We start from the raw sequence: 57,671 nt of genomic DNA on the forward strand, positions 1-57,671 counted from the left end.
CCAAATCTGACAATAGTTTCAGACGCTTTTACCAGGCTATGCTGTTTGCATGGGTGGCGTTTATGCCTACGTTCGGGTACGGATTTCTGGAGACTGCATTAAACGGCAGCTTTCCTGTGTATGCGCTGCGTCTGGGTTTATCTGTGGACGCCGTCGCTTTGATTCTTCCTGCATTTGCGATCGGTAGCATTATTTTTCAATTCCCGCTCGGCATTCTCAGCGATAAATACGGAAGACGGAATGTGCTGCTTGTGATTTTGCTGACGGGAGCCTTTTGCTTTCTCATCGCTGGCGTGTTCCCTTTTCCTTACGTGATCGGCTGCTGCTTCTTTATTGCGGGCATGGCAGTCGGGTCAACCTTTACACTCGGCATCAGCTTTATGACAGACCTTCTTCCGTCCCACCTGCTTCCGGCGGGGAATTTGCTGTGCGGCATTTCATTCAGTCTCGGCAGCATTTTCGGGCCGATTGCAGGCGGCTGGTATATGCAGACCTTCGAAAGCGCTAACTTGTTTTATTTGATTACCCTCATTCTGGCCGCTGTCTGGCTCGCTATCGCTTTAGGCAAACCGAAAATCTGGCCAGCTGCTGAGACCTATTCTTCCTCTTCATAAGAAAAAGCCTCCTGACACAAAGTCAGGAGGCTTTTCTTCTAATGATAGCCGTTTTGTCCGTTGGCACTTCCGCTTGTTTTATGACTCGATTTGCTCTTTGAGTTCTGTTTGTTATGGCTTCCGCCTTTTTTCGTATGCTTTGTCATCACGTTTTGCCCCCCCGGATCATTTTTGAACTGAAGTTCCTTTATAGGGTGCGCTAATTGTAGGGATTTTCATCAGGAAGCTTTTTACGTTTATGTAAAAGCGCGTTGATTTCTCCCCCTAAAATAATTAAAATCCCGCTTAAGTAAAACCAGATCATCAGGACGATGATCCCCCCAATGCTTCCGTATGTGGCGCTATAGTTCGCAAATGTACTGACGTAAAACGAAAACAGGGTGCTGACGACAATCCAGCCGATGGCCGCAAACAGCGCACCCGGCATTACAAAGCGAAGCGACAGCTTTTTGTTAGGCGCGATAACGTACAAAGCGGAAAAAACAATCAGCAGCACAAGCGGGCTGACTCCCCAGCGGATCGCAGTCCAGATGGATAAAAACAGGTCCGAAGCGCCGACAAAGTCCGCAGCAAGCATTCCGATCTGCCGGCCGAATACCGGCAGAAGCAAGGCAACTAAAATGGTAAACACCATGGCGATCGTCAGAAAAATTGAGGTTAGACGTACAATGATAAAAGAGCGGTTTTCCTCCACTTCATACGCGTGGTTTAACGATCTGACGATGGCATTCATTCCATTAGACGCAGACCATAACGCCGCGATGATCCCGAATGACAGCAATCCGCCGTTTCGGTCATTTAATGTTTGGTGGGTAATGGATTCAACGAGGGACATCGCACTTCCGGGAGCGTATTGTTTTACAACCCCCAGCACGTCATCTGTAGAAATCGGAAGATACGCGGTGAGCGTCAGCATAAAAATCAAAAACGGAAACAGCGATAACAGAAAAAAATACGCCAGCTCCGCAGATTTGCTTTGCCCCTCATGAAGGGTGTATCTGCCGAACAGCTCTTTCAGAAAGTTCATGTCGTCTCACCTCGAATGTTTGATCATTTATCTTTTGTAAAATGTTCCTTTGTTTCCTGTACCAGCTCCATCACTTTCGGCGTTGTTTTCTTCAGCTCTTTGACTTGCTGATTAACGAAGCCGACTTCATCTGACAGCGTCTGGGCCAGCTGTTTTGCTTCATCAATTTTTGTCATGACATTGTTTTTCAATAGTTCAGGATTGTTTTTGTACAGAGACATTTTATGCTTGCACGTCATCCATCTCATGCCGCAGGCCTGTCTCGTCGGCTTATGGAGCAAGGATAGCGCCGCACCTGCCGCAGCTCCGAGAATGACACCTTTCAGCAACCAGCGTTCATTGTTCATGATGAACTCTCCTTTCCCTCACAATTGTTTTTCTTCTTGAATGGATGCAAGCAGATGCTCACAGCCTGATCTGATCAATTGATAGACCTCGTCAAAGTTCCCAGTGTAGTAAGGATCGGGAACGTCCGCAAGATCTGAATCATCAACGTAGTCAAGCAGCCTCTTGATCTGTGCGGCTTTTTTAAAACCCGCCATGCTTCTCAGGCTTCCGATATTTTCTGCATCCATCGCAATGATGTAATCAAAATCGGTTAAATCCTGTTCGCGCACCTGGCGCGCCAGCATGCCTTCAAAGCTGATTCCTTCCCTGCGCAATATCTCCTGCGTTCCTTCATGCGGAGGATTGCCGATGTGCCAGCCGCCGATGCCGGCTGAGTCTGTTCTGATTTTCCCCTCTAATCCTTTTGTTGCTGCCAAGTCCCGAAATATCGCTTCCGCCATTGGAGACCGGCAAATGTTCCCCAAGCAAACAAATAATACGCTGATCATGTTGTGCAACCTCCCTATTCTTTGCCCATATTTCTCTAAAAAGAAACCTTTACCGCTATCTTAGTAGGATGTTCAATCACTTTTCAACTGATGTCACCACTTTTTTGAAATAAATGGACGAAATGAGAATAGGGTTTTTTTCTGATGGAATTCTGTTAGAATAAAACATACCAAATGACGCGAAAGAAAGGATGTAATCATTTGTCCAGCCAAAATACAGAAACATTAACTCAAATGATTGAAGAGATTTCACAAAAACTGAACATGCTGAATGTCGGGGTTATCAAAGCAGAAGACTTCAGCGACGAAAAAATAGAGGACCTCACCTACCTGCATAAAATGGTGATGAAAAAAGAAGCATTCAGCCCGAGCGAAATGCAGGCGATCGCTCAAGAACTTGCATCACTTCGAAAATAATGGGGCTTGCCGGCATCCGGCAAGTCTTTTTTCTTATTGATGAAGATGATTCTTTTTGCTTTCGTTTATTAGGGAGCCGGAAAGACGCGGCAGCAAGGCGCCGCGCTTCCTGAGACCGGCGAATACAGCAAATGGCCGAATAAGATTTTGAAGGAGTACTAGAATGAAAACGAAATACGTCAAAACAGCAACCGGAATGTACATCAACTACTTCTTGCTCGGAATGGTCAATATCATTCTCGCATCCAACATGTCCTCCTTAACGAAACAGTGGAATACCGACCCGACAGGCATCAGTTATGTGATTGCGGCTATCGGATTCGGCAAGCTGCTGACATACGGAATATCTGGCGTTTTATCAGATAAAATAGGCAGAAAACCGCTCATTGTGGCTTCCGCCGGAATGATGGCTGTCTTTTTAATCGGTATTCCATTATCACCGAGTTATGAACTTGCGTTTGTGTTTGCTTTATTAGCCGGAGTCGCAAATTCGGCCATGGACGCAGGAACATATCCGGCTTTAACGGAGCTCTTCCCAACTGCTCCCAGCTCGGCGAATGTCTTGGTAAAAGCTTTTATGTCTCTCGGGGCCGCTCTTTTGCCGCTCCTGATTACAGTTTTGGCAGACCATAGCCTATTCTACGGATATGCATTTTATTTGCCGGCAGCTGTCTATGTGCTGAACATCCTTTGCTTATCAGCGGTTTCGCTGCCAAAAAAACAGAAACAACCCATCAGCACCGGGCAACAGGGATCTCCTGCTTTCTTATCTGAACCCGACATGAAGAAAGAAGGCGCCGCGCTGATTATCATTGGTTTTACATCAACGGCTTTATTTACAGTCTCTCAAATCTGGCTTCCAAGCTTCGCCCAAAAGGCTGTAGGGTTAGCTGAATCAGCTTCCGTACAATTGCTGAGCTACTATAGTATAGGCGCTTTGGTATCTGTTTTATTATTAGCCCTTCTGCTGAACAGATGGGTAAAACCGGTGATGATTACACTGCTGTACCCGGTTATTACATTATGTACGCTTGCCGTTATGCTGACAGTTCACGTCCCAGCTGTACTGGACATCACAGCCTTTTTCTTAGGATTTTCAACCGCGGGTGTGTTTCAAATTACCGTTACATTAATGACAGAGCTTTTCTGGAACCGCAAAGGCACTGTCACCGGAATTGTTGCGACAGCTTCAAGTATTGCGTCGATTCTGCTGCCGATTGCCACCGGGCTCATCGCAAAAGCGGGAGGCATAGCCCATATCTTTATGTTCGACTTCGGCATTGCCGTCATCGGAACAGCAGCTGCTGCCTTTTTGTATTACAGATACAATAAACTGACCGCAGGTTCCAAGCTATCATGAAAAAACGGACGTCCCCGCAGGGCGTCCGTTTTTGTTATTTTTCAAGCAGTGCCAAAGATTCGCGGTTAAATGCAGGAATGTCATCCGGCGTGCGGCTGGTGACCAATTGATTTTGGCAAACCACGACTTCCTGGTCAACGACATCGGCCCCAGCGTATTCCATATCTACACGAATGGACGTATAGCCTGTCGCTTTTCTGCCTTCCAGCGCTTTAGCAGTAATCAGCAGCTGCGGGCCGTGACAAATCGCAAATACCGGCTTTTTGTCCGTCATAAACGCTTTTGTAAACTGGACGAAACGCTCATCGGCACGAAGCTGGTCAGGTGAAAAACCTCCCGGAATTAAAAGCGCGTCAAAGTCGGAAGGGTTTACGTCATCAATGGACGCATCGACTGTGACTTGCGCATTTCCCTGCTTGCCTTTTACGGTTTTCCCTTTTTCATTTTCAATAACGGTCAGCTCATGCCCCGCTTCTTTAAATGCTTTTGCTGGTTCAGCATACTCGCTGTCTTCGAAATAATCTGTCAGCACAACTGCGATTTTTTTACCCATGATTGATAACCTCCCCCTTAATATGTCTACATAAAACACTCTACCCCAGCCACAATATAATAAACATTTTGCAGAGCTGACAAACGATAAGCATAATGACCCAATTCACATCACCCAAAGATGATACATAATACTTATTTTTCTCCCTTTTACAATAATCATAAAGAAACATCTACAAATGCTTACAAAATATTCTTACAATAGAACCAGTAACACAAATTTCGTTGAAAGGTGGAGAACTGGTGAGAATACAGAAAAGACGAAAAGACGTCAGTAACATTCTCCGTATTCTGCTGCCCCCAATTATGATACTTAGCCTAATCCTCCCAACACCGCCCGTTCATGCAGAAGAAAACATGGCTCCTCAAGTGAATCTCAGTATTTTGGCTACAACTGATATTCATGCCAACATGATGGATTACGATTACTATAGCGACAAAGAAACGACAGAATTCGGGCTTGCCAGAACGGCACAGCTGATCCAAAAGCACCGCCAGGAGAACCCAAACACCCTGCTCGTGGATAACGGTGACTTGATTCAGGGAAATCCGCTGGGCGAATACGCAGTGAAATACGAAAAAGACAACATTATCTCCGGTGCAAAAACCCACCCGATTATCAGCGTCATGAACGCGCTGAAGTATGACGCAGGAACACTTGGCAATCATGAATTCAATTACGGGCTCGACTTTCTTGACGGTACGATAAAAGGAGCCGATTTCCCGATTGTAAACGCCAATGTTAAAACAACTGGCGGTGAACACCGTTATACGCCGTATGCAATTAACGAGAAAACAGTCACAGATGAAAACGGAAACGAACAGAAGATCAAAGTAGGCTACATAGGTTTTGTTCCGCCGCAAATCATGACCTGGGACAAAAAGAATCTCGAAGGACAGGTTCAGGTGCAGGATATCGTCGAATCTGCCAATGAAACGATTCCGAAAATGAAGGCAGAAGGCGCGGATGTCATTATTGCCCTTGCCCACACTGGTATTGAAAAGCAGGCGCAATCGTCAGGTGCAGAAAACGCCGTTTTTGACCTTGCCACGAAAACAAAGGGCATTGATGCGATTGTCTCGGGCCATCAGCACGGACTCTTCCCTTCCGCAGAATATGCGGGTGCCGCTCAGTTCGATGTTGAAAAAGGAACCATTAACGGCATTCCGGTCGTCATGCCAAGCAGCTGGGGCAAATACTTAGGCGTCATTGACCTCAAGCTTGAAAAAACAGACGGCTCGTGGAAGGTCGCAGATTCCAAGGGCAGCATCGAATCAATTTCCGGCAGCGTCACATCCAGAAACGAAGCCGTCACAAAAGCCATTCAGCAAACACATCAAAACACGCTGGAATATGTCAGAAAGCCTGTCGGAAAAACAGAAGCCGACATTAACAGCTTCTTTGCACAAGTCAAGGACGACCCTTCTATTCAAATTGTGACAGATGCGCAAAAATGGTACGCGGAAAATGAAATGAAGGATACCGAGTATAAAGATCTTCCGATTTTGTCAGCAGGCGCGCCGTTTAAAGCCGGCGGCAGAAACGGAGCCAATTACTATACAAACATTCCGGCCGGGGATCTTGCGATTAAAAACGTCGGTGACTTGTATCTGTACGATAATACCCTCCAGATCGTGAAGCTGACCGGCAGCGAAGTGAAGGACTGGCTCGACATGTCAGCGGGCCAATTTAATCAAATCGATCCGTCAAAAGGCGGCGATCAAGCCTTGCTGAATGAGAATTTCCGCTCCTACAACTTTGACGTGATTGACGGCGTTACCTATCAGGTCGATGTCACAAAACCGGCTAAATACAACGAAAACGGAAAAGTGATTAACGCGGATTCAAGCCGGATCATCAACCTTTCCTATGAAGGCAAACCGATCAGCCCGAGCCAGGAATTTCTCGTAGTCACGAATAATTACCGGGCCTCCGGCGGCGGCGGTTTCCCTCATCTGACGAGTGATAAGATTGTCCACGGCTCCGCAGTTGAAAACAGACAGGTACTGATGGATTACATTATTGAACAGAAAACATTAAATCCAAAAGCCGATAACAACTGGTCGATTGCACCGGTTTCCGGCACGAATTTGACGTTTGAATCTTCGCTTTTAGCCAAGCCTTTTGCGGACAAAGCCGATGATGTCGCTTATGTGAGACATTCTTCAAATGAAGGCTATGGCGTGTACAAGCTTCAATTTGACGACGATTCAGATACCGATCCTCCTGAAGGCGGATTATGGGATCTTACCGTCATGCATACAAATGATACGCACGCGCACCTTGATGACGCAGCCAGACGAATGACGAAAATCAGCGAAGTAAGAAACGAAACAGACCACAACATCCTGCTTGACGCGGGAGATGTGTTTTCCGGCGACCTGTATTTCACGAAATGGAACGGTTTAGCCGACCTGAAACTGATGAACATGATGGGTTATGACGCCATGACCTTCGGAAACCACGAATTTGATAAAGGTCCGTCCGTTCTTTCTGATTTTCTCAGCGGGCACAGCACAACTGTCGATCCGGCGAATCGCTATCACTTTGAAGCGCCTGATTTCCCAATCGTCAGCGCGAATGTGGATGTATCCAATGAACCTAAGCTGAAATCATATGTCAAAAAGCCGCAGACCTTTACTGCGGGAGAAAAGAAAGAGCCGGGCATCCATCCGTACATTCTGTTAGACGTTGACGGTGAAAAAGTCGCCGTGTTCGGACTGACAACAGAAGACACAGCCACAACATCAAGCCCGGGCAAAAGCATTGTATTTAACGACGCATTTAAAACTGCGCAGAACACCGTGAAAACGATTCAGGAAGAAGAAAAAGTAAACAAAATTATCGCGCTTACTCACATTGGGCATAACCGCGATCTTGAGCTAGCCAAAAAAGTGAAGGGCATTGACTTGATCATCGGCGGACACACCCACACTCTCGTGGACAAAATGGAGGTCGTGGAAAACGACGAACCGACAATCGTGGCGCAGGCAAAAGAATACGGCCAATTCTTAGGGCGTGTCGATGTCGCATTTGATGATGACGGCGTCGTTCAAACAGACAAATCAAATCTAAGCGCACTGCCGATTGATGAGAATACTGAAGAAAACGCGGAAGTAAAAGAAGAGCTCGATCAGTTCAAAAAAGAATTAGAGGACGTCAAAAATGAAAAAGTCGGCTACACGGATGTAGCCCTTGACGGCCAGCGTGAGCATGTGCGCACGAAGGAAACCAATCTCGGAAACTTCATCGCGGACGGCATGCTTGCAAAAGCGAAAGAAGCATCCGGCGCCAACATTGCGATTACAAATGGCGGCGGCATCAGAGCCGGCATTGACAAAGGCAAGATCACACTTGGCGAAGTACTGAACGTAATGCCGTTCGGCAACACGCTTTACGTGGCTGATTTGACCGGAAAACAAATCAAAGAAGCTCTTGAACAAGGCTTAAGCAATGTGGAGAACGGAGGCGGGGCCTTCCCTCAGGTGGCTGGAATCGAATATACCTTTACATTAAACAACGAACCTGGACACCGTGTTTTAGACGTGAAATTCGAATCGCCTAACGGAGACAAAGTTGATCTGAATACAGATGATACCTACCGCGTCGCAACAAATCATTTTGTCGGCGGCGGTGGAGACGGATACTCTGTCTTTACGGAAGCTTCTCATGGTGAAGACCTCGGCTACGTAGATTATGAGATTTTCACCGAGCAGCTGAAAAAGCTTGGTGACAAGGTCTCTCCTAAAATGGAAGGACGGATCAAAGAAGTATTCCTGCCGACAAAGCAGAAGGATGGCAGCTGGACACTCGATGAAGACAAATTTGCGATTTATGCCAAAAACGCCAACAAGCCGTTTGTCTATTATGAAACGTCTGAAGGATCACAAGAGAAACCAATCAATCTAAAAATGAAAAAAGACCAGGTCAAGCTATTGAAGGATAGAGAATTAGATCCTTCCCTGACGGTGTTCAACTACTGGTACAGCATGAAGCTTCCAATGGCGAACATCAAAACCGCGAACACTGAAATCGGAATCAAATCTAAGGGAGAATTAAACGTCTCCCTATCAAATGTATATGACTTTACAGTGAAGCAAATAGGAAAAGAAGTGAAATCATTCAAGGAACCGGTTGAGCTATCGCTTCGGATGTTTGATATTGAAGAAGCTCACAACCCTGCCATTTACCATGTCGACCGGAAAAAGAAAACTTTTACAAAGACAGAAAAGGGATCAATTGACGATGATATTGTAACAGGATACACAAACCACTTCAGCGAATACACGATCTTAAATTCCGGTGCTCACGATAAACCGCCGGCGTTCCCGTCCGATCAGCCGACAGGCGGCGATGACGACGGCAAGAATGGCGGAGGGTCCGACAATCCAGGCGGAAAGCAGCCGAATGATGGCAAAGGCGGCGATCAAACACCTCCCGGCACTGAACCAACAAATGGATCGGGCGGATCGGGAACCGATGGACCGGCTGGCGGCTTGCTTCCTGACACAGCCACCTCCATGTATTCCATCCTGCTGGCCGGATTTCTGATCAGCGCACTCGGAACAGCATTATATTTGCATCAGCGAAGAAAACAGAACAGAGCGAATGAAGCATAAAAAAAGCTGCTCGTTATGGGACTGACCCCCGTTTTTGAGACAGGGATCAAAACACCTTTTATACAGCCAATTGCCGATAGCTTATCGGTGATTGGCTGTTTAGTTTCGTTTGAATACGAATGTTGTTATAATAATAAATGTATTCTTTGACAGTGCGTTCTACGATGGCGGTCGTGGTTCGATTAATGCTGTTAAGATAGAACGTTTCAGACTTTAGTGAGGAATGAAACGATTCGATGGAGGCATTATCAGCGGGCGTCCCTTTGCGGGACATGCTCATGGTAATGCCTTTTGTTTTAACAGCTTTCTGATACTCATAAGATGTATACACAGATCCTTGGTCACTATGTAACACGCAGTTCTGAGGCAGTGTTGGCAGCTGATCAAGTGTGTTTAAGACAAAGTCTGTGTCCTGCTTATCTCCAATCGTGAAAGCAATTACTTCTCCATTGTATACATCCAATATACTGGAAAGGTACAATTGTTTCTGTCCATAAGGCAAATACTTGATATCCGTTACTAGTTTTTCAAGAGGATGATCGGACTGAAAGTTCCGATCTAATATATTATCAACCACGGCATATGGCTGCCCATTCTTCTTGCGCTTTTTCACCTTAACCCGGCACTGCCACTGATTTTTCTGTATGATACGCTGAACCGTTTTATGGTTAATACGCATTTCCTTTTTTAATATAGCTGTAATTTTTCGATATCCATATCGATACTTGTGCTCTCGGCACAACGTGCCGATTTGTTTTTCCAAATGGCACTTGGGATGATCTTTCATCAGGTTCTTCTTCCAACGATAATAAGACGCTCGTGAGATACCTAAATGAACACAGATATTCTGTACGGTCATTGTGCCGTGCAATCCTTCTACAAGTTCGACTGACGTTTGGCTATCAACTTCCTTTCCAATTCGTTGTACTTTTTTAAAACTTCATTTTGTTGTCTCAGATAACGGTTCTCTGCCTGCAGTTTCTCTAATTCGGAAGAATACTCCGGACCTTTTCCGTAAGTGTATTGCTTACCAACAGGCTGTTCAAATCGATGTGTATCCCCAGCCTTATGCCATCTAGCCCATGTCTGAACCTGCGTCTTATTCTTGATATTCAATTCCTGCATGATCTCTTTCATAGGCACGCCTGCCAATCTCATTTCTACAGCCTTCTGTTTGACTTCAATTGGATAACTCACTCTTGTTCCCATACAAAAAACACCTCCAAGTCTTATTTCGGATAACAACGATCCGTTTTCAAACTTGAAGGTGTTTTTTATTTGTCTCATCTTATGGGGTCAGTCCCTTATCGAGCAGCTTTCTTTTTTATACCCACTTCACAACATCTTCAACTGCAGATCTTGTTTTCGGACGAGGGTCTCGCACACGGTAGCCGAACGCCACCATAACAGAAATATCAAAGCTTCCGTTTTCCAGAAGGCCTTCCTCTTCAAGGATGCGATGAATTTCATCATATCGGAAGCCTTCCACAGGGCAGGAATCAACGCCGATTTGCGCAGCGGCTGTCATCATGTTGCCAAGCGCAATATAGGTTTGTTTGGATGCCCAGTCAAACAGGGTTCTGTCGCTTTCAAGCAAATGCAAATCGTGCTTCTGGAACTCCTCTGTTTTGCTGAGATAGCCTTCATACACGTCTTGCGGCATTTGTTTTACTTCTTTTAAATGACGTTTGATGTAGTCCGCATTATATTTCATATCCTTCGCTGTACGCGCCAGAATCAGGACGAAATGGCTTGCTGTCGGAAGCTGCTTTTGCGCGCCCCATGTGTATTCGCGAAGCTTTTCGCGGAATTCGGGATTTTGGACAACAACGAATTTCCAAGGCTCAAGGCCGAGTGAACTTGGAGACAGTCTTCCTGTTTCTAAAATAAATTCAAAATCGCTGTCTGATACTTTTTTATTCGGGTCAAATTCCTTTGTCGCATGTCTGAAATTGTATGCGTCCAGAATTTGTTTCTTTACATCTGCCATGTTAAGCACCTCTCCTTTTGGTTACTCTCACTTCTATTGTAGCCATTCTCATAAAAAGTAAAAGTACGCACATTTTTGTATGATAGTATCAATTTTGATACCAAGAGAAAAAAGCGCTCTGCCGCAGGCAGGCGCTCTTTATTTTCCCCGTCGCGCAAAATCGACAAACCTGAATTTGTCCAGACGGTGTCTGCTTTCCGTATATTGAAAGAGACTTGTATCCTCTAAAAAGACATAGTTTCTCACAACCACCATATGGTCATAGCCGCGTAAATCAAGCAATTCCCTGTCCTCATCCGTACACGGCTCGGCCACAATTTCTTTCTGCGCGTAACTGATCGAAAGACCAAGCTCTCCTTCAATATATTCATAAATGGAGTTTTCGCAAATTTCTTTCGTCAGGTGAGGCACATGCTTTCTGAAAAAGTAGTCCTTGTCCAAAATGACATGCTCCCCGTCAATCTTTCTTGACCTGATCACTTCCCATATGTCATCATCCGGCTGTGCCCGAATTTGTTTTTGGATCAGATCTGACGGGGGCACCAGCCCGAATTTGTGAACGGCTGTTTTCGTTTCTTTCCCCAAAGTTTGCGCCAGTTCCTTGAAGCTGACAAGCCCAGAGACCGGAAACTGCATTTTTTCACGGTTGAGAATCACGGAGCCTTTCCCCCTGATTTTCTGGATATATCCATTTTGAGCCAGCATGTGAAGCGCCTTTCGAACCGTTTCTCTTGATGTGCCGTACTGTGCGGTCAATTCATGTTCAGACGGAAGAATCTCCTCCGCCTTCCATCGGCCGTCTTCAATTTGCTGTGCGATGTCTTTATAGATTGTGATAAATTTATTCACCTTCATTTATGACCACCCAGCTTAGTTTAGCACGGTTTTGTTAAATGATAAACAATGGACTCGTACGGTCGGAGCGTCATATTCTTCAGTTCTTCTCTCTCTTCATCGTTTGTCAGAAGCACCTCTGCCTTCCACTCGCCGGGCTTCAGCGTGTCCGGCAGTGTAAAGGCTGCCTCCGTCCCGTAAAAATTATTGATGATGAGCAGCTTCTCATTTTCGCCATGTCTCATATACGCAAAAACGTTCGGATCATCCTTTGCGATCAGTTCATACGTTCCCTCCGTGACAATGTCATAGGTTTTTCGGATCTGGATCAGCTTCTGGTAGTGATAAAAGACCGAGTGTTTGTCCTTCAGCGCCGCCTCGGCATTGATCTCCCGGTAATTGCCGGCGGCCGGTATCCATGGCGTGCCTGTTGTAAATCCGGCATTCGGCGTATCATCCCACTGGACGGGTGTTCTGGAATTGTCACGGGATTTTTCCTGTAAAATGGCTAAAATCTCTTTCTCCGCCATGCCTTTTTTCTTGAAGGCGTGATACATGTTCAGCGACTCGACATCCCGATAGGAGCTGATGCCGGTAAACTTCGGATTGGTCATGCCGAGCTCTTCACCCTGATAAATATAAGGCGTGCCCTGCATCATATGAATGGCCGTCGCAAGCATTTTTGCTGATTTCACCCGATATGGACCGTCATTTCCATATCTCGATACAATGCGCGGCTGATCGTGATTGCACCAGAACAAAGCGTTCCAGCCCCCTCCCGCCTGCATCTCCGTCTGCCACACGGATAAGATCTCCTTCAGCTTCAGAAAATCGAACGGAGCCAAGGCCCATTTTTCTCCGTTTGGATAATCGACCTTGAGATGATGGAAGTTAAACGTCATATCAAGCTCTTCGTTGCCCGGATTTGTATAACGGATGCAATGGTCAATCGATGTAGAAGACATCTCACCGACCGTCATGCTGTCATAATGTGAAAACACCTTTTCGTTCATTTCATGCAGAAATTCATGCACCCGCGGCCCGTCAGTGTAAAAGGTACGGCCATCATCGCCGTCTTCCGCATTCGGAAAGCGCTGGTCTTTTGAAATCAGATTAATGACATCAAGCCTGAAGCCATCAATTCCTTTTTCAAACCAAAAATGCATCATCTCATAGACATGCTTTCTGACCTCTTCATTTTCCCAATTCAAATCAGCCTGTGTGACATCAAACAGGTGCAGATAATATTGGCCTGAAGCTTCGTCAAGCTTCCATGCCGAGCCGCCGAATTTCGATTCCCAGTTTGTCGGGGCTGTGCCGTCTTCGTTCGGGTTTTTCCATATATAAAAATCACGGTATGGGCTGTCTTTTGAAGAAATCGCCTCTCTAAACCATTTGTGCTCAGTTGACGTATGATTGACCACAAGATCCATGACGACTTTTAAGCCTCTTTTGTGCGCTTCAGCTAATAAGCGTTCAAAATCTTCCATTGTGCCGTACTCTTGATAAATCGTGTAGTAATCCCGAATATCATACCCATTATCATGCTGCGGCGAGTCGTAAATCGGCGTTAGCCAAAGAACATCAACCTGAAGCGTTTGTAAGTAATCAAGCTTTTCAATAATTCCATTCAAATCGCCAATGCCGTTTCCCGTCGTATCTTTAAAGCTTTTCGGATAAATTTGATAAACCACGGCTTTTTTCCACCATGGTGTTTGTTCTGTTTTCATCTGTCTCCACCACCGTCTTTTTTAATGAAAATGGGAAAAAGGGACCGTCAAAAACACGTCCCGCTCCCCTTTGTTATTTACGTTTCAGTCGCGCATAAGCGTATGTTCCGGCAAACGGAACAATCAAGACAATCACCATTCCGATTGCGAATGCACCCCAGTACTGGCTCATAATCGAGAAAATGCCGGGCACGCCGCCAACACCGACGGAGCTTGCCAAAACGCCTTGAGATGAGATATACATCCCGGCCAGCCCTGAGCTGATCATCGCAATGATAAAAGGAAATCTGTAGCGAAGGTTCACCCCGAATATGGCAGGCTCTGTAATGCCCAGATAAGCGGAAATGCCTGATGTTAAGGAAAGACCTTTTTGTTTCTCATCCTTTACGATAAACATCATCGCCAGCGCCGCTGATCCTTGGGCGATATTTGAAAGCGCCAGCATCGGCCATAAAAATGTGCCTCCGAGCTTAGAGCCGATCAGCTGCAGATCAACTGCCAAAAACGTATGATGCATTCCGGTAATCACCAGCGCTGAGTATAAGCCGCCGTACAGCAGCCCGCCCAGCGCGGCAAATGAGCCGAACACCGAGATAAGCCCCGAAGTTAACACATTCCCGATCGCAAATGTGACCGGACCGATAATGATAAAGGACGCAAAACCCGTCACGAGCAGGGTAATCGGCGCGACGACTAAAAGCTGTATTCCCTCGGGCGTCCGTTTCGTCAAAAACAATTCAATCTTGGCAAGCAAATACGAAGCGAGTAAAATCGGGAGCACCTGCCCTTGGTAGCCGACCTTCTGCACTTCAAGGCCGAAAAGATTCCATACGGGGATCTCTCCGCTTTGTTCCGCGGCGCCATACCCCCACGCATTCAGTAAATCAGGATGCACGAGCATAACGCCGAGCACAATGCCGAGGAGCGGATTGCCGCCAAACCGCTTCACCGCCGACCAGCCGATCAGCGCTGGCAGGAACGTAAAGGCCGTGCCTGCGATTAAATTGATCATATTGGCAAGATCCGCCCACTGCGGGTACACCTGCACAATCGATTTTGTACTGAAGAAAATCCCCTGCGCCGTTAAGATATTGTTGATCCCCATTAAGAGACCCGCCGTGACAATCGCCGGCAAAATCGGAATAAAGATATCTGCAAGCGTTTTCACAGCACGCTGCAAAGGATTCATATTTTTTTCTGAGGCCTTCTTCACGTCATCCTTTGTTGACTCGCCAATCCCCGTTTCCTTGACCAGTTCCGCATATACTTTGTTGACTGTTCCCTGGCCGATCACAACCTGAAACTGCCCGTTTGTCGAAAACGATCCCTTTACAACATCGATTTGATCCAGCACCTCTTGGTCAACCTTGCTTTCATCTATTAACGCAAAGCGTAAACGTGTTACACAATGAGTTGCCGCTGCAATATTTTCAGCACCGCCGACTGCTTCAACAATTTGCCGTGCTGATCTGTTCAGTTCCCCCATGCCAACCCCTCCGTTTGATAACTTGTATATACAACTTATGTTTATATTGTATTCCTGTATATACATGTAGTCAACAACTTTTTATAGCGCTTTCATACTATTCGTAAAGTCATAGAATGGCTTAACAGAAAGGTTACTCTAAAAAGCTAGCAAATGTTTTGAGAGGTGAACCCTATGAATAAACACGAGAATGCCCTGCAAGTTCCTCCGTGAGCTCGAGGCCAACAAGGAAGGGCCGATTTTTCCTATCTCAAGGAAAACACTATTAACAGAAAGCTGCTCAGGGATAGCGTGTTTAGAGGGTTTGACTTCGGAAATGGACTGTGCGGATTTGTTGTATATATCGAAGGAATCGTAAAATCTGAATCTATTCAGGATCACGCCCTCCTTCCTTTTTGCGGCATCTGAAGGATGAAATAGAGAAAGACGAAGAATCTCTGCCAATACGCTGTCTATTTCCAGTGTATTGGCAGAGACGAGTTTGAAACTATTATTTTGTCGACGTCAAAATGCCTGATTGTAAAAATGAAAGGCGGCTAAAGGAGAAGCATTGAAGAACCGATCGCCGAGTCCGCCATCAGAGGTTCAAGAGAGGCTTTACAGAAAGCCTCAGAGTCAATAACGCTCATTAATGTGGTGATGCGATCTTGCTGCCTTTGTTCATCTAATTGATCATCAAGAGTAAGACGATGTTGAGTTCCAAAAACCCTAAGAGTTTTCAGCTTCTTTTGTCTGGTAAACAGCACTCTGTTTCGTTTTTCTTCTATCTTTCAGGTAATACTGTTCAGATGTGAAAAATTCGGTATACAGCGCTTTTACCTTCTTGCTCAATAATAACAGCGCAATCACATTCGGAACGAGAATAAAAACTAACGCTAAGTCCAGAAAGCCCCAGATGGCTTTTGCTCCGCCGGCGGCACCTATGATAATAGCCGCTAAATAAACGAATTTAATGACATGTCCCGACAGCCGTCCGAATAGAAATTCAGCTTGTTTTACGCCGTAAAATATGACAACCATAATGGTCGAGACAACAAAAAAGACGAGAGAAATCGAAACGAAGTACCCTCCGCCAGATCCGAAATAATGATGAAATGCAGCCGTAGTCAATGCTGCTGGGTCACTTGAGGCGTTCTTCCCTGTCCAGACACCCGATGCAAGGACGACAAACGCCGTGGTGGTGCAGATAATCAAGGTGTCAATGACAATTCCGATCACAGACCAGAAGCCTTGTCTTACGGGGTGGTCAGTCATTGCCGCTGCATGTGCAATCGGGGCTGTTCCCATCCCGGCTTCATTAGAATACAGGCCGCGGGCAAACCCCCAGCGGATGGTTTCAGCCAAAGCAGCGCCTGCGAATCCTCCTGCTGCCGAAGAAGAAGTAAACGCATTCGAAAAAATAAGAGAGAAAAACACCGGCACAGATGAAAGATTCATAAGAACAATCAGGAGACCGGCTCCCGCGTATGCACCTGCCATGAGAGGCACAACAAACTCAGTTACTTTTCCGATCCGCTTCACCCCGCCAATTACAACTAAACCAATGAAAACGCGATGCCGATTCCGGCGTATATTTTATTGAAAGAAAACGTTTCGGCAAGAGAGACTGAAACTGAATTCCCCTGAACCATTATGCTTGGAATCAGCTCTACGATCAGTGCAACAGAAAAAAACACGCCGAGCCATTTCATGCGCAGCCCTTTTGTTATGTAATACATCGGTCCCCCGACAAATTCACCCTGCTCATTTTTTTCTCTGTAATGAACCGCAAGCACACTTTCTGAAAACTTAATTGCCATAGCAAATAAGGCAACCAGCCACATCCAAAAAACAGCCCCGGGACCGCCAAACATGGTAGCCGCAGGCACTCCGACAATGTTCGCCGCCCCAATCGTCGAACTGAGGGCTGATGTCAATGCCTGAAGCGGCGTAACTGTCCCCTCTCCCTTCGGCTTTTTTCCTACGCTGCCGATCGTCTGCTTCAAAATATATAAAGGATAGCGAAATTGAAAAAACTTCAGCAAAATGGTGAAGTACAATCCCGTCCCCGTCAGTAAGATAATTAGCGGCGGCCCCCACAGCCAATCAGATATACGCTCTACCCATTCTAATAGTTGTTGCATCCCATCACCCTTTCCCTTTTATGGGTCAATTCCCCACAGATGGAAAAACATAAACCTTTTAGGGCAGACAGAACTAAGTCAAATTGAGGAAGAAAGGACGCTGGACGGCTAAAAAACATCGCCTGACAAGGAAAACTAAGTGGAAGAAGGTCTGTTTCGCCCCAGCCGCTCATATACTTGATTCTTATAAAACGATGACGCTGGTTTGGAAAACATGCCTTTTTTGTCGGCAAGCTTATCGAGCATCAGCTGCTTTTCTGATTTTTTTCTTACTAATTGCTCACGTTCCTTTTCGTCATAGCACTTGGAGATTAAATGGTTGAGAGTCATAAGCTCTTTTTTAAGTGCACCCTCATCCTCAGCCATCCCTGCATTTTTTAACATTCGGTAGCCCATCCGCAGGGATTCCGGCAAGTGGGCCGCATCATCCTTTGGCAGCGGTTTTCCCATTCCCGGCAGGTTGTCAAATTCTCCGTCTTTGATGGCGCGTTTAATCTTATCTTCAGACACAATATGAGAATAATCCATCGTCCCACCTCTTTTCATTAATGAACATATTTTATCATACAGCTGTCACAAACCATATTATTCCTTTATTTACAGTAATAAACCTGCTTTTACATCTGGCAAATTCCTAAGAAAACGTTGATTCGACGGCGTTTTTCGCCACTTTTTCCATCGGACGATTTTCACTTTTCTAATCCGCTGATTCGTGTTATATTGGATACGTTCGTTTTTTCTATCGTTTCGCTCGAACTGTGATCGGAAAAAAGGAGTGTAACAATGAAAACATTTATAAAAGAAAGAGGACTGGCCTTCTTCTTAATTGCGGTCGTCCTGTTATGGGTAAAGACGTATGTCGGTTATGTCCTGAACTTCAATTTAGGAATAGACAACACGATCCAGAAAATATTGCTTTTTGTGAATCCGCTCAGCTCAAGCTTATTCTTTCTTGGATTTGGACTTTTGTTCAAGAAAAAATTACAGCAGACAGCCATCATAGTGATTCATTTTTTAATGTCTTTTTTACTGTACGCAAACATTGTGTATTACCGATTCTTCAATGATTTTATTACGATTCCGGTCATTATGCAGGCTAAAACAAACGGCGGCCAACTCGGTGACAGCGCATTTTCGCTGATGAGACCGACTGACGCCTTTTACTTTATCGATACGATCATTCTGATTATCTTAGCGATTAAAGTGAACAAGCCTGCCGATACGTCTAACAAAAAATCATTCCGAATCGTTCTTGCGTCTTCGATTCTCGTTTTCTTAATCAACCTGGCAGTTGCGGAGTCAGACCGTCCTGAATTGCTGACAAGATCATTTGACCGAAACTATCTTGTCAAATATTTAGGAACATACAATTTCACGATTTATGACGCTGTGCAGAATGTCAAATCCAACAGCCAGCGCGCACTTGCCGATTCAAGCGATGTAACGGAAGTTGAGAACTACATGAAAGCCAATTACGATGTGCCGAACAATGTGTATTTCGGCAAAGCGGAAGGAAAAAACGTCATTTACGTTTCACTTGAATCTTTACAGTCCTTTATCATCGACTATAAAATTGATGGCAAAGAAGTGACACCGTTCTTAAATAAACTGGCGCACGATAACGAAACGTTCTACTTTGATAACTTTTTCCACCAAACAGGACAAGGTAAAACATCGGATGCAGAATTTATGATGGAAAACTCTCTGTACCCGCTGGCCCAGGGTTCCGTTTTCGTTAATAAAGCGCAAAACACGCTTCAATCCGTTCCGGCGATTTTGAAGTCTAAAGATTACACATCTGCTACGTTCCACGGGAATACGCAGACGTTCTGGAACCGAAACGAAATGTACAAAGCGGAAGGCATTGATAAGTTCTTCGATTCTGCTTACTATGACATGAACGAAGAAAACACGAAAAACTACGGCATGAAAGATAAACCGTTCTTTAAAGAATCAATGCCGCTGTTAGAAAGCCTGCCGCAGCCGTTCTATACGAAGTTCATTACCCTGTCTAACCACTTCCCATTCGGAATGGATGAGGGGGATACTGACTTCCCGGCTGGAGACTTTGGCGACTCTGTCGTCAACAACTACTTCCAGTCAGCCCATTACCTTGATCAGTCCATTGAACAATTTTTCAATGACCTGAAAAAAGACGGGTTATATGATAAATCGGTTATCGTGATGTACGGAGACCACTACGGCATCTCTGAAAACCACAATAACGCGATGGCGAAAGTGCTTGGCAAAGATGAAATTACCGATTATGACAACGCCCAGCTTCAGCGGGTGCCGCTCTTTATTCACGCTGCCGGCGTGAAGGGCGAAAAAGTTCATAAATATGCCGGAGACGTCGATGTGGCTCCAACCCTTCTGCATTTGCTCGGAGTGGATACGAAAGACTACTTGATGTCCGGTTCTGATATTTTATCTAAAGAACACCGTGAAGTAATTCCGTTCCGCAACGGAGACTTTATATCACCGAAGTACACGAAAATATCCGGCAAGTACTATGACACAAAAACCGGGAAACAGCTTGATGAATCTGAGATCGACAAGTCAGAAGACTCACTCGTCAAGAAGGAACTCGAAATGTCCGATAAAATCATAAACGGAGACCTGCTGCGTTTCTACAACCCGAAAGGTTTTACAAAGGTGAACCCTTCCGATTATGATTACACAAAACACGGCGAGGATTCAGAGACGTCAACAGAAGACGAAGATAAATAAGAAAAAAGCAGAGAGGCTGGCCTCTCTGCTTTTTTTATTTCACTGCAGCACGTAATTCCTCTGCCGCAAACTCTACATTCGGGCCAATAATGACTTGTACTGATTGCCCGCCCGATTTGACGACTCCTTTTGCGCCTGCTTTCTTTAATAACGCTTCATTTACTAAAGACGTATCTTTCACTGTCAGTCTCAGCCTTGTCGCACAGTGATCAATCGTCTGCAGGTTTTCTTTTCCGCCAAGCCCCTTCAGCATGATGTTTTCATTGACAGACTGTGCTGTGTTCTCGTCCAGCACTTCATCCAAGTCATCATCCTCACGTCCCGGCGTTTTCAAATTCAACGTCTTAATTAAGACGTAAAACACGACAAAGTATACAGCCGCATAGCATATACCTACCAGAAGCAGCAGCAGCGGCTTTTCTGCAATACCGTAGCTCAAAAGATAATCGATCGCACCGGCTGAAAAAGAAAATCCAGAGCGTATGCCGAGCAAATTAACGATGAATAACGACAGTCCGGTTAAGACTGCATGCACAGCGTATAACAGCGGAGATAAAAACATAAACGCAAACTCAATTGGCTCCGTAATCCCTGTGATAAACGCAGTCAACGCAAAACCGATCATCATTCCGGCCGTTGCTTTTCGTTTTGACGGCTTGGCAGTCACAATCATTGCCAGACATGCCGCCGGAAGGCCGAACATCATAATCGGGAAGAATCCCGTCATGTATGTGCCCGCTGTCGGGTCTTTAGCGAAAAAGCGCGCCAAATCACCTGTCACTCCGTTATATTCGCCGAATTGGAACCAGAAAATATTATTGAGCACGTGGTGAAGACCGAGCGGAATTAACAGCCTGTTGAATAAGCCGAATATGCCCGCGCCGATTCCGCCAAGCCCAAGCATCCACTCCCCAAACGCGTTAATTCCCGATTGAATCGGCGGCCATATCGAACCGAATATTCCTGCTAAAATGATTGTAAAAATAGCGGTGACAATCGGCACAAGCCGTCTGCCGCTGAAGAATCCGAGATATTCCGGCAGTTTTGTATCCTTAAAGCGGTTATAGGTGTAACCCGCAATTAAACCGGCAATAATTCCCCCAAATACCGCCATGTTGTTTGCTTCATTAATCGATTTTGTTGCCGCGTCGAGCATCAGATACGAAATCGCCCCAGATAAACCCGCGGCCCCATTGCTGTCCTTTGAAATGCCGATGGCAATCCCAATCGCAAATATAAGCGGCAGGTGATCAAAAACAGCAGTTCCCGCTTGATAAACAAACGGGATATCGAATAAATCCTCCCTGCCAAGTGCAAGGATAATCCCGACTGCAGGCAAAACCGCAATCGGGAGCATAAATGACTTTCCAAGCTTTTGTAAAAATGAAAGCATACCCATCCCCCTCTTACCCTTTTTTAAAAATATACCATACAAGATATCTAGTGATCTATACCAATTTTCCCGGCATATTTCTTTTTTCCCAGGTTCGCGTGTTTCCTATTCTAGAGCCAATTGTGGTAAGCTTAAACTAGATTATTTAAAAAGAAAGCGGGAATGACAGATGATTGTAACAAACGATCAAGAATTAGAAGGCCTGAAAAAAATCGGCCGAATCGTAGCGCTGGCGCGTGAAGAAATGAAACGGAAAGCAGAGCCCGGCATGAGTACAAAAGACCTTGACCTTATCGGAAAAGCGGTGCTTGACGAGCATGGCGCTGTTTCGGCTCCGCAAAAAGAATACGACTTTCCTGGTGTTACATGCATCAGCGTAAATGATGAAGTGGCGCATGGTATTCCAAGCACATCCACTATTTTAAAAGCCGGAGATCTTGTGAACATTGATATCTCTGCTGAATTCGGCGGTTTCTACTCCGATACAGGCATCTCGTTTGTCCTCGGTGAAGGAGAAGAACGTCTTCACAAGCTATGCCAATGCGCAGAGGATGCCTTCCAAAAAGGGCTGCAGCAGGCAAAAGCCGGCAAGCGCCAAAATCAGATCGGGAGAGCCGTTTATCATGAAGCACGTTCTAAAGGATTTACCGTCATTAAAACCCTGACCGGCCACGGAATCGGCAGAAGCCTTCACGAAGCGCCGAACCACATCATGAACTATTATGATCCATTTGATAACGCGCTTTTCAAAAACGGCACAGTGATCGCACTTGAACCATTCATTTCAACAAAAGCGGAAACCATCGTCGAAGCTGGAGACGGCTGGACCTTTAAGACGCCGGATAAAAGCATGGTCGCCCAAGTTGAGCACACCATCGTCATCACCAAAGACGAGCCGATTATCCTGACAAAGCTGTAAAAACACATTTCGTATGTTTAACCTCCTCCTTTTACAGGTAAATCATCACTATTCTGCAGGAGGAGGCACTGTAATGAACAGAGATCAAGAAAAAATCCAAATTGAAAACGAAATGAATGCAATGCACGGAACAATAAAAGAAGAAATGTTAAAAGACTTTGAAGAATTTAAAGACTACCTGAAAAAACAAGTTAACCGGGGCAAGAAATTAGGATTAGATGACGGCAAGCTTGTCAAAAGCGCTGCGATCCTGGGAGACTACCTCGCAAAGCATGAAGAGCCGCAAAACGGCGAAGAAATGCTGCTTCAGGAACTTTGGAGCGTTGCGGATGATGATGAGAAAAAACATTTGGCACAGCTATTAGTCAAATTGGTTGAGAAACAATAAAACACCTAAGCCGGGCGTATGCCCGGCTTCTTTATATTGTCACAGCCCGGCCCATCCAGATATGCTACACTAGGATTAATGTCTTGAAAGGAGCCTTTGTCCGCATGTGGTTTATTATTTTTGGAATCGTCTTTTTTATTGAAGGCATCATCATGACCGTTTTCGGCATGAAGAAAAAAAACGGGATGCTTACATATATCGGTATTGTGTTCAGCATCATGACACTTGGCATTGTCGTGCTGAAACTCACCGGGCATTAAAATCATATTCAGCGTTTACTCCGCATATACATACAGGAAGAACGTTCGCATCACTAGTTCGAAAGACTCAGTTTTTCCCGCATCTCTTTTCAGCATCTTTTGATAGATGTTACAATGCCAATCGTTTGGTCAATCAGATAGGGAAAGGAGTTTTCTGACATGCATTACGGCAGTAAAGGCTGGTATGTGGCAGAATTAAAAAAGCAGGGTATCACGAAATATGAAGGAAGAAAGCTTCAAAGCTATAAAACCTATTTTCTTGCCAACCTGCTTGAAACAAAGACAAAACAATCCTGACATGGTAAAGCCGCGCACGTTTAGATGCGCGGCTTTTTTATTGAATCGGAAGCATCCTGTCCCGTTTTTTGATAAAGGAAGATCTCCAGCTTTCCGACAATGCTTCTTCACTTAAAATCCGTTCAATGGCGGCGAGATTTTTTGTGTCATGGTATTTGATATGGTTTGCGAATTGGACGGATATGTCTTTTTCGCCTCTGGACAGCAGTTCGAGCTTTGCATCCGGAGCGACCCTGCCCTCTTCCAGCACGCGAAAATAAAATCCTGTATATCCGGTTTGCTGAACTTTCAGCACCATATCCTTCACACCAAACTTTTTGGCAAGTTTTATACACGGCTGACGCGGCTGGCTGACCTGAACAACAGCATCATCAAGCTGAAAGACATCCCCTATGCAAACGTCCTCCTCAGTCAGGCCTTGCACCGTAAGATTTTCACCAAACGCGGCGGCCGGGAGCGATCTTGAGAGAAACTCCGTCCAAAACGGATAGTGCTCCGCGGAATAGACACAGACAGCCTTATCAGGGCCGCCATGATTGACGAGGTCCGCCTGTCCGTCTCCCTCAAAATTCTCCCGATACAGCATCACTGCGGAATCTGCCGGCCGCTTCATAATGCCGGTCTCTATTTTCTTTCCGTCATATTCAAGCGTCTGCGGCTTTCCCAGATTAAGAGAAAGAATGGAATAATGAGCTGATGTCATACAAACACAACTCCTTTACAGGATATAAAATGATTGATTATCATAAAAAGAAAAGGTGGTTTTTTACATGCTTCAATATCGAATCGTTGCTGACGGCCGGGTTCAAGGTGTCGGTTTCCGCTACTTTGTTCAAGCGGAAGCCGATAAGCATAAACTCACCGGCTGGGTCAAAAACCGTGATGACGGGCGTGTCGAGATTTTGGCCGAAGGGCCGGAAAACGCCTTGCAATCATTTCTTGAGGCCGTGAAGAAAGGCAGCCCCTTTTCAAAGGTTACCGGCATCTCTGTCACTGAATCCAGCAGCCTTGAAGGCCATCACCGGTTTTCAATTGTCTATTCGTAAGGCTTATCCTGATAAAAGTAATTCGGCTTGACGATTGAATTGTCATAAGATCGGTGAAAAATATGTGTGGAGGCGGGTGAAATCGGCGGTATCAGCCACGTCCAGTCACCCGTCAGCTTTCTGCCCGCTTCTTCCTCCTGTTCTTCAAACCGTTTAAACTGGCTTGCAGCCGTGTGATGATCGACGATGCTGACGCCGTGCTTTTTATACGAGTGCAAGACAGCTTTATTCAATTCAACAAGCGCCTGATCCTTCCATAAATCCGCATTGTAATCAGTGGCAATACCGATAACGGATGCCACTTTTTTGAGCTTATCATACCGCTTTTCATCAGCCAGATTTCTCGCACCGATCTCCGTTCCCATATACCAGCCGTTAAACGGTGCGGCATTATAATGAACGCCCCCGATCTCAAGCCTCATATCCGCAATAATCGGCACGCCGTACCATTGCAGCTTCAGGTCAGAAAACGCTTCGAATTCCGGGTGGGTCAGCGGAACTTCTATCACCAGTGACCGGGGCAGCTCATACCAGACCGGCTGTTGGTCACCCTTCATGCGGAAAATAAGCGGCAGCAAATCAAAATCAGTTCGCTCTCCGCGCCAGCCGAGCTGCTCACAGGCTGCGGTGAGAGAACGGGAAGCAGGATCGCCGATTCTTTCTCCGTCGGATTCATATCCCGCATACCGGATCAGCTGATGATTCCAGATCTCAACTTGCTTTTCGCCCTTCTCTTCCGGAGGGAAAATCGTAATGGTCGGCCTGATTTTCCCGTTATTTGTGGCGGTTTCAATGTGATGAAACAGAGCGTCCCGTACTTCTTCTTTAGTCCGGACGTCACGTCTGTCAATGACATTCAGCGAGTTCCAGAACAGTCTGCCGATGCAGCGGTTGCTGTTTCTCCAAGCCATTTTCGCCCCGTGCGCTAGCTCTTCCTTTGTATGTACATAGCTTCCAGTCCGGTCAATCTCACTTTTAATGTCATCGAGACGGTCTTGCGCTTCATCCTCCTTTCCGAGTTCCTGATAGCAATTGGCAATAAACGCTTTCGCTTCGTTCCAGAGTATTTCTTTATCTTCCAACAAACTCTCTCCTCCAAATCGCATTCATGCTTCTCATTGTATCGTTTTTGAGCGGGAAGACAAATGATTTTTCTGCATCTTCTTGGAAAAACAAATAAAAAAACACCCGCGTTTGCGAGTGTCAAAGGGATGATAAATGATGGGCCAATTCCATTAAATCACTGCGAAAGTTTCTGCCTGTCATTGGGATGCCGTGCCCGGTCAGCAGCGCTTCCGGTTCTCGTTCGGCAAGTCTTTGAATCGACTCGGCGGCCATCTCAGTGTCAGGTGTGAAATAAGCCGGCGGGCCGTGAAGCTCCTGTTTTTGAATGAAGACGTCAGCCATTTTTTCCTGTTCAACTGTAATCACCGCATCGCCAGCGACAAGCACACGGCCGTCCTCGCGGAATAATGAAATATGGCCCGGTGTGTGGCCCGGTGTTGCGATCCAGATCCACTCGTCCAAAAACGGAACAGTGCCGTCTTCAGGCAGTGCTTGAACATGAGCGGAAATATCGATCGAATGGCGCGGAAACAGCGGCGACAGCTTGGCAACCAGACCGCTTTTGCTGTCTGGCCTCGCCGGCGGATAATCCTCTTTTCCGGTCACAAAAGGCATTTCCCGCGAATGGACATAAACAGGAACATCCCAATGCTCAAGGATCTCTTCAATGGCCCCGATATGATCAAAGTGCCCGTGTGTCAGAATAATGGCCTTCAAGTGGTAGTCATCACCGAATCTTTGTTTTGCTTCGTTTAAAATCATGCCGGCTGATTGAGGCATGCCGGCATCTATTAAAATAAATGAATGAGGTTCAGAAGGATACTGAATAAAATAGACATTCGCAATTTGCACGGTCAGACCATGTACACCCTCTGCGGCCTCGAACCCAGTCCCGCTTCTGACTGAAGTCAGCGGCATATAAGGATTACTCATGAAGACACCTCCGGTACGTTGTATGCCGTTAGTGTATGTCATTCCGCCTGAATTATCATGCAGAAATCGAAATGGCACCGATCAATAAAGCGGTAACCGTCATGACAATCACGGCGAGAACCGCCCATTTCAAAGCGAATTTTTGATGATCGTCAATTGAGACACCGACAAGCCCGACAAGCAAATGTGTTGATGGCACTAGCGGACTCAGCATATGAATCGGCTGCCCGATAATTGAGGCTCTGGCAATTTCGACTGTATCAACACCGTATGCGACAGCCGTTTCTGATAAAATCGGCAGCACTCCGTAAAAATACGCGTCATTCGGCATGAGAAATGTGAAAATGCCGCTAGTTAATGCTACAATTGCCGGGATCAAGCCGCCCATTTGTTCAGGAATCATCGACACAAGCGAAATCGCCATTTCGTCAACCATTTTCGTGCCTGTTAAAATTCCCGTAAAAACGCCTGCTGCAAAGATCATGGAGCCAATGGCCAGCACGTTGCTTGAATGTGCTGAAATACGCTGTCTCTGATGATCGAGGTTCGGATAATTCACAATGAGTGCAATACAGAATGCGATGACAAACAGCACCGTTAAACTGACTTTGCCTGATACTAAAAATCCTATCAATGAAAGCGTTAACAACAAATTGAACCGCCAAAGCTTCGGCCGCTTCCACTCATCTTCAACCGAAGCGGCTGGTTCGTTGACATCGGCCGGCTGTTTCAGCTCAATCACACCGAGCCGTTTGCGCTCCGCTTTACCCAGCACATACGAAACTGCGACCATACAAAGCATTCCGCTTGCGATCACAGGGATCATCGGCCCGGTCAGCTCAGCCGGATCAACCCCAAGCGCGCTCGCCGCCCGCGGCGTCGCGCCTCCCCACGGAATCGTATTCATAATCCCCATGCCGACTCCGGCGATTCCCGCCAATATAATCGGCCGGATGCCGAGCAGCAGATAGAGCGGAAGCATCGCGCTTGTTGTAATCATATAGGTTGTTGAACCGTCTCCATCCAAAGCAACGAGCATCGTAAGAACCGCTGTCCCGACAACGATTTTTAACGGATCGCCTTTGACCATATTTAATATTTTGGCAACCATCGGATCAAAAAGCCCAGTGTCAATCATAATACCAAAATATAAAATCGCAAACATAATCATAACAGCCGTCGGCGCCACCTGTTGAATCCCCGAGATCATCATATCGCCAACTTCAGTGAACCCGAAACCGGCTATCAGCGCAAACACAATCGGTGTCAGAACCAATGCCGTCAGGACAGAAAGCCGTTTTGTCATGATCAATACCATAAACACAAGCATCATAAGAAATCCTAAGATTGCTAACACATTCATTCCCCCTTTAAATGAATCCGCTTACATTTTATCCCCTATTCCCCTTTTGCCTTTTGCCTTTTGCCTTTTTGTCATCGTATGAGAAAAACGTTCTCAAGTAAATAATTTGTTTTTTTTGTATTTTTAATTTTTTAAAACCGTTTTGTTCTTTTTGGTCATTTCTCAAACACAAAAAAGCATTCCGCCTACGGCAGAATACTTTTTGCTTAATTGCCTGTCATGATGGTTTGATAAAACGCTGATTGTTCTTCAAGAAACCGTTTCGTTTCCTTGCTGTTTAAATAAAAGCTCTCCCAGTCCTGCTCGTTTATTTTCTGCTTCCATTCGGGCGAGGATGTCACCTTTTTTAATACTTGGTCCCAGTAAGAAATCTCTTCCTCAGACATGTTTTTCGGTCCCAGCACCCCTCTCCAATGAGAGAAGACAAACGGAATGCCCTGCTCTTTCCACGTCGGCACTTTTGGAAAACCGGGCAGCCTTTTATCTGACGTGACGGCGGCTAATGTAATCTCACCGTTTCGCTCGTACGGCTTGGCTTCTGAAACAGTCATGGAAGCTGCTTCTATCTCATGCCTGATAAGCGCCTGGATCAATTCTTCACTGCTGTCAAACTGTAAAAACTCAATGTCGAAAGGGTCAATCCCGTACATATCAGCGGCTCTGACGAACGAGAGCTGATCGTCATTGCCAAGCCCCGGGGAAAAACCGATTTTGACTTTGCCAGGATGCTTCTTGATCTCTTTCAGCACATCCTTTCCGCTTTTCAGCGCCGACCCTTTCGGAAGAGCGACAGTCTGCCATTCCTTAGCGAGAATCGCCAGCGGCGTAAAATCATCAGTTTTTAATTTACTTTGTCCGAGCAGGTAATTGCTCAGGATTAAACTGGACATCATACTGATAGTCTTCCTGCCGCTTTGGTTGACATATTTCCAGCCTTTATCGCCTCCGCTCCCGGGCTTATACACAATATGAATCCCGCCTTTCATCAGCTGTTTTTGCCTGAGCACGGATTGAATCGCCTGCGCCGTTACATCCCAGCCCCCGGAAGGCTCGGCAGGCACAACGATCTCAACCGGCCCGTCCGGCAGACGGGGAGCGGCCGCCTTCCGGATGTCACCTTGCATGAAGACCAATAGACAAATAAATATGATCACAAGTTTTTTCATCGCTATTCAGCCGCCAAATAATATTTTCTCTCCGGTCTGCCGATAATCCCGTACTCCAGCTCGGCTCGCGCTTCTTCCTTAGACACAAGATACTCGGCATAGCGGCGGGCTGTTGTTCGTGACGCGCCCATTGCTTCTCCAAGTTCTTCCGCTGTCATTCCTCTCCCGGCAGTACACAGCGCCTCTTTAATTTTTTTCAGCGTGATCGGATTGATCCCTGTCGGCAAATCCTCCGCAGTGACAGCTCCCTTAGAGCTGCCCCCAAAAATATGGTCAATCATGGATTGGCTGACCTCCGGCTGAGACAGCAGCACCTGCCTTTTTTCTTTATACTGCAGCAGCACCTGTTTGAACCTGTCAGCCGATACAGGCTTTATCAAATAGTTTGCGATCCCCGCCCGCAGCGCTTCCTGTAAGTGGCGGGTTTCCGTTGCGGCTGTAATAATCATAATATCAACGTCCGGAAACCGTCTCCGTATCTCTGGAATCAATGCTGTTCCGAGCTCGTCCGGCATATAAATATCCAATAGCAGCAAATCAGTTTTGTGTGTCTCCAAAAGCAACATTGTCTCTTTTGCATTGCCCGCTTTGCCGATAATGCTGAATCCATCAAGCTGTTGAATCAATCTCTCATGGATTTGCGCAACCCGAAAATCATCCTCCGCAATCACGATGTGAATCAAATGGATTCCCCCTTTGTCTGTTTCTCCTTCGGTATAAAAACAGTAAATACCGCTCCTCCGCTTTTTTGATTTGTCAGCTCGATCCAGCCTCCCAGCTCACGCACTGACTCTTTTACGTTGGCGAGTCCGTAGCCTCTCTTCATCCCCTTTGAAGAGTAGCCCCTTTCAAACACCGCCTCCATTTTATCAGGCGGCACTCCCAGTCCCGTATCGGATACTTCGATAACAATATCCCGTCCGATATCTGTAATAAAACATGAAACCTCCTGTACGCTTTGATCCGCTACAGCTTCGAAAGCGTTATCAATCAAATTGCCGATAATTGTAATGAGATGGGACAAGCCGACATGAGGAGGAAGAGGCCCAAGTGTGCTGTTGTCATCAATCGACAGCTTCACCTTTTTTTCCGATGCTTTGCTCATCTTTCCTAACAAAATCGCCTGCACCTGCTGCGAATGAATGTTTTGGAATAAAATATCATGCTGTTCATTTTGGATGGCGTATTCCTCTTTAATCAGTTCAATCGCTTCGTCATATTCACCAAGCTCAAGCAGCCCTAAAATCGCGTATAGCTTATTGGAAAATTCATGAGTCTGAGCGCGCAGGTCCTCTGAGTATTTACGCACCTCTGTCAGCGTGTCAATCAGCTTTTTCAGTTCTGTTTTTTCTCTGAAGCTGATAACGATTCCGTACCTCTGTCCGCCTTGTGTCATGACTTTTGTATTGATAATAAAGACTTGGTCGTTGACACATACCTCCTGATTCGATTGCATTTCTTCCTGCTCAAGCACAGACATCAGTTCTGCTCCCGGCATCACGTCATCAATAGGCACGTTCATCACAGGCTCGGAAAGCTTAAGCATCTCAGCCGCTGATACGTTCATCATCGTCACAATGCCTTCACGGTTGGTGGCGATGATCCCTTCCTTAATCGCCCGCAGCATCGCATTCCGCTCCCGATAGAGAGAGGCAATTTCGTGCGGTTCAAGGCCAAGCGTATCCTTTCTGATGCTTTTGGCAAGCGCGGCGGCACCGGCAAATCCAAGCAGCAGCACGAGTACAGCCATGAAGCTTAAGTCTCGCAGATGTCTCTTAATGCCTTGCTCTGTCTTCGTTTGCAGAAAATCAACGGACACGCTGCCGATCACTTGGCTGCGCCCCTTTTGTTCCTCGATAATCGGTGCGCTGCCACGAATCACCCTTTGTCCATCCGTTTTTGTCTCTGAGACGTGAGAGCCTCCAAACAGGATTTCTCTGCTTCTCGTCAGATGCTTATTTCCGCTATTTTCCGAGGCGGTTCGGACCATTCCTTTTTCATCAAGCACATAAATCGCATAAGCGCCGGTCTGTTCTTTCATTTGTTCAATGACCTCCTGCGCCTCGGCAGCTTGCCCGCCTTTCGACACGATAAGCTCCTTTGCCGGCGGCATATAGGAAATCGTTCTCGCCGTCTGTACCGCCAGCTGCTCTGCCTGTTTTCGCCCTTCTTTTGTTTGCTGAACGGCAAACGTGACTGTCAGCACGCCAATCACAAAGATCAGCAGCGCCGCAATCAACCCCATTATTTTTGTTTGCAGAGAAAAATGGAATCGCTTTTTCACCACAGCACCAGCCGTCCTTTCTACCTAGATCATACCATTTTTCGCTCGGTCATTTTCTTATTTTTCAAAATCCATTTCTTTGGTGATCAGGATCTATTTATTCAGATCAAGATGTTTCCTTGTCACATTACCAGTGTCCAGTTTTGCTGAACAATCCTTTTTTCATGAAGGAATCATTCCGTCTGAACATTTCAATATACATATAGTATCTGAGTGATATGGTGAAGGGCGGGAGGTTATGGTGAAAACGAGTCTTATTGTACTGACTTATAATCAATTGGCGTTAACAAAACAATGCTTGGAGAGCATATGGACGCATACCGATGATGACTGTATAGAAGTGATTGTTGTAGATAACGGCTCTCATGACGGGACACAGGACTACCTCAAACAGATCCCTTCAATCAAAACGATTTTTAATGAAACAAACGAAGGGTTTGCGAAAGCCTGCAATCAGGGCCTTGAGGCCGCTTCGGGGGACAATGTTCTTTTTTTAAACAATGATACTGTTGTGACAAGTCATTGGCTGGAGCCGATGATCAAGCTGCTTTATCAAGATAATAAAACCGGCATGGTCGGGCCTGTAAGCAATTATGTCAGCGGGCCTCAGCAAATCTCAGTTGATTACAACAGCTTAGAAGGAATCGAAGCTTTTTCACGGCGCCATTGCATGCAGCAGCGGGGCAAATCAAGAAGCGTTTTAAGGCTGGTCGGATTTTGCCTTCTTGTCAAAAAAGAGGTACTGGACAAAATCGGCGGCTTTGACGAGCGTTTTGGAGGCGGTTCATTTGAGGACGATGATTTGTGCCTTCGCGCTCTGCAGGCCGGATATCAGCTGAAAATCGCCCTTGATTCGTTTGTGCATCATCACGGGCATGCCACGTTTTCCGGAAATCCGGATTTAAGCATCAGCCGATTATATCAGGTCAACCGCCAAACCTTTATAGATAAATGGAAGCACGATGTGACGGCTTTTATTGATCCCCAGCCAGAGCTGACAGCCCTTGTGCCTTCAAAAGCCCGCTCCATCCTGCATATCGGCTGCGGCGCGGGAGCTGCGGGTGCAGAGCTGTTGAACCGGCAAACCTGTACATTGTACGGCATTGAAGAAGATGCATTGCTACGTACAATGGCAAGCGCCTATTATGAACAAGTCACGTCAGCAGATACGGAAACACGCAGCCTTCCTTACCCTGAGGCTTTTTTCGATGCCATTTTGATAGGAGACCTTTTGAGCTGCTCGATGCATCCCCGGCGAACGATTGAGGCTCTTGCCGTTTATCTAAAGCCTTCAGGCTCATTGATTTGCAGTATCCCGAATGCAGCTTATGCAGACACGTTTTTTTCTTTATTATGTGGAACACCGGCACACACACATTTCATCACGCCTCAAAATGTAAACACACTATTTCCCGAACACCTTTATGACATAAAATCAACCTCCCATTTAGCCGTTCCTGAATCGAACATACAGCTGTTTTTACAAGAAGTTGAATATCTTGCCGGGCAATTTGATTTGCCTTTGGATCACTTATCAAAACATGCTCAGATTGATTACATGTTTGTCCATGCAATGAAGAAAAAACCTGAAGCGGAGGTGGCGATATGATTTCGATCAGCCTATGTATGATCGTGAAAAATGAGGAAGCCGTTATCGGCCGCTGCTTAGATTCTGTGCGCAGGATTGCTGATGAAATGAACATTGTGGATACCGGCTCAGTTGATCAGACGAAAGACATCGCTGCCCGTTATACAGACCGTATCTTTGATTTTGAATGGATAGACGATTTTGCGGCCGCCCGAAATTTTTCGTTTCAGCAGGCAACAGCTGACTATATTTTATGGCTTGATGCCGATGATGTGTTTACCGAGAAGGATCAAGAACTGTTCTTGGATTTAAAAAGAACGCTTGATCCGCATATTGACGCGGTATCAATGAACTATCACCTGGCGTTTGATGAAGAAAACAACGTCACATCCAGCTTAAGAAGATACCGGCTCGTAAAACGGGAAAAGGGCTTTAAGTGGATCGGCGCGGTTCATGAATATTTAGAGGTGTACGGAAATCTCCATCACAGTGACACAGCGGTTTCTCACATGCCTCTTAGCCATGACGCTGACCGAAATCTGCGAATTTATGAAAACATGGCCTCGTCAGGAAAGGATTTTTCGCCAAGAGATTTATTTTACTATGCGAACGAGCTGTGTGATCACGGAAAAATAGAAAAAGCGATAGAATACTATTTGCGTTTTTTGAAAACAAAGCAGGGATGGGTTGAGGATAATATCAGAGCCTGCAATAAATTAGCAGATTGCTATCATTCATTGGGACTGAAGGAAAAAGAATTAAACTGGGTGCTCCACACGCTCGTCTACGGACCTCCCAGAGCGGAAACGTGCTGCAGATTGGGATTCTCTTTTTTAGAAAAAAACGATGTCCAAACCGCTGTCTATTGGTATGAAAAAGCAATAGAAGATAGAGGCTCAGAAAGCTTGGCTTTTCAGAACCGCGCCTGCGCCACCTGGCTGCCTCACTTACAATTAGCCGTCTGCTACGATAAGCTTGGCCAGCATCAGCTTGCCTACCAGCATAATGAATCGGCTTTACAATACCGTTCTCATGATTCAAGAATGCTTGCCAACAAAACATACTTTGAAGAGGTCCTGCAGCAGCAGGCTGGCTCCGGAGGTGAACATCATGGAAATCAATAAAAGGTCACTTGCTGATTCTATGAAAGAATATGAGCGAAAAGATAAAGAGTATTACAAAAGCATCAACCGGCAGCTGTTTGACCTGGTAGAACCCCATGCGAAAACCATTCTTGAGGTCGGATGCGCCGAAGGCCTGTTTGGCGCAGCTGTTAAGGAAAAAATGAATTGCTCCTATTTTGGGGTCGAATCATATCCGCCAGCTGCCGAAAAAGCCGCTCATCACATTGACGAAGTGATAACAGGAGACATCGAAACATTGAAGCTTCCTTTTGAAAAAAACACATTTGATCACGTCATCTTCGGCGATGTATTGGAGCACTTAATAGACCCTTGGACAGTGTTAGCTAACATGAAGCCTTACGTAAAAGAAACAGGGAGCATTTTGGCAAGCATTCCGAATATCGGGCATATCTCAATTTTTGAAAGTCTGCTGACCGGCAAATGGACGTATACACAGGCTGGGCTGCTCGATAAAACACACTACCGTTTTTTCACCTTGCAGGAAATGAAGAAGATGTTTCATGAAACAGGTTACAAGGTCAGCCAGATCAATCCTATTTCCTTTACGACTCACTATTATGAAAAAATGATCAGCAAACTGGCACATGTCAGAGCAAACATGGGAATTCACCATGCAAATTTCGAGGAGGAAGCCAGAGCCTATCAATATGTCATAAAGGCGCAAAAAAGATGAAACAGCATCTAAATGAAAATTCCATTTGCTTCATTACATGTGTTAATGATGACACCCTTTATGACCTCTGCCTGAGACATATCCAGTCTCTATCAGTACCGCCGCATATGGAGGTTGAGTTAATTGATATACGAAAGGCTGACAGTATGGCCTCCGGCTACCAAGCGGCAATGCATCAGTCAGACGCAAAATATAAAGTGTATGTCCATCAGGATACATTTATCATCAATCGTTCATTTATTTACGATATCCTTCATGTCTTTCAGCAGAACGATGCGCTTGGCATGATAGGCGTCATAGGAGCTGAAGACGTGCCGCAAAGCGGAATTTGGTGGGAGGCTTCTAAAAAAGCGGGAAAAGTTATTGAATACCGCAGTACGTATAGCTATTTGTCGTTTGATGAGATAGACGGAACCGTGAAAACAGTTGAAGCATTAGACGGTTTATTGCTGGCCACCCAGTACGATCTCCCGTGGCGAAAAGAGATCTTTGACGGCTGGCATTTTTACGATACTTCTCAATGCTTTGAGTTCAGGAAAAAGGGATATCTTGTCGGTATTCCTCATCAAAAAGAGCCATGGGTCATACATGCTTGCGGCAATGAGTTTGATTCTGACCAGTATTCTGATTACCTTAACAAATTTTTATCGGAATATTTTAAAACATGAAAAGGCTTAAGGCTTCAATTGGCACATCAAAAAACCTACTTTTCAAAAGTAGGTTTCTTGATTTTCATTTACTTGAATTTAAAAGCAACTGAAATAGGTGTTCCTATTTAAGAGAATCTGATGGCATTTATATCCATATTCACTACGCTGCTGTTGCTCACATTACTAGCTGCTGTAAAGATTATTCTAACTTCATAAGAAGTCGTGCCTGCGGCAGCTACAGTATCTACATACGTTGTAGCAATTGGAAATCTTGACGTCGTAGCTACGCTAATATTTCTTTGGGCAGAGCGTGTATCTATCAATACTCCATTTCGATAAACTCTGATTTGGAACGTAAAGTTCGAGTTAGCTGCCGTTGTCACATCCACAGAAAGGGCAAGATCTAATTTTATTAATTGCCCAGCGACTGTTGGCATATTTAAAGTCCCAATTGATGTTTCAGTACCGTTAACAGCAACTGAAACCGGGCCTATTACCTCATTATAAAACAGCTGCGGATTCGGTCCTGTTGGGCCTGTGGCTCCTGTTGCTCCTGTTTCCCCGGTTGATCCGGTTACTCCAGTTACTCCCGTTGGTCCAGTTGATCCTGTTGGACCTGTTGATCCTGTTGCTCCGGTTGATCCGGTTACTCCTGTTGCTCCTGTTGGTCCGGTCGCTCCGGTTGGTCCTGTTACTCCTGTTGATCCGGTTACTCCAGTTACTCCGGTTGATCCTGTTGATCCGGTTACTCCTGTTGATCCAGTCGCTCCTGTTGATCCTGTTGATCCTGTTACTCCTGTTGATCCTGTTGATCCTGTCACTCCGGTTGATCCGGTTACACCAGTTACACCTGTTGATCCCGTTGCTCCTGTTTCCCCGGTTGATCCGGTTACACCAGTTACACCTGTTGATCCCGTTGCTCCTGTTACACCTGTTGATCCCGTTGCTCCTGTTGCTCCTGTTGATCCAGTTGATCCAGTTGCTCCTGTTACTCCTGTTGATCCGGTTACTCCTGTTGGTCCGGTTACTCCTGTTGCTCCTGTTGATCCGGTTACTCCTGTTGCTCCTGTTGATCCGGTTACTCCTGTTGCTCCTGTTGATCCGGTTACTCCTGTTGCTCCTGTTGATCCGGTTACTCCTGTTGCTCCTGTTGATCCGGTTACTCCTGTTGCTCCTGTTACTCCTGTTGGTCCAGTCGCTCCGGTTGATCCGGTTACACCAGTTACACCTGTTGGTCCTGTTGATCCGGTTGGTCCGGTTGATCCGGTTACTCCAGTTACTCCTGTTGCTCCGGTTGGTCCAGTTTCTCCGGTTGGTCCAGTTTCTCCGGTTGGTCCAGTTGATCCGGTTGGTCCTGTTGGTCCTGTTTCCCCGGTTGATCCGGTTACTCCAGTTACACCTGTTGGTCCAGTTTCTCCGGTTGGACCTGTTGATCCTGTTACTCCGGTTGATCCGGTTGATCCAGTTGATCCAGTTGCTCCGGTTGATCCAGTTGATCCAGTAGGTCCGGTTACTCCAGTTGCTCCGGTTGATCCAGTGGCTCCCGTTGCTCCAGTTGATCCGGTTGATCCGGTTGATCCAGTGACTCCCGTTGATCCAGTGACTCCCGTTGATCCTGTTGATCCGGTTGATCCGGTTACTCCTGTTGGTCCAGTTTCTCCAGTTGCTCCTGTTACACCAGTTGATCCGGTTAATCCAGTTGCTCCTGTCTCTCCGGTTGATCCGGTTGATCCTGTTGATCCAGTCGCTCCGGTTACTCCTGTTGCTCCTGTTGCTCCTGTTACACCAGTTGATCCGGTTGGTCCGGTTGGTCCAGTTTCTCCAGTTACTCCGGTTGATCCCGTTGCTCCAGTTTCCCCAGTTGATCCGGTTACTCCAGTTACTCCTGTTGATCCCGTTGCTCCGGTTGGACCTGTTGGTCCGGTCGCTCCGGTTGGTCCTGTCACTCCAGTTGATCCGGTTACTCCAGTTACTCCAGTTACTCCAGTTACTCCAGTTACTCCAGTTACTCCAGTTGCTCCGGTTGGTCCTGTTTCCCCGGTTGATCCGGTTACTCCAGTTACTCCTGTTGCTCCGGTTGATCCGGTTACTCCAGTTGATCCGGTTGCTCCGGTTGCTCCCGTTGATCCAGTTACTCCTGTTGACCCCGTTGGTCCAGTTTCTCCGGTTGGACCTGTTGATCCTGTTACTCCGGTTGATCCGGTTGATCCAGTTGATCCAGTTGCTCCGGTTGATCCAGTTGATCCAGTTGCTCCGGTTGATCCTGTTGGTCCCGTTGATCCTGTCACTCCTGTTGATCCAGTTACTCCTGTTGATCCGGTTGGTCCCGTTGATCCTGTTACTCCTGTTGATCCGGCTGATCCTGTCACTCCGGTTGATCCGGTTGGTCCTGTTGATCCCGTTTCTCCTGTTGCTCCAGTCGCTCCGGTTGGTCCCGTTTCTCCTGTTGATCCTGTTTCCCCGGTTGATCCGGTTACACCAGTTACACCTGTTGATCCCGTTGCTCCTGTTGCTCCAGTTGCTCCGATTACTCCTGTTGCTCCGGTTACACCAGTTACACCTGTTGGTCCTGTTACTCCGGTTGGTCCAGTCGCTCCGGTTGATCCGGTTACACCAGTTACACCTGTTGGTCCTGTTGATCCTGTTGGTCCCGTTGATCCGGTTACTCCAGTTACTCCAGTTACTCCAGTTACTCCAGTTGCTCCGGTTGGTCCTGTTTCCCCGGTTGATCCGGTTACTCCAGTTACTCCTGTTTCTCCGGTTGATCCGGTTACTCCAGTTGATCCGGTTGCTCCGGTTGCTCCGGTTGCTCCCGTTGATCCAGTTACTCCTGTTGACCCCGTTGGTCCTGTTGATCCGGTTACTCCAGTTACTCCAGTTACTCCAGTTACACCCGTTGCTCCGGTTAGTCCCGTTGCTCCTGTTTCCCCGGTTGATCCGGTTACACCAGTTACACCTGTTGATCCCGTTGCTCCTGTTGCTCCTGTTGATCCTGTTGCTCCAGTCGCTCCGGTTGGTCCGGTTGATCCGGTTACTCCAGTTACACCTGTTGGTCCAGTTTCTCCGGTTGGTCCTGTTGATCCGGTTGATCCTGTTACTCCAGTTACTCCTGTTGGTCCTGTTGATCCTGTTGATCCCGTTGCTCCTGTTGGTCCAGTTTCTCCAGTTACTCCTGTTGGTCCCGTTGGTCCGGTTACACCTGTTGGTCCTGTCGCTCCTGTTGATCCGGTTACTCCTGTTACTCCTATTGCTCCTGTTGGTCCCGTTGGTCCGGTTACACCTGTTGGTCCTGTCGCTCCTGTTGATCCAGTTACTCCTGTTGCTCCAGTCGCTCCGGTTGGACCTGTTTCCCCGGTTGACCCTGTTGATCCTGTCGTTCCGGTTGATCCGGTTACTCCTGTTACACCTGTTGGTCCTGTCGCTCCGGTTGGTCCAGTTGCTCCTGTTGCTCCGGTTGGACCTGTTTCTCCCGTTGCTCCGGTTGGACCTGTTTCTCCCGTTGCTCCTGTTGCTCCGGTTACACCAGTTACACCAGTTGGTCCTGTCGCTCCGGTTGGTCCGGTTGATCCTGTTGCTCCTGTCTCTCCGGTTGATCCGGTTACTCCAGTTACTCCGGTTACACCAGTTACACCTGTTACACCAGTTGATCCGGTTACTCCAGTTACACCTGTTGGTCCTGTTGATCCCGTTGCTCCTGTTGGTCCTGTTGCACCAGTTTCTCCTGACGATCCTGTTGATCCCGTTGGTCCTGTTGGTCCTGTTGGTCCTGTTTCTCCAGTGACTCCGGTTGATCCTGTTGCTCCGGTTGATCCGGTCGCTCCGGTTGATCCCGTCACTCCTATTGCACCAGTTTCTCCCGTTGCTCCTGTTGCTCCTGTTACACCAGTTGATCCGGTTGGTCCAGTCGCTCCGGTCACTCCGGTTTCTCCAGTTGGACCTGTTGGTCCAGTTTCTCCGGTTGATCCTGTTTCTCCCGTCGCTCCTGTTGCTCCGGTTGCTCCAGTTGCTCCGGTTGGTCCTGTTTCCCCGGTTGATCCGGTTACTCCTGTTTCTCCGGTTGATCCGGTTACTCCAGTTGATCCGGTTGCTCCCGTTGATCCAGTTACTCCTGTTGATCCCGTTGGTCCTGTTGATCCGGTTACTCCAGTTGCTCCTGTTGCTCCTGTCTCTCCGGTTGATCCGGTTACTCCTGTTACACCTGTTGGTCCTGTCGCTCCGGTTGATCCGGTTACTCCTGTTACACCTGTTGGTCCTGTCGCTCCGGTTGGTCCGGTTGATCCTGTTGCTCCTGTCGCTCCGGTTGATCCGGTTACTCCAGTTACTCCGGTTACACCAGTTACACCTGTTGATCCGGTTACTCCAGTTACACCTGTTGGTCCTGTTTCTCCGGTTGGACCTGTTGGTCCTGTTTCTCCAGTTTCTCCTGACGATCCTGTTGATCCCGTTGGTCCTGTTGGTCCTGTTTCTCCAGTGACTCCGGTTGATCCTGTTGCTCCGGTTGATCCGGTCGCTCCGGTTGATCCCGTCACTCCTATTGCACCAGTTGCTCCTGTTACACCAGTTGCTCCTGTTGGTCCAGTCGCTCCGGTCACTCCGGTTGATCCCGTTGGACCTGTTGGTCCAGTTTCTCCCGTTGCTCCGGTTGATCCTGTTTCTCCAGTTGCTCCTGTTGATCCCGTTGATCCAGTTTCTCCGGTTGCTCCCGTCGCTCCAGTTGCTCCTGTTAATCCTGTTGATCCAGTTTCTCCCGTCGCTCCGGTTTCTCCTGTTGGTCCTGTTGATCCGGTTGGTCCAGTTTCTCCAGTTGCTCCTGTTTCTCCAGTTGATCCGGTTAATCCAGTTGCTCCTGTCTCTCCGGTTGATCCTGTTGATCCTGTCGCTCCGGTTACTCCAGTTACTCCGGTTGCTCCTGTTACACCAGTTGATCCGGTTGCACCAGTTGCTCCTGTCGCTCCGGTTACTCCAGTTACTCCAGTTGGTCCTGTTTCTCCCGTTGGTCCTGTTTCTCCCGTTGGTCCGGTTGATCCTGTTGGTCCGGTTGCACCTGTTGGTCCGGTTGCACCTGTTGGTCCGGTTGATCCAGTGACTCCCGTTGATCCTGTTTCTCCCGTTGGACCGGTTACTCCTGTTGCACCGGTCGGTCCGGTTGATCCCGTTGCTCCTGTTGGTCCTGTTTCCCCGGTTGGTCCGGTTGCTCCGGTTGATCCAGTGACTCCCGTTGCCCCTGTTGGTCCGATTGATCCCGTTGGACCGGTTACTCCTGTTGCACCGGTCGGTCCGGTTGATCCCGTTGATCCAGTTGGTCCGGTTGCTCCGGTTGCACCTGTTGATCCTGTTGATCCCGTGACTCCCGTTGATCCGGTTGGTCCGGTTGCTCCCGTTGGTCCGCTTACTCCTGTTGCACCGGTTGATCCCGTCGCTCCGGTTGCTCCAGTGACTCCCGTTGATCCGGTTGCTCCCGTTGGTCCGCTTACTCCTGTTGCACCGGTTGATCCCGTCGCTCCGGTTGCTCCAGTGACCCCCGTTGCTCCTGTTGGTCCTGCTTCTCCCGTTGGTCCGGTTGGTCCGGTTGGACCGGTTGATCCAGTGACTCCCGTTGATCCGGTTGATCCCGTTGATCCGGTTGGACCAGTTGCTCCAGTGACTCCCGTTGATCCGGTTGGACCGGTTGATCCTGTTGATCCCGTTAACCCCGTTGATCCAGTTTCTCCCGTCGCCCCCGTTGATCCGATTGCACCAGTTTCTCCCGTTGGTCCGGTTACTCCGGTTGCCCCGGTTGGTCCGGTTGATCCCGTTGGACCTGTTGCTCCTGGAGGACCTGTTGGCCCGGTCGGTCCAATCCCCCCAGCAGACTCTATTAAAGAAACATCATCAATTAGAACAGACCCAAAAGTAGCTTTACTTATTACCACTACTGCGTTTACTGCTTCAGCAGGGGTTTCAATTGTTCTATATATTTCATTCCATGTATTAAATGACACATTTGGCAACTTTCCGACAGCAATGATCATTTCCTGTCCGCCTTCAATCTGTTCTCCTTCACTGTTAACAAATAGAATTTGTATAGTGACTTGAGGACTTGGATTGTTCCCCGTTTTCCCAAGCGAAACAGTGAATATAAGAGATTGTCCAGAAACGACAGGCACGATCTGCCCTAAAAAAGCATAAGGCTGGCTGCTGATAAACTGTGCGGAATAGCTTCCAGAATGGGCAAAAGTATTAATAATGGCCGTATTTGCAAAAGCCCACCCCGTCAGATTGCCGGTTTCAAAACCTCCATTTACAATCACATTATTCACTCAACTTCATTCCCCGCCCTCTTTGATTAATTCCAGCTATTATATGCAGGAAAATCATCATCGGTCTGTAAGGTGACTAACCAAAATAAAAAAAGGTGATTGTCCCTGCATCACCTTTTTTCCCTGTATTTGTGGAAAACCTGCTGCATGAAAAACACGAATTGCCGCATCTAAGCTAGATATACTGAAAGTACGCCGGACATGTCTCCCTAGGTTAAGCAATCACCTGCCATTCATCATCTGTTACTCACGCCGTGAAGTAATATGATCAAACATAAAAAAAGGCAGACCGCGTCTGCCTTTTTTTTCTACCATATCCCTAATAATTTCCACCATAATCCGCCGATCACAAGCCATGTGACAATATGAACGATCGACAGGATAAATCCGATAGACCACCATTTGCCTTGCGAAATGTAGCCTGCTCCGAAGAAGACCGGAGCCGCTCCAGAACCGTAGTGGGTTGTTGACCCGAACAGATTGCTGAAGAATGCGAGGCTCAGCGCTGCTAAAAGCGGCGGTGCGCCCGCTGCCACAATAACAGCCAAAAATGCTGAATACATCGCACTGATGTGGGCCGTCGCACTTGCAAAGAAGTAGTGAGAGTAATAATACACAACAATTAAAATTAAAAATGCCACAATCCAAGAGAATCCTGATACAGATGATTTCATGGCGTTGCTGAACCAAGAAACCATGCCTAATTCATTCAGGAAGTTGGCCAGCATAACGAGCGCCGCAAACCAAGTGAGCGTATCCCAAGCGCCCTGTTCTTTCTTGATATCATCCCAAGTCAGAACCTGTGATAATAAAAGAACTGACAATCCGATCAGTGCGGTTGTGGTTGCGTCGATGTTGAAGCTGCCGCCAAAAATCCAAAGAGCAAGCACTAAAAGAAACACAATAACCATGGAAAGCTCTGATTTTTTAAATGGCCCCATTTCTTTCAGTTTTTCGGTTGCGATTTTCGCTGCGTCCGGTGTTTCTTTAATTTCCGGCGGATACAGCTTGTAAATCACAAGCGGTGTGATGATTAAGCTCACAAGTCCCGGAACAATCGCGGCAATTGCCCAGCTTGTCCATGTTAAGTCCACCCCTGCGACATCATGGGCCAGCTTGGCAATCAGCGGGTTTGCCGCCATCGCCGTCAGGAACATAGCAGATGTAATCAAGTTTCCCTGAAAACCGGTTTTTAATAAGAAAGCACCGATTTTTCTTTCTGTTCCATCTGCCGGGCTTGATCCGAATGTTTCGGATAATGATCTGATAATAGGAAATATAATGCCTCCTGCACGCGCCGTATTACTTGGAATAGCAGGTGATAATATTAAATCACTGAACAGCAGTGAATAAGAAAGTCCAAGGGTTTTCTTCCCGAATTTCTGAACGAATACATACGAAATTCTCGCACCTAGCCCGGTTTTGATAAATCCCCGGGAAATAAAGAATGCGATGACGATAAGCCAGATGGTCTTATTCCCGAATCCGCTTAATGTATCCTCAATTGATAATGTTCCAGTTAATGCAGTAACCGCCAATGCAAAAATTGCAATTGCACCCATTGGCAAGGGCTTGGAGATAAAGCCGATAATTGTCGCGACGAAAATCGCAAACAAATGCCATGCTTTAGGTTCAAGTCCGGACGGAGCGGGAATAAACCAGATGATTAGTCCCACAGCGACAGTAATAAGCAATGGAACAAGCTTTACTGCTGACTGTTTTCCTGCGTCTTTTTCTGAAGCCATAAATAGGTCTCCTCCTATATACTTGTTTTCCGATCCCCTTTTTCATTCTACTCCTTAACTAAGTTAATAAACATTTTAATTAATTAAAAAACACAAAGGTGAGCAGCCCTTTGTGTTTTTTTTCATTTCTTAATTTAGTTTACCCGCGCCCGCTTGAGATATAACATTTGACTTCACATTCGCGGAAGCATCAATTGATCCGTGCAGAGATGGTGTCCATCCAACAGAAGAGCTCAGCCCGTTTGCAGCCGATGCGTTGATCTGCGTACCGTTCAGCAATGTGCCGGAATCATATAAAGCCGTTCCCCCGCTGAATACGCTGATCGTTTTAGCAGCAGTCAATCCCGGAACGTCAATGGCATTGTTTTGTGCATAAATTTTTGATGATTTTCCGATTCCCCATGCATAGCTAAAGGCATAATCTGATGAGTTTTTATTGCCTTCATAATAGTTGTTGTAAACGTGTACCTGTCCAAAACGGACTCTCGGTGCGCGCTGAACGATATTTTTGTAGCGGTTATGATGCAGTGTGATTTTTAATTTGCCGTCATCGGAGGTTTTGCTGTCGCTTGATCCGAAAATGGAGCTTTTATCATGATCGTGATAAAAGTTATAAGACATTGTAATGTAATTAGCGCCGTTAGAGGCATCAGTTTGGCCGTCATGGTGCTGATATTCTCTTCCAAAATACTTTGGAGAGGTGCTGTCTGGACGGGAACCGTCATTAAATGTACAGTGATCGATCCATACATGTGTACCGCCGTTTATTGTGATGTTGTCATATTGTGAGTTCCAGTTTCCTGAACTTCCGTCAGTCGGGTCCCATTGCGGGAAATAGTCATATGCGTCTTGGAATTCGATATTGCGGATAATAACGTTATCGCTCTTGATCTGGAAGTTTCCGCCCAGAACTTTAGCATTTGACCCTGAACCGACGATCGTCGTATTTGCAGGGATATCCACCATCACGCGTGCCTTTTGGTTTTTCTGTGAACGTGCTCTGGCCTCTTCCTGTGTTCCGGATGGCTCTTTTTTGCCCCATGTGCTTGGGTCATAGGCTTTCAAATATTTGTTCAGATCGTACTCTGGATCTTTATAATCATTCAGACCAAGCGGTTTAAGATTGTCATCGACATTCATGTCAATCGTTCCCTTGATATAAATGATTTTTGGCGTTGTGTTGGTGTCCTTGCCCAAAGCCGAAACGAGCTGATTTCTGTTGCTGACTGTATACACGTGGGATGACGAGGCTTTTGATCCGCCTGTCGTGCCGGTCGAGTACGCTCCCCAGCCATCATTTGACCCTAACGTCTGATGGCCCATATCCGCTGCGTTCGCCCCAACCGGAGTCAAGCCTAATAACAAAGCCGTGGCTAACATCACTTTTTTCATTCAGTAAGAACCCCCATTTTCTATTTTGTGAGAATTTGTTCCATATTCTCACAAAAAACATAATAGCAAATTCATGGGGATCCATAACCGAAAATGTACGGCTTTTTATTGCGGCATCCTGCAAAAAAACACCGCAAAAACCGCAAATATAAAAAACCCCAAAAGGACGATAATCGCCTTTTGGGGCTACATTCCTGCATTATGCCCAAGATTTTACTTTTTCGTTGTCTGTCACAAAGAGAAGCACTTTCCCTTCATCGAGCCGTTTTTCAAACTGAGCCGCTTCGTCTTCTGAAAAACCGATTTCGTGGATTTTATTGCGAAGCTCGTCTCCTTTTTTATTAAATATGTTCCCTACCGCATGTTTGAAACCTGTTTCTTTGGCTCCGATCGTGTTGGCATTCGTGTTGTCTGCCAGTCGTTCCGTTCTGTCATCGTCGTGAGCTAAGACGTATACATCCTCTTTTGCGACACCCATTTGCTGTAATTCTTCTACATCCTTCATGAGCTGTTCGTCGTTTGTATACTCTCTTACAACTGGTTTCATATCCAATTCCTCCTTCATCATGTCTATGTTATATTCATACCCGATCCGTTTTCTATCAAACAGCATCCAGAGCATTGGGCACAAAAACAGGAAGAATGGTAGTAGATATTTCATTTTTAACCATGGTAAAGTGATAGAACGAGAGTATTTTCAGAATAGTCAAAACTAAAACCGCTGCACGGAGCGCCCGAACATGATTCGCCATTTTTATCCGTACAAGCAGGAGGTATGTCCAATGCAATACTTTTCACCAGAACAGCAATACAATGCGTGGGTTGTGAGTGATTTAGTAAAACAGGTCTTCCATCAGCGTGTCGGCTATTCAGCCGGCATTCACCAGCTTGCCATCTTTGCCGAAGAAACATTTCACATCGATATTGACTTTGTTTTCTCTATTGTCATGAATATCGGAGACATTGAATTTGCGCTCTCTGAAGAAATCGAAAGAAAATTGTCCGGCTATCTCAGCGTTCTTCTTCCCCATGTCAGCAGAGATATGCTTGAAGCCTCTAAAGCCAACGCCAGTTCGTTTTTATCCCACAGACACGGCGATGCTGTGTACGATTTATTTGTGCCATATGACCCATACATCAAAAAAACATAAAGCAGCCGCTTCTGTTTCTTTATTTAAAAAATATTGACATAGGAAGCCATGCTATTATAGTGTTTATTTGTGATAATGATTCTCATTATTAAATTCAGAAAAAAGGAAGAAAACAATGCGCACCTATCCTAACAAGTTTATTGCCATCATCAGTGTTTTATTAATCGCTTGTTTCATTATATCCGGCTGTTCATCAAGTCAGGATAACAGCGGCAGCAAAGCCGGAAGCAAATCTAAGGATTCAAGAGTCATTCAGCACGAAGACGGGAAAACAACAGTGACCGGCACACCTAAAAAAGTCGTTGTGCTTGAGCTTTCATTCCTGGATGCTGTTTACAACCTCGGCATCACGCCGGTAGGCATCGCCGATGACAACAAAAAAGACATGATTCAAAAGCTGGTCGGCAGCTCGATTGATTATACATCAGTAGGCACGCGAAGCGAACCGAATCTTGAGGTCATCAGCTCCTTGAAGCCTGATTTAATCATCGCTGACGCTGAACGCCATAAAAACATTTACAAACAGCTGAAACGAATTGCACCGACCATTGAATTGAAAAGCCGGGAAGCGACTTATGATGAAACAATCGACAGCTTCAATACCATTTCTAAAGCATTAAATAAAGAAAAAGAAGGAAAAGAAAAGCTTGCCGACCATACAAAGGTCATTGACGATCTGAAAGCGGAGCTTCCGAAAGATGAAGACCGCAGCATCGTTCTCGGCGTGGCAAGAGCCGATTCCTTCCAGCTTCATACGTCATCTTCTTATGACGGAGAAATCTTCAGCATGCTCGGCTTTACGCACGCCGTGAAGTCAGATAACGCGTATCAAGAGGTCAGCCTCGAGCAGTTAAGCAAAATCGATCCTGATATTTTGTTTATTTCAGCCAACGAGGGTAAAACAATCGTAGATGAGTGGAAAAAGAATCCGCTTTGGAAAAACCTAAAAGCGGTGAAAAACGGACAAATCTACGATGCAGACCGCGACATTTGGACAAGATTCAGAGGAATCAAGTCCAGTGAAACAAGCGCCAAAGATGTGCTTAAAAAAGTGTATAATAAGTAGGACAAAAGAGAAGCGAGGAGAATCCTTGCTTCTTCGTTTTTGCAAACAGACGCAGTAAGGAAGTGAGACTGTTGTATTACTCAGCCAAACGGCGCTCATCATCAAGATTGATGGTTTTTACCATTGCACTGATCATCCTTATTTTCGGGCTTGGGCTGAATCTCTCAGTAGGCGCCTCAGACATCGGCATCATTGATGCTTTGACATATCTTTTTGTATGGGACGGATCAAAAGAACAGCTTATCATCTCTACTCTTCGCCTCCCCCGCACATTAATCGGCGTTTTCGTCGGCGCCAGCCTGGCTGTAGCAGGGGCACTGATGCAGGCCATGACAAGAAATCCTCTGGCTTCACCTCAAATTTTCGGTGTGAATGCGGGTGCATCGCTGTTTGTCGTTGCTTCTCTCGTCATTCTGCCGGCGTCGTCCTACTCTTCGGTTGTGTTCGCTTTTGCAGGTGCGGCGGCAGGCGGCGCAATTGTGTATATGATTGCCTCTTCCGGCGGAATGACACCTGTCAAACTGGCGCTGTCAGGAATGGCGGTGCATTTGTTCCTGTCCTCCATGACACAGGCGATTATTATTTTAAATGAGTCGGGAGAGGATGTGCTGTATTGGATGACGGGTGCGATTGACGGCAGCAATTGGCAGGACGTCATGACCATTGCCCCGTTTTCTGTCATCGGCATTGGACTTGCCCTTGTGTTTTCAGGTCCCGTTTCTGTTCTCGGTCTCGGTGATGAAACAGCAAAAGGACTCGGGCAAAACATGAACGGCATGCGGATTCTGATCAGCTTTATCATTTTAATTCTATCCGGCGCTTCTGTAGCGGTTGCCGGCCCAATCGGCTTTGTCGGGCTGCTCGTCCCGCATATCGTCCGCAAGCTGATCGGAGAAAATTACAAGTATGTGCTGCCGTTTTCAGCGCTGTTCGGCGCCATCTTATTGGTGTACGCAGATGTCCTGGCCAGATGGATTGCATTCCCTTATGAATCCCCGGTCGGCATTGTCACCGCCATTATCGGCACACCATTTTTCTTATATTTAGCAAGGAAAGGGCGAAATCTGAAATGAAGAAATCAACCAGAAAACAAAAACGCCCCTTGCTGGCCATCCTTATATTGGCTGTCATCTTGCTAGTGCTGTCCGTGATCAGCATCGGCTTCGGGGCATTGTATATTTCACCTGATGCGGTGGTTACGAATCTGTTAGGGATGGATCATTCCTTCGAGTTTATTATTCAGCAGTACCGGCTCCCCCGCATTATACTGGCGATTCTGGCAGGCGCCGGGCTTGCCGCTGCCGGAGCCATTTTGCAGGGTGTCATCCGAAATCCCCTTGCGTCTCCGGACGTTGTCGGAATTTCAAAAGGGTCCGGACTGGCCGCCATGGCCGTTATCCTCATTTTTCCTGAGTCTCCGGTCTACGTGCTGCCGTTCTCCGCATTTGCCGGAGCAGCCATTATTGCTGTAGTATTATTAATGATAGCCCGCAAAAAAAGCATTCAGCCCTCTTCATTGGCTTTATCAGGCATTGCCTTAGGCGCGGTCTGCCACGCCGGCATGCAATATATGATGGTCAAATTTCCGGGGGACGTTAATGCAGCGCTCATTTGGCTGACAGGCAGCCTCTGGGGGAGAAACTGGGAAGAAGTCAAGCTCCTTGCGCCATGGCTGCTTGTCCTTTTGCCGATTGTCTGCATCCTCATTCCGAAGCTGGATCTGATGTCACTCGGAGATGAGCTAGCGCAGGGTCTCGGCGAAAACGCAAACCGGCTGAGATTCATCCTGATTTTCACCGCAGTTGCACTGGCGGGGAGCTGTGTAGCCGTCGTCGGATCAATCGGTTTTATCGGGCTGCTTGCTCCGCATATCGCCAGAAGGCTTGCCGGAGAAAAAGCTAAATATTTACTGCCTGCATCGGCATTAATCGGTGCTATTATATTACTAATCGCAGATACATTAGGACGCGGCATCATGCCTCCGGTTGAGATACCAGCCGGAATATTGACAGCTGTGATCGGCGCGCCTTATTTTTTATATTTATTGAAATTCGAAGCGAGGAAACAGTAGGGAGAGGATACCATGGGAAAACTGGCTGCAGACCAGCTCACTCTTTCATATGACAGCACAGTGATTATTGACGGAGTCGATTTAAAGATTGAAGAAGGAAAAATCACTGTGCTCATCGGCGCCAACGGCTGCGGAAAATCAACAATCCTCAAATCGCTGGCCAGGCTGATGGCCCCAAAAAGCGGCACGGTCCTATTAGAAGGAAAAGATATTCATCGCCAGCCGTCCAAAGAAGTGGCTAAAAAGCTGGCGATTCTTCCTCAGTCTCCTCAGGCGCCTGAAGGATTGACGGTACAGGAACTATGCTATTTCGGCAGACATCCTCATAAAAAACTGTTATCCAAGCATACACAAGAGGATCATGATATGGTAGAGTGGGCGCTTGACGCAACCGGGATGAATGAGCTGAAGGACCGGACACTTGATGCCCTTTCAGGCGGTCAAAGACAAAGAGCCTGGATTTCCATGGCGCTTGCACAAGGCACTGATTTGCTCTTGCTCGATGAACCGACCACTTACTTGGACATCTCTCACCAAATTGAGGTGCTGGAGCTGCTGAAAAAGCTGAACCGGGATCATGGACGCACAGTTGTCATGGTGCTTCACGACTTAAACCAAGCCGCTCAATATGCTGACTATCTGATCAGCGTACTGGACGGAAAAATCTACAATGCCGGAACGCCGGAAGACGTCTTTACCCAGCCGTTTTTCCGGGAAGTCTTCGGCTTGGAATGCTGCATCATGAGAAGCCCGATCGACCAGAAGCCGATGTGCCTGCCGATGGGACTATGCCCAAAATTACGGACGTGATGAAAAAGGAGAGGAATCTGCCCTCTCCTTTTTTTATGCGGCTTACTTTTTGTATTTCATCACTTGTCCGTGTTACATTGGTGTCAATCAAATGATAGGAGGATGAATATGACAACAGCTCAACAGCAGATTCAATTAGCAAGACGTCCGCAAGGGGTGCCCGTTCACGAAGATTTCCGCTTTGAAACGATCCCCGTTCCTGAGCCGAAGCAAGGTGAGGTGCTTGTCAAAACACTCTATGTGTCAGTCGATCCTTACATGCGCGGACGAATGCAAGACACGAAGTCATACGTAGAGCCATTTGCCTTAGACGAAGCGCTGTCAGGCGGTGTCATTGCTGAAGTCGTGTCAGACGGAGATAAGCTCAAACAAGGAGAAATCATAATCGGAAACCTGAACTGGCAGGAATATTCCGCTGTCAGCGAGTCCGCCGTGCGAAAAATTGATACAGGTCTCGCCCCTGCTTCAGCGTATCTCGGCATTTTAGGAATGACCGGTTTGACGGCATATTTTGGCCTATTGGACATCGGCCGCCCGAAAGAAGGCGAAACCGTGGTTGTCTCCGGAGCAGCAGGGGCTGTCGGTTCCACTGTCGGACAGATCGCCAAAATTAAGGGAGCACACGTCGTCGGTATCGCAGGCTCTGATGACAAAATTGACTACTTAAAGAATGAACTGCAATTTGACGAAGCGATTAATTACAAAACCGCAGATGATATTCAACAAGCGCTTGCTGACGCTTGTCCGAACGGTGTCGATGTGTATTTTGACAATGTCGGCGGGCCGATTTCAGATGCGGTCATGAACCTCCTCAATGAGTTTGCCCGTATCCCTGTGTGCGGCGCCATTTCTTCCTACAACGCGGAAAACGAAGCGGATGACATGGGCCCTCGCGTCCAATCCAAGCTGATCAAAACGAAGGCGCTGATGCAAGGGTTTATCGTAAGCGACTACGCCGACCGTTTTCCTGAAGGCGCAAAACAGCTGGCGGAATGGCTGAGAGACGGAAAGCTTCATTATGAGGAAACGATCACTGAAGGCTTCGAAAACATTCCGGACGCATTTCTTGGCTTATTTAAAGGAGAAAATAAAGGAAAACAGCTGATCAAAGTCAGTGATCCGAGCTGAAGATGAAAATGGGAGGGCTTTTTGCCCTCCTTTTGGGTTTATATGAGGTCAGCTACGAAGAATCAGCGTAAGAAAACCATCTTCATCTGGTTCCGTATCCTCCAAAGTGAAACCTGCTGCTTGAAAGCAAGCTAAACTGATTTGATTGTCTTCTTCAATGCATGCCACCCATTCCCGCACGCTAGTAAAATCAGGTTCGGTCAGCAGTTTTTGCAATATCCGTTTTCCGTACCCTTGAAGCCGGTACATAGGATTAACGATCAATCCAATATACGTCCGCTCCTCCCCGAACTCAATAACGGCCATCCCTGCTGGCAGCTGTCCATCATATGCCATGATGACAGTATCCTGTTCATCTTTATTTACTCGTGCATACCACTCATCTAATGGCAGCATGCCATCCATTCTCCGCCTGGTATCTTCATGTTCAAACCAGTGTTCAAGGATTTTCAGCTCTGGCTCCTTCACTACTTGAAATCTGTCTATTGAAACCATCTTCCCACCCCCGCGCGAAATCTTTTCTATTATTTTACAACAAAAAAGAAGGGCTTTTCGCCCTCCTTTTTATTTCGTCTTCAATTTTCCGCCGGCATACACAGCTTCACTCAGCTCCACGCCAAGTTTCTTCGCCATTTTCTTCAGCTTTGATTCTTCCATACGCGTGACAAGGCTCAGCACGTTCCCTTCTTTTCCAGCCCGTCCTGTTCGCCCTGATCTGTGAACATAGCTGTCTTCATCAGGAATATCGGCGTGGATCACATATGGCAGGTTTTCAATATCCAAACCGCGCGCGGCAATGTCAGTTGCCAAAAGCAGCGGGAACTCACCCTGCTCAAACGCTTTAATGATCTTCGCCCGCTCCATCTTTTTCGCCTCACTGTGAAGGATGCCAAGGTCAACATGATGGTACGCCAGCTTTTCCGCGTACACACTAAGGTTACCGATATCTCTCACAAACACAAGCGCCTGCATGCCATGAAGTCTTGAAAGCTTTTGCAGCAGCTTCACTTTGTCGCGCTGGTCACAGATGATGTATTGATGCTTCACTTTTCCCGCTTCCGCTTTGCTGCGTTCTACCTTCAAAACCTCGGGCTCTTTCGTCATGTCGCGGAGCACGTCTTCTGTTTCTTTCTTCAGTGTGGCTGAAAAACAAAGAAGCTGGCGGTCTCTTAATGTCGTTTTAATGATTTGCTTGATCGTTTCACGATGCTCCGGCAGGACAAGCTGATCGGTTTCATCAAGTACGATCGTTTTTACTTCATGCATCTTGAGTTTTTTCGCTTGAATCAGCTCAAACACCCTGCCCGGCGTCCCGACGATAATATGCGGATGATTCTTTTTCAGCTTTTCGACCTGCTTCTTCACATTCGCTCCGCCGATTAAGGAAACTGCGCGTAATTCTGATCCCGTTTTCCAGTCCTGAATCACCTGAAAAATCTGCATCACCAGCTCACGTGAAGGTGCTAAAATCACCGCCTGCGGATGCTTCTGATCAGGTTTGATGCGCTCCAATACCGGCAGTGCGTAGGCAAGCGTCTTACCCGTTCCTGTCGGCGATTCTGCGATGACATCCTTATCCTCCATGATGAGTTGGGCCGCCTGCTCCTGCACAGGAGTCGGCTTTTCAAAGCCTGAAGCGTTCCAATTTTCTTTGATAAATGATTGTGCATTATGTAAAAATGGCCAAGTTTGCGTCATTTTGTTCTCCTCGATTCCTGAAATCTATTCCATAGTATCTCAAAACAGCGCGCGGAACGCAATTTTTCTTTTTCTTTCCTATGCCTTTCAACAATCGTCTTCCTCCTTTATAATCAAAAGGTGAGAAATACACGCCATACAGCGTGTTCGATAAACGATAGAGGTGTAAACATGAGTATTTTATCTGTAAAGGACTTAAGCCACGGCTTCGGTGACCGGGCCATTTTTAATAATGTATCTTTCCGTCTTTTAAAAGGCGAGCACGTCGGTCTGATCGGCGCAAACGGTGAAGGAAAATCGACCTTCATGAATATTATTACCGGAAAGCTTGAACCTGATGAAGGAAAAGTCGAATGGTCAAAAAATGTCCGTGTCGGCTACCTGGATCAGCATACCGTGCTGGAAAAAGGAAAATCCATCCGTGATGTGCTGAAAGACGCATTCCATTACTTATTTGCAATGGAAGAAGAAATGAATGAGATTTATAACAAAATGGGTGAAGCTGATCCTGACGAGCTTGAAAAGCTTCTTGAAGACGTCGGTGTGATTCAAGACGCGCTGACAAACAATGATTTTTATGTGATTGATTCCAAGGTAGAAGAAATCGCCCGCGGCCTCGGCTTGAGTGATATCGGACTGGACCGTGACGTTACTGATCTGAGCGGGGGTCAGCGCACCAAAGTGCTTCTCGCCAAGCTGCTTCTGGAAAAACCGGAAATCCTGCTTCTCGATGAGCCGACCAACTACCTTGATGAGCAGCATATCGAATGGCTGAAACGCTACCTGCAGGAGTACGAGAATGCATTCATCTTGATTTCCCATGACATTCCGTTCTTAAACAGTGTCATCAACCTGATTTATCATGTAGAAAATCAAGAGCTGACACGCTATGTCGGCGACTACCATCAGTTTATGGAAGTTTACGAGGTGAAGAAACAGCAGCTTGAAGCGGCCTACAAAAAACAGCAGCAGGAAGTCGCGGAGCTGAAGGATTTCGTTGCCCGCAACAAAGCCCGGGTCAGCACGCGAAACATGGCGATGTCCCGCCAAAAGAAACTCGACAAGATGGATATAATCGAGCTGGCGGCGGAAAAACCGAAGCCTGAATTCCACTTCAAGCCGGCCAGAACATCAGGAAAGCTGATTTTCGAAACGAAGGATCTCGTGATCGGTTACGATTCCCCGCTCTCACGTCCGCTGAACCTCCGTATGGAGCGCGGCCAAAAAATCGCCCTTTACGGCGCCAACGGGATCGGGAAAACGACATTGCTGAAAAGCCTGCTTGGCGAAATCCAGCCGCTCGAAGGCTCTGTTGAACGAGGCGAGCACCTCTTTACCGGCTATTTCGAGCAAGAGGTCAAGGAAACAAACAACAATACGTGTATTGAAGAAGTTTGGAGCGAATTCCCTTCGTATACGCAGTATGAAATCCGCGCCGCTCTGGCAAAATGCGGACTGACGACAAAACATATCGAAAGCCGCGTCTCCGTATTAAGCGGAGGCGAAAAAGCGAAGGTCAGATTATGCAAGCTGATCAATTCGGAAACCAACCTGCTGGTGCTCGATGAGCCGACAAACCACTTGGATGTCGACGCCAAGGAAGAGCTCAAGCGCGCCCTCAAAGAATACAAAGGCTCCATTCTTCTTATTTCTCACGAGCCTGATTTCTATATGGACATCGCGACAGAAACATGGAACTGCGAGTCTTGGACGACGAAAGTGCTTTAATGTTACGAAAAAACCCGCCTGGTGAAGGGCGGGTTTTTTACTGCCATTTTTTCTGAACGATTCTCAAAAGCTCTCTGTCTTTTAAAATGAGCTGCAATGGCGATATGAATTCATCAAGTATCAGCTCTTTTTTGGCAGACAGTTCAAGGTCTTCCTCATCAGCCCATGCGGTGAACCACTCGACAGAAAAGCTGTTTTTCATGATGCTGTGTATGTATTGATAGAGCGCCTGTAAACACTTCAAGTCATATGCGTCAGGCTTTGCCTTATGCATGGCAAATGATCCCTCTTCAGCATGAACTATTATTTGATAAGGCAACCGTAAATGCACAGACACATTCTCGGCTTCCTCAAGATAAATGCCCGCCGCGTTAATACCTGACCGGAGCGGATGCCCTTTCCGGGAGTAGCCGGAGGGCTGACTGAAAAAACCGGTTTCTAAAGGCGTTTTTAGCAGCTAAATAGTAAAATTGTGTCATCTGGATGTCCTTTCTCGCGTCGATTCCATTATGATTAGATTATAACCGATTGCAAATGGTGAGCCGATTCAATCGAGACTAAAAACATATCCTTGCATGCCATTTCACTTCATAATAGAAGGGGTTAAAAAAATGATAAATGGCTATCTGACGGGAAATACGATCATACCATTATGAGGGGAAAGATTAAGCAAATAAAAAAAGACACTGCACCTTAGCAGTGTCTTTCCTTATTAATGTCCTGCCTTAATTCCGGCAAGATGTTTACGACCCAGCAGAAGCACAAGCATACCGACGAGAACAACAATTCCGCCAACTGTATACGGCGCGCTTGCTGTGAAGTGTTCTGACAGCATTCCCGCAATCCACGGAGCGATCGCGCCGCCGATGAAGCGGACTGAGCTGTAGGCTGAAGAAGCGATTGAACGTTCAACCGGCGCAGAGCCCATGACAGCTGTTGTCATGATCGTGTTGACCATACCAAGGACAGCACCGGCCACAACGATACATGTAATAATCAACGCCTGATGCTCTGTCCAGATGCCCATGATGATCAGAATGACCGCAAAGGCGATAAAGAGAACAACCAAGGAACGCACTGTACCCAGCGCTTTGTGCACAAGCGGCGCCGTAAAGACTGACGTAATCGCCAGCAGAAGTCCCCAGCCAAAGAAAACATATCCAAGGCCGTGTTCATCTAAATCCAGAACGAACGGAGAATAAGCGAGCAAAATAAAAAATCCAAAGTTGTATAAGAAAGCCGATACCGCCATTGTCAAAAGGCCTTTATATTTGAGTGCCTTCATGGCGTCAAATACCCCAACGCGCTTCGCCGGTTTAGGCAATGTCGGCAGCATCAAGGAAATGGCGATTAACGCAATAAACATCAGGACAGATACCCCGAAGAACGGCGCGCGCCATGAAATGCTTCCAAGCTCTCCGCCTGCAAGCGGTCCGACGGAAATACCGAGTCCGAGCGCCGCCTCATACAAAATAATCGCTTGAGCGCTGCCGCCGACAGACACGCCGACAATGACCGCAAGCGCTGTTGAAATAAATAACGCATTACCTAGTCCCCAGCCGCCGCGATAGCCGACGAGCTGAGCAATTGAGCTTGAACTTCCGCCAAGCGCTGCAAAGATAATAATAAAAATAAGTCCGAGAATTAACGTCCATTTTGCACCGATCCTGCTGGAAATGGCTCCTGAGAAAAACATCATAAATCCGGTAACGAGCAAATAACTTGTAAATAAGAGTGATACTTCACTAGGTGAAGCATGTAATTGTGCGGCAATCGCCGGAAGAATAGGATCGACCAGCCCGATTCCCATAAAGGAAATCACACAGGCAAACGCGACAGCCCATACAGCTTTCGGCTGATTCAGCAAACCTGTCTTCTGATTCACTTGTTTTGTATTGTCCATTTGATCTGACCTCCATCTTTATTCCATTAAAAGAAACGCTACAAAAATAGCGTTTACCAAACGTTTTATTCGATTGATTGAATGGCATGCTCCGCTTTGTCTTTCATCCCGTGCAGACGTTCTTTAAAGCTTTGGAATGTGCGGATTTTTTCATCAATCAAATCCAGCTGGTGATTCAGCGTTTCCTGAATTTCCTCCAGCTTCTCTTTCCGTTCCTTTGGATCCAGTGACAACAAATACCCCTCTTTGTTTAACTCAAGCTGGCGGCTGGTTTCCATGAAATGCTGAAGCTCCTGAAGGGAAAAACCAAGCACTTCCTTTGTGCTGATCACTTTCTCAAGCTCTTCCATATCATCCTCTGAATAAAGTCTAACGCCTCCTTCCGTCCGTTTCGGCGCTGGAATCAAGCCGATTTCTTCATAAAACCGAATGGTCCGCTTTGTCAGCCCGCTTCTTTTGGCAACTTGATCAATCTTCATCCATTCCATGGTAAATCCCCCTTCGCCTTTTCTGTTATCATTATACACCTTTTATACCTTAACGTAAACGTTAAGTTTTGAAATATAATAAAAAAGACGAGTACATAAAGCACCCGTCTTTCATTATCCTATTTTAAGCTAAGCTCCCTGTCACTGACAAAGACTGCTTTTGCATGCTTTCAGAAAGCAGTCGATACGCGATAACCTTCTTCTTGTACTGTTTCACGACATCGATATGGTCATCGTAGCTGTACACAAACAGCTTTACATCTTTTTTGCCTTTTTTCGTATCTATCACGAGCGGTGTTCCGCCGTTTTCAGGGTATAAATAACGCTCTTCGTCGCCTGGGTAAATATAATATTTCTCCAGGAAGACAGCTTCGTTAAATTGATCGATCATGTGCCTTTTCTCTTCACCCTCGAGGCGTTTTCCATCTAGAGAGAGAACAGCATCTTCGTCGTTCAGCTTGGCGTGAACCTCGAATTTGCTGAGCAGCCATTCTATGACGCCTGTTGGCAGGCAGGTTAATACGATTTTCACCAGACTCATGAGGATTAACATCACGATAGCCCATGTCATACTTCATCATCTCCGTTAGTTTTCCGTGTGCTGCTGACACACAATTCCATCCTATCATAAGCTGGCCGTTTCGTTTTTGTACATTATGTGAAAAAAAGTGCGGCCTGCTGCGGCCGCACTTTTCTAGCTTTC

At 46.7% G+C, this 57,671-nt stretch carries 48 protein-coding genes and 4 pseudogenes (2 of these 52 cut by a window edge); 22 read left to right on the top strand and 30 right to left on the bottom strand.

The window, feature by feature from the left end; translation table 11 throughout:
• Nucleotides 1-614, top strand: the 3' portion of a protein-coding gene (locus tag H7F27_RS16670; RefSeq protein WP_101860293.1) for an MFS transporter. The gene continues 562 nt to the left of window position 1, outside the view; 614 of the gene's 1,176 nt are visible here — the last part of the coding sequence; its start codon lies off the left edge, out of view; its stop codon occupies nucleotides 612-614.
• Between the two features lie 199 nt (nucleotides 615-813).
• On the opposite strand, the gene H7F27_RS16675 is transcribed toward H7F27_RS16670, so the two are convergent.
• Genes H7F27_RS16675 through H7F27_RS16685 form a run of 3 tightly spaced genes read right to left on the bottom strand, consistent with a single transcriptional unit; the run spans nucleotide 814 to nucleotide 2,477 of the window.
• Nucleotides 814-1,641: a YihY family inner membrane protein gene (locus H7F27_RS16675; protein ID WP_024120586.1), complete on the bottom strand. Its 828-nt coding sequence runs from the start codon at nucleotides 1,639-1,641 to the stop codon at nucleotides 814-816.
• A gap of 23 nt (nucleotides 1,642-1,664) precedes the next feature.
• On the bottom strand, nucleotides 1,665-1,988 hold the full coding sequence (locus tag H7F27_RS16680; protein WP_095714626.1) for a hypothetical protein: 324 nt from the start codon (nucleotides 1,986-1,988) through the stop codon (nucleotides 1,665-1,667).
• Between the two features lie 18 nt (nucleotides 1,989-2,006).
• The gene (locus H7F27_RS16685; RefSeq protein WP_024120584.1) at nucleotides 2,007-2,477 is read right to left on the bottom strand and encodes a low molecular weight protein-tyrosine-phosphatase; all 471 of its coding nucleotides are present in this window, start codon (nucleotides 2,475-2,477) and stop codon (nucleotides 2,007-2,009) included.
• Between the two features lie 201 nt (nucleotides 2,478-2,678).
• Between H7F27_RS16685 and H7F27_RS16690 the strand changes: the two genes are divergently transcribed.
• Both H7F27_RS16690 and H7F27_RS16695 read left to right on the top strand, forming a co-directional pair.
• On the top strand, nucleotides 2,679-2,894 hold the full coding sequence (locus H7F27_RS16690; RefSeq protein WP_010333391.1) for a DUF1128 domain-containing protein: 216 nt from the start codon (nucleotides 2,679-2,681) through the stop codon (nucleotides 2,892-2,894).
• A 163-nt stretch (nucleotides 2,895-3,057) separates the two neighbouring features.
• Nucleotides 3,058-4,254, top strand: a complete 1,197-nt coding sequence (locus H7F27_RS16695; RefSeq protein ID WP_095714627.1) for an MFS transporter — start codon at nucleotides 3,058-3,060, stop codon at nucleotides 4,252-4,254.
• 34 nt (nucleotides 4,255-4,288) lie between these two features.
• Here H7F27_RS16695 and H7F27_RS16700 read toward each other — a convergent pair whose 3' ends face one another.
• Nucleotides 4,289-4,807: a type 1 glutamine amidotransferase domain-containing protein gene (locus H7F27_RS16700; protein WP_024120581.1), complete on the bottom strand. Its 519-nt coding sequence runs from the start codon at nucleotides 4,805-4,807 to the stop codon at nucleotides 4,289-4,291.
• A gap of 242 nt (nucleotides 4,808-5,049) precedes the next feature.
• Between H7F27_RS16700 and H7F27_RS16705 the strand changes: the two genes are divergently transcribed.
• The gene (locus H7F27_RS16705; protein ID WP_185848170.1) at nucleotides 5,050-9,426 is read left to right on the top strand and encodes a multifunctional 2',3'-cyclic-nucleotide 2'-phosphodiesterase/3'-nucleotidase/5'-nucleotidase; all 4,377 of its coding nucleotides are present in this window, start codon (nucleotides 5,050-5,052) and stop codon (nucleotides 9,424-9,426) included.
• A 58-nt stretch (nucleotides 9,427-9,484) separates the two neighbouring features.
• Here H7F27_RS16705 and H7F27_RS16710 read toward each other — a convergent pair.
• The 7 genes and pseudogenes from H7F27_RS16710 to H7F27_RS16740 all read right to left on the bottom strand — a co-directional run bounded on the left by H7F27_RS16710 (nucleotide 9,485) and on the right by H7F27_RS16740 (nucleotide 18,117).
• A protein-coding gene (locus tag H7F27_RS16710; protein WP_185848171.1) for an IS3 family transposase occupies nucleotides 9,485-10,635 on the bottom strand; the annotation gives its coding sequence in 2 pieces (ribosomal slippage) (nucleotides 9,485-10,362 and nucleotides 10,362-10,635; 1,152 coding nt in all).
• Between the two features lie 115 nt (nucleotides 10,636-10,750).
• The gene (locus H7F27_RS16715; RefSeq protein ID WP_101860964.1) at nucleotides 10,751-11,416 is read right to left on the bottom strand and encodes an NAD(P)H-dependent oxidoreductase; all 666 of its coding nucleotides are present in this window, start codon (nucleotides 11,414-11,416) and stop codon (nucleotides 10,751-10,753) included.
• A gap of 138 nt (nucleotides 11,417-11,554) precedes the next feature.
• On the bottom strand, nucleotides 11,555-12,271 hold the full coding sequence (gene treR / locus H7F27_RS16720; RefSeq protein ID WP_101860963.1) for a trehalose operon repressor: 717 nt from the start codon (nucleotides 12,269-12,271) through the stop codon (nucleotides 11,555-11,557).
• Between the two features lie 20 nt (nucleotides 12,272-12,291).
• Complete coding sequence (treC, locus tag H7F27_RS16725; protein ID WP_101860962.1) at nucleotides 12,292-13,980, bottom strand: alpha,alpha-phosphotrehalase; 1,689 nt, start codon at nucleotides 13,978-13,980, stop codon at nucleotides 12,292-12,294.
• A gap of 73 nt (nucleotides 13,981-14,053) precedes the next feature.
• Nucleotides 14,054-15,466, bottom strand: coding sequence for a PTS system trehalose-specific EIIBC component (gene treP / locus H7F27_RS16730; protein ID WP_185848172.1), 1,413 nt, complete (start codon nucleotides 15,464-15,466; stop codon nucleotides 14,054-14,056).
• Nucleotides 15,467-16,174: 708 nt separating this feature from the next.
• Nucleotides 16,175-17,589: pseudogene (locus tag H7F27_RS16735) on the bottom strand (alanine/glycine:cation symporter family protein).
• Nucleotides 17,590-17,724: 135 nt separating this feature from the next.
• The gene (locus H7F27_RS16740) at nucleotides 17,725-18,117 is read right to left on the bottom strand and encodes a DnaJ family domain-containing protein (protein WP_059291655.1); all 393 of its coding nucleotides are present in this window, start codon (nucleotides 18,115-18,117) and stop codon (nucleotides 17,725-17,727) included.
• A gap of 255 nt (nucleotides 18,118-18,372) precedes the next feature.
• Here H7F27_RS16740 and ltaS point away from each other — a divergent pair, with 255 nt between their 5' ends.
• On the top strand, nucleotides 18,373-20,319 hold the full coding sequence (gene ltaS / locus H7F27_RS16745; protein ID WP_024120574.1) for a lipoteichoic acid synthase: 1,947 nt from the start codon (nucleotides 18,373-18,375) through the stop codon (nucleotides 20,317-20,319).
• A gap of 34 nt (nucleotides 20,320-20,353) precedes the next feature.
• On the opposite strand, the gene nagE is transcribed toward ltaS, so the two are convergent.
• Nucleotides 20,354-21,712 (bottom strand): N-acetylglucosamine-specific PTS transporter subunit IIBC, encoded by a 1,359-nt coding sequence (gene nagE / locus H7F27_RS16750; protein WP_024120573.1) that lies wholly within the window; start codon nucleotides 21,710-21,712, stop codon nucleotides 20,354-20,356.
• Between the two features lie 169 nt (nucleotides 21,713-21,881).
• On the opposite strand from nagE, the gene map reads away from it, so the two are divergent.
• The 4 genes from map (at nucleotide 21,882) to H7F27_RS16770 (ending at nucleotide 23,576) form a co-directional block, all read left to right on the top strand.
• Nucleotides 21,882-22,631, top strand: coding sequence for a type I methionyl aminopeptidase (map, locus tag H7F27_RS16755; RefSeq protein WP_024120572.1), 750 nt, complete (start codon nucleotides 21,882-21,884; stop codon nucleotides 22,629-22,631).
• A 73-nt stretch (nucleotides 22,632-22,704) separates the two neighbouring features.
• On the top strand, nucleotides 22,705-23,019 hold the full coding sequence (locus H7F27_RS16760; protein ID WP_103672409.1) for a DUF3243 domain-containing protein: 315 nt from the start codon (nucleotides 22,705-22,707) through the stop codon (nucleotides 23,017-23,019).
• Between the two features lie 104 nt (nucleotides 23,020-23,123).
• Nucleotides 23,124-23,279: a hypothetical protein gene (locus H7F27_RS16765; protein WP_185848173.1), complete on the top strand. Its 156-nt coding sequence runs from the start codon at nucleotides 23,124-23,126 to the stop codon at nucleotides 23,277-23,279.
• A 159-nt stretch (nucleotides 23,280-23,438) separates the two neighbouring features.
• Nucleotides 23,439-23,576, top strand: a complete 138-nt coding sequence (locus H7F27_RS16770; protein WP_024120569.1) for a YflJ family protein — start codon at nucleotides 23,439-23,441, stop codon at nucleotides 23,574-23,576.
• 37 nt (nucleotides 23,577-23,613) lie between these two features.
• Here the strand turns inward: H7F27_RS16770 and H7F27_RS16775 are convergent, their stop codons facing one another.
• Nucleotides 23,614-24,279, bottom strand: coding sequence for an MOSC domain-containing protein (locus H7F27_RS16775; RefSeq protein WP_185848174.1), 666 nt, complete (start codon nucleotides 24,277-24,279; stop codon nucleotides 23,614-23,616).
• Nucleotides 24,280-24,346: 67 nt separating this feature from the next.
• On the opposite strand from H7F27_RS16775, the gene H7F27_RS16780 reads away from it, so the two are divergent.
• Nucleotides 24,347-24,622, top strand: a complete 276-nt coding sequence (locus tag H7F27_RS16780; RefSeq protein ID WP_010333374.1) for an acylphosphatase — start codon at nucleotides 24,347-24,349, stop codon at nucleotides 24,620-24,622.
• Here H7F27_RS16780 and nosA read toward each other — a convergent pair.
• The 6 genes and pseudogenes from nosA to H7F27_RS16810 form a co-directional block, all read right to left on the bottom strand.
• Nucleotides 24,613-25,704, bottom strand: a complete 1,092-nt coding sequence (gene nosA / locus H7F27_RS16785; RefSeq protein ID WP_103672408.1) for a nitric oxide synthase — start codon at nucleotides 25,702-25,704, stop codon at nucleotides 24,613-24,615. The two genes, H7F27_RS16780 and nosA, sit on opposite strands and share 10 nt — an antisense overlap.
• A gap of 121 nt (nucleotides 25,705-25,825) precedes the next feature.
• The gene (locus tag H7F27_RS16790; RefSeq protein WP_185848175.1) at nucleotides 25,826-26,620 is read right to left on the bottom strand and encodes an MBL fold metallo-hydrolase; all 795 of its coding nucleotides are present in this window, start codon (nucleotides 26,618-26,620) and stop codon (nucleotides 25,826-25,828) included.
• Between the two features lie 55 nt (nucleotides 26,621-26,675).
• Entirely contained in the window at nucleotides 26,676-27,977 is a 1,302-nt protein-coding gene (gene citM, locus H7F27_RS16795; RefSeq protein ID WP_185848176.1) for an Mg(2+)/citrate complex secondary transporter CitM, read from the bottom strand.
• 212 nt (nucleotides 27,978-28,189) lie between these two features.
• Nucleotides 28,190-29,149 carry a tripartite tricarboxylate transporter substrate binding protein gene (locus H7F27_RS16800; protein ID WP_185848177.1) on the bottom strand — a complete coding sequence of 320 codons (960 nt, stop codon included), beginning with the start codon at nucleotides 29,147-29,149 and terminating at the stop codon, nucleotides 28,190-28,192.
• A 2-nt stretch (nucleotides 29,150-29,151) separates the two neighbouring features.
• Nucleotides 29,152-29,832, bottom strand: a complete 681-nt coding sequence (locus H7F27_RS16805; RefSeq protein WP_185848178.1) for a response regulator — start codon at nucleotides 29,830-29,832, stop codon at nucleotides 29,152-29,154.
• Nucleotides 29,804-31,436, bottom strand: a pseudogene (locus H7F27_RS16810) (ATP-binding protein). The gene H7F27_RS16805 and the pseudogene H7F27_RS16810 overlap by 29 nt, the downstream one beginning before the upstream one ends.
• A gap of 235 nt (nucleotides 31,437-31,671) precedes the next feature.
• On the opposite strand from H7F27_RS16810, the gene H7F27_RS16815 reads away from it, so the two are divergent.
• The 5 genes and pseudogenes from H7F27_RS16815 to H7F27_RS16835 all read left to right on the top strand — a co-directional run.
• The gene (locus H7F27_RS16815; protein WP_185848180.1) at nucleotides 31,672-33,042 is read left to right on the top strand and encodes a glycosyltransferase; all 1,371 of its coding nucleotides are present in this window, start codon (nucleotides 31,672-31,674) and stop codon (nucleotides 33,040-33,042) included.
• Nucleotides 33,039-34,145, top strand: a complete 1,107-nt coding sequence (locus H7F27_RS16820) for a tetratricopeptide repeat-containing glycosyltransferase family 2 protein (protein ID WP_185848181.1) — start codon at nucleotides 33,039-33,041, stop codon at nucleotides 34,143-34,145. The genes H7F27_RS16815 and H7F27_RS16820 overlap by 4 nt, the downstream gene beginning before the upstream one ends.
• Entirely contained in the window at nucleotides 34,132-34,839 is a 708-nt protein-coding gene (locus tag H7F27_RS16825; RefSeq protein ID WP_095714413.1) for a class I SAM-dependent methyltransferase, read from the top strand. The genes H7F27_RS16820 and H7F27_RS16825 overlap by 14 nt, the downstream gene beginning before the upstream one ends.
• Entirely contained in the window at nucleotides 34,836-35,507 is a 672-nt protein-coding gene (locus tag H7F27_RS16830) for a glycosyltransferase family protein (RefSeq protein WP_185848182.1), read from the top strand. The genes H7F27_RS16825 and H7F27_RS16830 overlap by 4 nt, the downstream gene beginning before the upstream one ends.
• Before the next feature lie 519 nt (nucleotides 35,508-36,026).
• Nucleotides 36,027-40,295 (top strand): annotated as a pseudogene (locus H7F27_RS16835) (DUF4573 domain-containing protein); the annotation flags it as partial.
• A 1,106-nt stretch (nucleotides 40,296-41,401) separates the two neighbouring features.
• On the opposite strand, the pseudogene H7F27_RS20945 reads toward H7F27_RS16835, so the two are convergent.
• The 4 genes and pseudogenes from H7F27_RS20945 to H7F27_RS16850 all read right to left on the bottom strand — a co-directional run.
• Nucleotides 41,402-41,788: pseudogene (locus tag H7F27_RS20945) on the bottom strand (NTTRR-F1 domain); the annotation flags it as partial.
• A 308-nt stretch (nucleotides 41,789-42,096) separates the two neighbouring features.
• Complete coding sequence (locus H7F27_RS16840; protein WP_024120552.1) at nucleotides 42,097-43,533, bottom strand: anion permease; 1,437 nt, start codon at nucleotides 43,531-43,533, stop codon at nucleotides 42,097-42,099.
• 129 nt (nucleotides 43,534-43,662) lie between these two features.
• Entirely contained in the window at nucleotides 43,663-44,925 is a 1,263-nt protein-coding gene (locus tag H7F27_RS16845) for a pectate lyase (RefSeq protein ID WP_024120551.1), read from the bottom strand.
• A gap of 199 nt (nucleotides 44,926-45,124) precedes the next feature.
• Entirely contained in the window at nucleotides 45,125-45,472 is a 348-nt protein-coding gene (locus H7F27_RS16850) for a YflT domain-containing protein (RefSeq protein WP_024120550.1), read from the bottom strand.
• Between the two features lie 235 nt (nucleotides 45,473-45,707).
• Between H7F27_RS16850 and H7F27_RS16855 the strand changes: the two genes are divergently transcribed.
• The 6 genes from H7F27_RS16855 (at nucleotide 45,708) to H7F27_RS16880 (ending at nucleotide 51,151) form a co-directional block, all read left to right on the top strand.
• On the top strand, nucleotides 45,708-46,076 hold the full coding sequence (locus tag H7F27_RS16855) for a DUF3212 family protein (protein ID WP_024120548.1): 369 nt from the start codon (nucleotides 45,708-45,710) through the stop codon (nucleotides 46,074-46,076).
• Between the two features lie 115 nt (nucleotides 46,077-46,191).
• Nucleotides 46,192-47,142 carry a Fe(3+)-citrate ABC transporter substrate-binding protein YfmC gene (locus H7F27_RS16860; protein WP_101860586.1) on the top strand — a complete coding sequence of 317 codons (951 nt, stop codon included), beginning with the start codon at nucleotides 46,192-46,194 and terminating at the stop codon, nucleotides 47,140-47,142.
• 71 nt (nucleotides 47,143-47,213) lie between these two features.
• Nucleotides 47,214-48,215, top strand: coding sequence for a Fe(3+) dicitrate ABC transporter permease FecD (gene fecD, locus H7F27_RS16865; RefSeq protein ID WP_101860587.1), 1,002 nt, complete (start codon nucleotides 47,214-47,216; stop codon nucleotides 48,213-48,215).
• Complete coding sequence (yfmE, locus tag H7F27_RS16870; RefSeq protein ID WP_101860588.1) at nucleotides 48,212-49,213, top strand: Fe(3+)-citrate ABC transporter permease YfmE; 1,002 nt, start codon at nucleotides 48,212-48,214, stop codon at nucleotides 49,211-49,213. Before fecD ends, yfmE begins: the two co-directional genes overlap by 4 nt.
• 12 nt (nucleotides 49,214-49,225) lie before the next feature.
• Nucleotides 49,226-50,023: a Fe(3+)-citrate ABC transporter ATP-binding protein YfmF gene (gene yfmF / locus H7F27_RS16875; protein WP_010333352.1), complete on the top strand. Its 798-nt coding sequence runs from the start codon at nucleotides 49,226-49,228 to the stop codon at nucleotides 50,021-50,023.
• A 108-nt stretch (nucleotides 50,024-50,131) separates the two neighbouring features.
• The gene (locus tag H7F27_RS16880; RefSeq protein ID WP_185848184.1) at nucleotides 50,132-51,151 is read left to right on the top strand and encodes an NADP-dependent oxidoreductase; all 1,020 of its coding nucleotides are present in this window, start codon (nucleotides 50,132-50,134) and stop codon (nucleotides 51,149-51,151) included.
• Nucleotides 51,152-51,199: 48 nt separating this feature from the next.
• Here the strand turns inward: H7F27_RS16880 and H7F27_RS16885 are convergent, their stop codons facing one another.
• Nucleotides 51,200-51,646: a GNAT family N-acetyltransferase gene (locus H7F27_RS16885; RefSeq protein WP_010333350.1), complete on the bottom strand. Its 447-nt coding sequence runs from the start codon at nucleotides 51,644-51,646 to the stop codon at nucleotides 51,200-51,202.
• Between the two features lie 69 nt (nucleotides 51,647-51,715).
• Nucleotides 51,716-52,849, bottom strand: a complete 1,134-nt coding sequence (locus tag H7F27_RS16890) for a DEAD/DEAH box helicase (RefSeq protein ID WP_185848185.1) — start codon at nucleotides 52,847-52,849, stop codon at nucleotides 51,716-51,718.
• 171 nt (nucleotides 52,850-53,020) lie between these two features.
• On the opposite strand from H7F27_RS16890, the gene H7F27_RS16895 reads away from it, so the two are divergent.
• Nucleotides 53,021-54,577 carry an ABC-F family ATP-binding cassette domain-containing protein gene (locus H7F27_RS16895; RefSeq protein ID WP_101860594.1) on the top strand — a complete coding sequence of 519 codons (1,557 nt, stop codon included), beginning with the start codon at nucleotides 53,021-53,023 and terminating at the stop codon, nucleotides 54,575-54,577.
• 37 nt (nucleotides 54,578-54,614) lie between these two features.
• Here the strand turns inward: H7F27_RS16895 and H7F27_RS16900 are convergent, their stop codons facing one another.
• From H7F27_RS16900 to H7F27_RS16920, 5 genes are all read right to left on the bottom strand, one after another.
• On the bottom strand, nucleotides 54,615-54,851 hold the full coding sequence (locus tag H7F27_RS16900; protein ID WP_260627282.1) for a hypothetical protein: 237 nt from the start codon (nucleotides 54,849-54,851) through the stop codon (nucleotides 54,615-54,617).
• 438 nt (nucleotides 54,852-55,289) lie between these two features.
• Entirely contained in the window at nucleotides 55,290-56,480 is a 1,191-nt protein-coding gene (locus tag H7F27_RS16905; RefSeq protein ID WP_101860595.1) for an MFS transporter, read from the bottom strand.
• Nucleotides 56,481-56,545: 65 nt separating this feature from the next.
• Complete coding sequence (locus tag H7F27_RS16910) at nucleotides 56,546-56,968, bottom strand: MerR family transcriptional regulator (RefSeq protein ID WP_024120538.1); 423 nt, start codon at nucleotides 56,966-56,968, stop codon at nucleotides 56,546-56,548.
• 124 nt (nucleotides 56,969-57,092) lie between these two features.
• On the bottom strand, nucleotides 57,093-57,539 hold the full coding sequence (locus H7F27_RS16915) for a YfmQ family protein (protein WP_044163571.1): 447 nt from the start codon (nucleotides 57,537-57,539) through the stop codon (nucleotides 57,093-57,095).
• A 123-nt stretch (nucleotides 57,540-57,662) separates the two neighbouring features.
• Nucleotides 57,663-57,671: the 3' portion of an ABC-F family ATP-binding cassette domain-containing protein gene (locus H7F27_RS16920; protein ID WP_185848186.1), read on the bottom strand. The gene runs 1,881 nt beyond the window's last position; 9 of the gene's 1,890 nt are visible here — the last part of the coding sequence; its start codon lies off the right edge, out of view — the gene reads right to left on this strand; it ends in the stop codon at nucleotides 57,663-57,665.

The sequence above is a fragment of the Bacillus sp. PAMC26543 genome (assembly GCF_014250375.1).
GTDB classification, from domain to species: Bacteria; Bacillota; Bacilli; order Bacillales; family Bacillaceae; genus Bacillus; species Bacillus halotolerans.

Coding starts and splice junctions, on each gene's coding strand:
- H7F27_RS16765 (WP_185848173.1), top strand. CDS start 23,124: ATGTGGTTTATTATTTTTGGAATCGTCTTTTTTATTGAAGGCATCATC.
- H7F27_RS16780 (WP_010333374.1), top strand. CDS start 24,347: ATGCTTCAATATCGAATCGTTGCTGACGGCCGGGTTCAAGGTGTCGGT.
- yfmF (WP_010333352.1), top strand. CDS start 49,226: ATGGGAAAACTGGCTGCAGACCAGCTCACTCTTTCATATGACAGCACA.
- H7F27_RS16685 (WP_024120584.1), bottom strand. CDS start 2,477: ATGATCAGCGTATTATTTGTTTGCTTGGGGAACATTTGCCGGTCTCCA.
- H7F27_RS16815 (WP_185848180.1), top strand. CDS start 31,672: ATGGTGAAAACGAGTCTTATTGTACTGACTTATAATCAATTGGCGTTA.
- H7F27_RS16905 (WP_101860595.1), bottom strand. CDS start 56,480: ATGGACAATACAAAACAAGTGAATCAGAAGACAGGTTTGCTGAATCAG.
- H7F27_RS16860 (WP_101860586.1), top strand. CDS start 46,192: ATGCGCACCTATCCTAACAAGTTTATTGCCATCATCAGTGTTTTATTA.
- H7F27_RS16800 (WP_185848177.1), bottom strand. CDS start 29,149: ATGAAAAAACTTGTGATCATATTTATTTGTCTATTGGTCTTCATGCAA.
- H7F27_RS16830 (WP_185848182.1), top strand. CDS start 34,836: ATGAAACAGCATCTAAATGAAAATTCCATTTGCTTCATTACATGTGTT.
- H7F27_RS16900 (WP_260627282.1), bottom strand. CDS start 54,851: ATGCATAAGGCAAAGCCTGACGCATATGACTTGAAGTGTTTACAGGCG.
- H7F27_RS16850 (WP_024120550.1), bottom strand. CDS start 45,472: ATGAAACCAGTTGTAAGAGAGTATACAAACGACGAACAGCTCATGAAG.
- H7F27_RS16880 (WP_185848184.1), top strand. CDS start 50,132: ATGACAACAGCTCAACAGCAGATTCAATTAGCAAGACGTCCGCAAGGG.
- H7F27_RS16700 (WP_024120581.1), bottom strand. CDS start 4,807: ATGGGTAAAAAAATCGCAGTTGTGCTGACAGATTATTTCGAAGACAGC.
- treR (WP_101860963.1), bottom strand. CDS start 12,271: ATGAAGGTGAATAAATTTATCACAATCTATAAAGACATCGCACAGCAA.
- H7F27_RS16890 (WP_185848185.1), bottom strand. CDS start 52,849: ATGACGCAAACTTGGCCATTTTTACATAATGCACAATCATTTATCAAA.
- H7F27_RS16915 (WP_044163571.1), bottom strand. CDS start 57,539: ATGACATGGGCTATCGTGATGTTAATCCTCATGAGTCTGGTGAAAATC.
- yfmE (WP_101860588.1), top strand. CDS start 48,212: ATGAAGAAATCAACCAGAAAACAAAAACGCCCCTTGCTGGCCATCCTT.
- H7F27_RS16845 (WP_024120551.1), bottom strand. CDS start 44,925: ATGAAAAAAGTGATGTTAGCCACGGCTTTGTTATTAGGCTTGACTCCG.
- H7F27_RS16775 (WP_185848174.1), bottom strand. CDS start 24,279: ATGACATCAGCTCATTATTCCATTCTTTCTCTTAATCTGGGAAAGCCG.
- H7F27_RS16840 (WP_024120552.1), bottom strand. CDS start 43,533: ATGGCTTCAGAAAAAGACGCAGGAAAACAGTCAGCAGTAAAGCTTGTT.
- H7F27_RS16885 (WP_010333350.1), bottom strand. CDS start 51,646: ATGGTTTCAATAGACAGATTTCAAGTAGTGAAGGAGCCAGAGCTGAAA.
- H7F27_RS16715 (WP_101860964.1), bottom strand. CDS start 11,416: ATGGCAGATGTAAAGAAACAAATTCTGGACGCATACAATTTCAGACAT.
- map (WP_024120572.1), top strand. CDS start 21,882: ATGATTGTAACAAACGATCAAGAATTAGAAGGCCTGAAAAAAATCGGC.
- H7F27_RS16675 (WP_024120586.1), bottom strand. CDS start 1,641: ATGAACTTTCTGAAAGAGCTGTTCGGCAGATACACCCTTCATGAGGGG.
- H7F27_RS16790 (WP_185848175.1), bottom strand. CDS start 26,620: ATGAGTAATCCTTATATGCCGCTGACTTCAGTCAGAAGCGGGACTGGG.
- treP (WP_185848172.1), bottom strand. CDS start 15,466: ATGGGGGAACTGAACAGATCAGCACGGCAAATTGTTGAAGCAGTCGGC.
- H7F27_RS16855 (WP_024120548.1), top strand. CDS start 45,708: ATGCAATACTTTTCACCAGAACAGCAATACAATGCGTGGGTTGTGAGT.
- H7F27_RS16770 (WP_024120569.1), top strand. CDS start 23,439: ATGCATTACGGCAGTAAAGGCTGGTATGTGGCAGAATTAAAAAAGCAG.
- H7F27_RS16895 (WP_101860594.1), top strand. CDS start 53,021: ATGAGTATTTTATCTGTAAAGGACTTAAGCCACGGCTTCGGTGACCGG.
- treC (WP_101860962.1), bottom strand. CDS start 13,980: ATGAAAACAGAACAAACACCATGGTGGAAAAAAGCCGTGGTTTATCAA.
- H7F27_RS16695 (WP_095714627.1), top strand. CDS start 3,058: ATGAAAACGAAATACGTCAAAACAGCAACCGGAATGTACATCAACTAC.
- H7F27_RS16825 (WP_095714413.1), top strand. CDS start 34,132: ATGGAAATCAATAAAAGGTCACTTGCTGATTCTATGAAAGAATATGAG.
- nagE (WP_024120573.1), bottom strand. CDS start 21,712: ATGCTTTCATTTTTACAAAAGCTTGGAAAGTCATTTATGCTCCCGATT.
- H7F27_RS16760 (WP_103672409.1), top strand. CDS start 22,705: ATGAACAGAGATCAAGAAAAAATCCAAATTGAAAACGAAATGAATGCA.
- H7F27_RS16680 (WP_095714626.1), bottom strand. CDS start 1,988: ATGAACAATGAACGCTGGTTGCTGAAAGGTGTCATTCTCGGAGCTGCG.
- H7F27_RS16910 (WP_024120538.1), bottom strand. CDS start 56,968: ATGGAATGGATGAAGATTGATCAAGTTGCCAAAAGAAGCGGGCTGACA.
- H7F27_RS16820 (WP_185848181.1), top strand. CDS start 33,039: ATGATTTCGATCAGCCTATGTATGATCGTGAAAAATGAGGAAGCCGTT.
- H7F27_RS16740 (WP_059291655.1), bottom strand. CDS start 18,117: ATGGATTATTCTCATATTGTGTCTGAAGATAAGATTAAACGCGCCATC.
- ltaS (WP_024120574.1), top strand. CDS start 18,373: ATGAAAACATTTATAAAAGAAAGAGGACTGGCCTTCTTCTTAATTGCG.